Annotated in this window: 48 protein-coding genes, 1 tRNA gene, 1 rRNA gene and 1 other RNA gene; 35 read left to right on the forward strand and 16 right to left on the reverse strand. The window is 70.8% G+C overall.

What is annotated here, in order from left to right; translation table 11 throughout:
- Nucleotides 1-105 (forward strand): 5S ribosomal RNA (rrf, locus tag MKK52_RS19870); the annotation flags it as partial.
- A 64-nt stretch (nt 106-169) separates the two neighbouring features.
- Nucleotides 170-245 (forward strand) — tRNA-Ala (locus MKK52_RS19875).
- Between the two features lie 50 nt (nt 246-295).
- Here MKK52_RS19875 and MKK52_RS19880 read toward each other — a convergent pair.
- A complete protein-coding gene (locus tag MKK52_RS19880; protein ID WP_243957058.1) occupies nt 296-526 on the reverse strand; it encodes a hypothetical protein in 231 nt (76 codons plus the stop codon).
- Between the two features lie 721 nt (nt 527-1,247).
- Nucleotides 1,248-1,967, reverse strand: a complete 720-nt coding sequence (locus MKK52_RS19885; RefSeq protein WP_243956736.1) for a sugar transferase — start codon at nt 1,965-1,967, stop codon at nt 1,248-1,250.
- A gap of 762 nt (nt 1,968-2,729) precedes the next feature.
- Between MKK52_RS19885 and MKK52_RS19890 the strand changes: the two genes are divergently transcribed.
- The 9 genes from MKK52_RS19890 (at nt 2,730) to murD (ending at nt 12,892) form a co-directional block, all read left to right on the forward strand.
- A complete protein-coding gene (locus tag MKK52_RS19890; RefSeq protein ID WP_243956738.1) occupies nt 2,730-3,170 on the forward strand; it encodes a VOC family protein in 441 nt (146 codons plus the stop codon).
- 52 nt (nt 3,171-3,222) lie between these two features.
- Nucleotides 3,223-3,615: RNase P RNA component class A (rnpB, locus tag MKK52_RS19895), an RNA gene on the forward strand.
- 376 nt (nt 3,616-3,991) lie between these two features.
- Complete coding sequence (rsmH, locus tag MKK52_RS19900) at nt 3,992-5,047, forward strand: 16S rRNA (cytosine(1402)-N(4))-methyltransferase RsmH (RefSeq protein WP_243956740.1); 1,056 nt, start codon at nt 3,992-3,994, stop codon at nt 5,045-5,047.
- A complete protein-coding gene (locus tag MKK52_RS19905; RefSeq protein WP_243956742.1) occupies nt 5,044-5,454 on the forward strand; it encodes a hypothetical protein in 411 nt (136 codons plus the stop codon). The genes rsmH and MKK52_RS19905 overlap by 4 nt, the downstream gene beginning before the upstream one ends.
- A gap of 157 nt (nt 5,455-5,611) precedes the next feature.
- Complete coding sequence (locus MKK52_RS19910; RefSeq protein ID WP_409564704.1) at nt 5,612-7,375, forward strand: peptidoglycan D,D-transpeptidase FtsI family protein; 1,764 nt, start codon at nt 5,612-5,614, stop codon at nt 7,373-7,375.
- Nucleotides 7,372-8,832 (forward strand): UDP-N-acetylmuramoyl-L-alanyl-D-glutamate--2,6-diaminopimelate ligase, encoded by a 1,461-nt coding sequence (locus tag MKK52_RS19915; RefSeq protein WP_243956744.1) that lies wholly within the window; start codon nt 7,372-7,374, stop codon nt 8,830-8,832. Before MKK52_RS19910 ends, MKK52_RS19915 begins: the two co-directional genes overlap by 4 nt.
- Before the next feature lie 2 nt (nt 8,833-8,834).
- Nucleotides 8,835-10,283 carry a UDP-N-acetylmuramoylalanyl-D-glutamyl-2,6-diaminopimelate--D-alanyl-D-alanine ligase gene (locus tag MKK52_RS19920; RefSeq protein WP_409564703.1) on the forward strand — a complete coding sequence of 483 codons (1,449 nt, stop codon included), beginning with the start codon at nt 8,835-8,837 and terminating at the stop codon, nt 10,281-10,283.
- 46 nt (nt 10,284-10,329) lie between these two features.
- Nucleotides 10,330-11,415 carry a phospho-N-acetylmuramoyl-pentapeptide-transferase gene (gene mraY, locus MKK52_RS19925; protein ID WP_243956746.1) on the forward strand — a complete coding sequence of 362 codons (1,086 nt, stop codon included), beginning with the start codon at nt 10,330-10,332 and terminating at the stop codon, nt 11,413-11,415.
- Between the two features lie 115 nt (nt 11,416-11,530).
- Nucleotides 11,531-12,892, forward strand: a complete 1,362-nt coding sequence (murD, locus tag MKK52_RS19930) for a UDP-N-acetylmuramoyl-L-alanine--D-glutamate ligase (RefSeq protein ID WP_243956748.1) — start codon at nt 11,531-11,533, stop codon at nt 12,890-12,892.
- Here the strand turns inward: murD and MKK52_RS19935 are convergent.
- Nucleotides 12,889-14,364 carry a PAS domain S-box protein gene (locus tag MKK52_RS19935; RefSeq protein ID WP_243956750.1) on the reverse strand — a complete coding sequence of 492 codons (1,476 nt, stop codon included), beginning with the start codon at nt 14,362-14,364 and terminating at the stop codon, nt 12,889-12,891. The two genes, murD and MKK52_RS19935, sit on opposite strands and share 4 nt — an antisense overlap.
- Nucleotides 14,365-14,627: 263 nt before the next feature.
- On the opposite strand from MKK52_RS19935, the gene MKK52_RS19940 reads away from it, so the two are divergent.
- The 15 genes from MKK52_RS19940 to MKK52_RS20010 all read left to right on the forward strand — a co-directional run bounded on the left by MKK52_RS19940 (nt 14,628) and on the right by MKK52_RS20010 (nt 30,567).
- Nucleotides 14,628-15,803 (forward strand): FtsW/RodA/SpoVE family cell cycle protein, encoded by a 1,176-nt coding sequence (locus tag MKK52_RS19940; RefSeq protein ID WP_243956751.1) that lies wholly within the window; start codon nt 14,628-14,630, stop codon nt 15,801-15,803.
- A complete protein-coding gene (gene murG, locus MKK52_RS19945; RefSeq protein ID WP_243956753.1) occupies nt 15,800-16,909 on the forward strand; it encodes an undecaprenyldiphospho-muramoylpentapeptide beta-N-acetylglucosaminyltransferase in 1,110 nt (369 codons plus the stop codon). Before MKK52_RS19940 ends, murG begins: the two co-directional genes overlap by 4 nt.
- A 42-nt stretch (nt 16,910-16,951) precedes the next feature.
- Nucleotides 16,952-18,355, forward strand: a complete 1,404-nt coding sequence (murC, locus tag MKK52_RS19950) for a UDP-N-acetylmuramate--L-alanine ligase (protein ID WP_243956755.1) — start codon at nt 16,952-16,954, stop codon at nt 18,353-18,355.
- On the forward strand, nt 18,352-18,891 hold the full coding sequence (locus MKK52_RS19955) for an endonuclease domain-containing protein (RefSeq protein WP_243956757.1): 540 nt from the start codon (nt 18,352-18,354) through the stop codon (nt 18,889-18,891). Before murC ends, MKK52_RS19955 begins: the two co-directional genes overlap by 4 nt.
- Complete coding sequence (murB, locus tag MKK52_RS19960; RefSeq protein WP_243956759.1) at nt 18,888-19,817, forward strand: UDP-N-acetylmuramate dehydrogenase; 930 nt, start codon at nt 18,888-18,890, stop codon at nt 19,815-19,817. The genes MKK52_RS19955 and murB overlap by 4 nt, the downstream gene beginning before the upstream one ends.
- A 24-nt stretch (nt 19,818-19,841) precedes the next feature.
- Nucleotides 19,842-20,075 (forward strand): AbrB family transcriptional regulator, encoded by a 234-nt coding sequence (locus MKK52_RS19965; protein ID WP_243956761.1) that lies wholly within the window; start codon nt 19,842-19,844, stop codon nt 20,073-20,075.
- Nucleotides 20,062-20,460, forward strand: a complete 399-nt coding sequence (locus tag MKK52_RS19970) for a type II toxin-antitoxin system PemK/MazF family toxin (RefSeq protein ID WP_243956763.1) — start codon at nt 20,062-20,064, stop codon at nt 20,458-20,460. The genes MKK52_RS19965 and MKK52_RS19970 overlap by 14 nt, the downstream gene beginning before the upstream one ends.
- On the forward strand, nt 20,457-21,377 hold the full coding sequence (locus MKK52_RS19975; RefSeq protein ID WP_243956765.1) for a D-alanine--D-alanine ligase: 921 nt from the start codon (nt 20,457-20,459) through the stop codon (nt 21,375-21,377). Before MKK52_RS19970 ends, MKK52_RS19975 begins: the two co-directional genes overlap by 4 nt.
- Entirely contained in the window at nt 21,344-22,306 is a 963-nt protein-coding gene (locus MKK52_RS19980; RefSeq protein WP_243956767.1) for a cell division protein FtsQ/DivIB, read from the forward strand. The genes MKK52_RS19975 and MKK52_RS19980 overlap by 34 nt, the downstream gene beginning before the upstream one ends.
- Nucleotides 22,307-22,365: 59 nt before the next feature.
- Nucleotides 22,366-23,691, forward strand: coding sequence for a cell division protein FtsA (gene ftsA / locus MKK52_RS19985; protein ID WP_243956769.1), 1,326 nt, complete (start codon nt 22,366-22,368; stop codon nt 23,689-23,691).
- A gap of 94 nt (nt 23,692-23,785) precedes the next feature.
- Nucleotides 23,786-25,552, forward strand: coding sequence for a cell division protein FtsZ (gene ftsZ, locus MKK52_RS19990; RefSeq protein WP_243956771.1), 1,767 nt, complete (start codon nt 23,786-23,788; stop codon nt 25,550-25,552).
- A 391-nt stretch (nt 25,553-25,943) separates the two neighbouring features.
- Nucleotides 25,944-26,888: a UDP-3-O-acyl-N-acetylglucosamine deacetylase gene (gene lpxC / locus MKK52_RS19995; RefSeq protein WP_243956773.1), complete on the forward strand. Its 945-nt coding sequence runs from the start codon at nt 25,944-25,946 to the stop codon at nt 26,886-26,888.
- A 215-nt stretch (nt 26,889-27,103) separates the two neighbouring features.
- A complete protein-coding gene (locus MKK52_RS20000; protein ID WP_243956775.1) occupies nt 27,104-27,985 on the forward strand; it encodes an outer membrane protein assembly factor BamD in 882 nt (293 codons plus the stop codon).
- A gap of 126 nt (nt 27,986-28,111) precedes the next feature.
- Complete coding sequence (gene cobF / locus MKK52_RS20005; protein WP_243956777.1) at nt 28,112-28,924, forward strand: precorrin-6A synthase (deacetylating); 813 nt, start codon at nt 28,112-28,114, stop codon at nt 28,922-28,924.
- The gene (locus MKK52_RS20010; protein WP_243956778.1) at nt 28,924-30,567 is read left to right on the forward strand and encodes a DEAD/DEAH box helicase; all 1,644 of its coding nucleotides are present in this window, start codon (nt 28,924-28,926) and stop codon (nt 30,565-30,567) included. Before cobF ends, MKK52_RS20010 begins: the two co-directional genes overlap by 1 nt.
- Nucleotides 30,568-30,713: 146 nt before the next feature.
- On the opposite strand, the gene MKK52_RS20015 is transcribed toward MKK52_RS20010, so the two are convergent.
- The 3 genes from MKK52_RS20015 to MKK52_RS20025 form a co-directional block, all read right to left on the reverse strand.
- On the reverse strand, nt 30,714-31,874 hold the full coding sequence (locus tag MKK52_RS20015) for a hypothetical protein (protein ID WP_243956779.1): 1,161 nt from the start codon (nt 31,872-31,874) through the stop codon (nt 30,714-30,716).
- Nucleotides 31,875-31,906: 32 nt separating this feature from the next.
- Nucleotides 31,907-32,329 carry a hypothetical protein gene (locus MKK52_RS20020; protein WP_243956780.1) on the reverse strand — a complete coding sequence of 141 codons (423 nt, stop codon included), beginning with the start codon at nt 32,327-32,329 and terminating at the stop codon, nt 31,907-31,909.
- Between the two features lie 200 nt (nt 32,330-32,529).
- Nucleotides 32,530-33,783 (reverse strand): sensor histidine kinase, encoded by a 1,254-nt coding sequence (locus tag MKK52_RS20025; RefSeq protein WP_243956781.1) that lies wholly within the window; start codon nt 33,781-33,783, stop codon nt 32,530-32,532.
- Between the two features lie 171 nt (nt 33,784-33,954).
- On the opposite strand from MKK52_RS20025, the gene MKK52_RS20030 reads away from it, so the two are divergent.
- Nucleotides 33,955-34,197, forward strand: coding sequence for a hypothetical protein (locus MKK52_RS20030; RefSeq protein ID WP_243956782.1), 243 nt, complete (start codon nt 33,955-33,957; stop codon nt 34,195-34,197).
- Between the two features lie 5 nt (nt 34,198-34,202).
- On the opposite strand, the gene MKK52_RS20035 is transcribed toward MKK52_RS20030, so the two are convergent.
- Entirely contained in the window at nt 34,203-34,517 is a 315-nt protein-coding gene (locus MKK52_RS20035) for a type II toxin-antitoxin system RelE/ParE family toxin (RefSeq protein WP_243956783.1), read from the reverse strand.
- Nucleotides 34,514-34,765 (reverse strand): type II toxin-antitoxin system ParD family antitoxin, encoded by a 252-nt coding sequence (locus tag MKK52_RS20040; RefSeq protein ID WP_243956784.1) that lies wholly within the window; start codon nt 34,763-34,765, stop codon nt 34,514-34,516. The genes MKK52_RS20035 and MKK52_RS20040 overlap by 4 nt, the downstream gene beginning before the upstream one ends.
- A 144-nt stretch (nt 34,766-34,909) precedes the next feature.
- Here MKK52_RS20040 and MKK52_RS20045 point away from each other — a divergent pair, with 144 nt between their 5' ends.
- Genes MKK52_RS20045 through MKK52_RS20060 form a run of 4 tightly spaced genes read left to right on the forward strand, consistent with a single transcriptional unit; the run spans nt 34,910 to nt 39,668 of the window.
- Entirely contained in the window at nt 34,910-35,401 is a 492-nt protein-coding gene (locus tag MKK52_RS20045) for a (2Fe-2S)-binding protein (RefSeq protein WP_243956785.1), read from the forward strand.
- Nucleotides 35,398-36,438 carry an FAD binding domain-containing protein gene (locus tag MKK52_RS20050; protein ID WP_243956786.1) on the forward strand — a complete coding sequence of 347 codons (1,041 nt, stop codon included), beginning with the start codon at nt 35,398-35,400 and terminating at the stop codon, nt 36,436-36,438. Before MKK52_RS20045 ends, MKK52_RS20050 begins: the two co-directional genes overlap by 4 nt.
- Before the next feature lie 10 nt (nt 36,439-36,448).
- Entirely contained in the window at nt 36,449-38,689 is a 2,241-nt protein-coding gene (locus MKK52_RS20055; protein WP_243956787.1) for a xanthine dehydrogenase family protein molybdopterin-binding subunit, read from the forward strand.
- A 43-nt stretch (nt 38,690-38,732) separates the two neighbouring features.
- Nucleotides 38,733-39,668, forward strand: a complete 936-nt coding sequence (locus MKK52_RS20060; RefSeq protein WP_243956789.1) for a dihydrodipicolinate synthase family protein — start codon at nt 38,733-38,735, stop codon at nt 39,666-39,668.
- 6 nt (nt 39,669-39,674) lie between these two features.
- Here MKK52_RS20060 and MKK52_RS20065 read toward each other — a convergent pair whose 3' ends face one another.
- On the reverse strand, nt 39,675-40,931 hold the full coding sequence (locus MKK52_RS20065; protein WP_243956791.1) for an efflux RND transporter periplasmic adaptor subunit: 1,257 nt from the start codon (nt 40,929-40,931) through the stop codon (nt 39,675-39,677).
- Between the two features lie 143 nt (nt 40,932-41,074).
- Here MKK52_RS20065 and MKK52_RS20070 point away from each other — a divergent pair, with 143 nt between their 5' ends.
- The 4 genes from MKK52_RS20070 (at nt 41,075) to MKK52_RS20085 (ending at nt 45,533) form a co-directional block, all read left to right on the forward strand.
- Nucleotides 41,075-42,301, forward strand: coding sequence for an oxalate decarboxylase family bicupin (locus tag MKK52_RS20070; RefSeq protein WP_243956793.1), 1,227 nt, complete (start codon nt 41,075-41,077; stop codon nt 42,299-42,301).
- Between the two features lie 72 nt (nt 42,302-42,373).
- On the forward strand, nt 42,374-42,673 hold the full coding sequence (locus MKK52_RS20075) for a hypothetical protein (RefSeq protein WP_243956795.1): 300 nt from the start codon (nt 42,374-42,376) through the stop codon (nt 42,671-42,673).
- Nucleotides 42,674-42,769: 96 nt separating this feature from the next.
- A complete protein-coding gene (gene purD, locus MKK52_RS20080) occupies nt 42,770-44,038 on the forward strand; it encodes a phosphoribosylamine--glycine ligase (protein ID WP_243956797.1) in 1,269 nt (422 codons plus the stop codon).
- 7 nt (nt 44,039-44,045) lie between these two features.
- Nucleotides 44,046-45,533, forward strand: a complete 1,488-nt coding sequence (locus MKK52_RS20085) for an MDR family MFS transporter (protein WP_243956798.1) — start codon at nt 44,046-44,048, stop codon at nt 45,531-45,533.
- A 4-nt stretch (nt 45,534-45,537) separates the two neighbouring features.
- On the opposite strand, the gene cysG is transcribed toward MKK52_RS20085, so the two are convergent.
- The 7 genes from cysG to MKK52_RS20120 form a co-directional block, all read right to left on the reverse strand.
- Nucleotides 45,538-47,007 carry a siroheme synthase CysG gene (cysG, locus tag MKK52_RS20090; RefSeq protein WP_243956800.1) on the reverse strand — a complete coding sequence of 490 codons (1,470 nt, stop codon included), beginning with the start codon at nt 47,005-47,007 and terminating at the stop codon, nt 45,538-45,540.
- A gap of 222 nt (nt 47,008-47,229) precedes the next feature.
- Nucleotides 47,230-49,890, reverse strand: coding sequence for a molybdopterin-dependent oxidoreductase (locus MKK52_RS20095; protein ID WP_243956802.1), 2,661 nt, complete (start codon nt 49,888-49,890; stop codon nt 47,230-47,232).
- Nucleotides 49,891-49,907: 17 nt separating this feature from the next.
- Complete coding sequence (locus MKK52_RS20100; protein WP_243956804.1) at nt 49,908-51,509, reverse strand: sulfite reductase subunit alpha; 1,602 nt, start codon at nt 51,507-51,509, stop codon at nt 49,908-49,910.
- Nucleotides 51,506-53,296, reverse strand: a complete 1,791-nt coding sequence (locus tag MKK52_RS20105; RefSeq protein ID WP_243956805.1) for a NirA family protein — start codon at nt 53,294-53,296, stop codon at nt 51,506-51,508. Before MKK52_RS20105 ends, MKK52_RS20100 begins: the two co-directional genes overlap by 4 nt.
- A 10-nt stretch (nt 53,297-53,306) precedes the next feature.
- Nucleotides 53,307-54,575 carry an NAD(P)/FAD-dependent oxidoreductase gene (locus MKK52_RS20110; RefSeq protein ID WP_243956806.1) on the reverse strand — a complete coding sequence of 423 codons (1,269 nt, stop codon included), beginning with the start codon at nt 54,573-54,575 and terminating at the stop codon, nt 53,307-53,309.
- Nucleotides 54,576-54,912: 337 nt separating this feature from the next.
- Nucleotides 54,913-55,062, reverse strand: a complete 150-nt coding sequence (locus MKK52_RS20115) for a hypothetical protein (RefSeq protein ID WP_243956807.1) — start codon at nt 55,060-55,062, stop codon at nt 54,913-54,915.
- 160 nt (nt 55,063-55,222) lie between these two features.
- Nucleotides 55,223-56,212 carry a CmpA/NrtA family ABC transporter substrate-binding protein gene (locus MKK52_RS20120; RefSeq protein ID WP_243956809.1) on the reverse strand — a complete coding sequence of 330 codons (990 nt, stop codon included), beginning with the start codon at nt 56,210-56,212 and terminating at the stop codon, nt 55,223-55,225.
- Between the last annotated feature and the right edge of the window lie 35 nt (nt 56,213-56,247).

Consider the following 56,247-nt stretch of genomic DNA (forward strand, 5'->3'; position numbering starts at 1 on the left):
GAGCGGCGTGCCCAGAACCCGATCCCATCTCGAACTCGGCCGTTAAACACGCCAGCGCCCATGGTACTGTGCCTCAAGGCACGGGAGAGTCGGTCGCCGCCAGACCCGCACAACGCAAAGACAACACACCATTCCCTCTCAAACGACTTCGCCCTCTGGCGAATGGGTTGGGGCCTTAGCTCAGCTGGGAGAGCGCTTCCATGGCATGGAAGAGGTCATCGGTTCGATCCCGTTAGGCTCCACCAATCCCGTACGTTTCTAATCGTCTTCCGCCTCGATCGGCTTCGAGCCGATGTCAGGTTTCTCCTGGCATCGGCCGCATCAGCATGCCGAGAAGGAAGGCCAGTTCGCCGCAGACAAGCAGGGCCGCACCGCGCCGGAGGCCCGCGCCGAAGCCGAGCTGATAGACGTAGTAGCCGTAGAGCAATTCCACCGCGACGACCGGCACGAGGGCACAGAGCATCCAGACGCCACCGAACCGGCCGAGTGCCAGTCCGAGGAGCGTGTTGAGCATCAGCCCCTTCATAGTGTCCACGATCCTCGCATCATCTCAACGGCGCGCCAAAGCCGCCGAAGACTAGATCGCTTCCGCGGGATGGCGAGAGATATCCGTTAGATGATGGCCCGAAGAAGGGAAAGCGGACTTACGGGACTCTTTGGTCCGTCACGGGCTTGTTACGCCACTTGAGCAGCTTCCCGACGGCGACGCCGAGCGGCACGGAGAGCACGAGCCAGTTTCGGAGGAAGCGCAGAACTTTCAGCATGGTCGTCTCTCGGGTACACTCGTTGTTGTGCCACCCTGACGGGTCGCGGCATGTCCGAAGGGCGAACAATCGGGTATCGGCGGTGTTCCTCGATCACGAACAAAGAGCCGTTCCGCCGCGGTGGGAGCCCCCCTCCCGCAAGGAGGAGGCGAAGCGGAAGGAGAACGCGGCCATCGCGCTCATCCTGCTCATTTCGGTCTTTGGGCTACTTTCTCCCGTCGCTGGCGGGACTTTGATCGGAATGGTCCTTGCCCTTCTGAAACAGTAAGGGCAGCATCACCTGCGAGGAAACGTCAAGCTTTCGGCCCTAGGGTAACGAGAGCGATATCGCAGGGGCTACAACCATGCATTGGACCGCCGTTCTCTTAGCGGCTTACGCAGCGTGCTTTCTGGAAATCTGGCGGCTGTGCGACGAGGCCCCCATCGCGCCGGAGGATCACCCCGGCGGTCTGTGAGTCTGTATCAGCGCGCCTCGGCCGCCGGTCAGCGGCTGCCGCGCTGGGCGAAGACGGCGGGAACCGTCCGAACCAGGATGATCAGGTCGCGCTTGAGGCTCCAATGCGCGGCGTAGTCGAGATCGAGGGCGACACGCTCCTCGTAGGTCGTGTCTGAACGACCGGAGACCTGCCACAGGCCCGTCACGCCGGGCGGCACCGAGAAGCAGGGGGTGAAGGCGGCGCCGTAATGCGCGACCTCAGCCTGCACGATCGGCCGGGGGCCGACGAGGCTCATGTCCCCGCGCAGGACGTTCACAAGCTGCGGCAACTCATCGAGCGAGGTCTTGCGCAGTACCCGACCCAGGGCGGTCACGCGCGGATCGTCGGTCAGCTTGTGCGTGGCGGCCCATTCGACCCGCGCCGCGGGATTGGTCGCCAGATGGGCGGCGAGCGCCGCCTCGGCATCCACCACCATGGTCCGGAACTTCAGGCAGCCGAACGGGCGCCCGTTGCGGCCCAGGCGCGTGTGCCGGAAGATCGGCGACTTGCCATCCCCCATCCAGACCGTCGCAGCGACCAGCGCCAGGAGCGGCAGAAGGAGGAGGAGGGCGCTTCCCGCAACCGCCACGTCGATGCTGCGCTTGACGGCCATGCCGAGCCGACGTTCGAGCCCCCGTAAGGTCAGCGCGTTCAGGATGGGCTCGAAGCCGGGCTGCGATGTCAGCGCAGGCCTGAAGACTGTCGTCTGTCCCTTCGGACGCGGCATCGGTGCAGATCCTCTCGCGGGGGGAAGGTGGTTAAACCTTTCTTAATGGGGGCTGCATAACAAATGGGCGCGGCATTCACAAGCTTACGGAATGCCGCCCGACAAGTTACGGCGAGTCCATACTTGCGGCTTGAAAACATACGTTCCGGCCATGACCAAGCTATCGCGTATCAAGACGAGAACTATAAGAGAAGATCGCCACGCCGCTCGGAAGGTGTTTCGACCCTGCAGTCCTCAGTGAAAGCGCCGTCATGCTCATCCTATTCGTGATCGGAACCCTCGTAGGTGGCGTGATCGGCTTTCAAATTGGAGTTGTATATAACTGGACAGCGGCGGCCGTCGGCGCGCAACTCGGCGCATCCGCCGGAGTCGCCCTTGTCGCGGCCGTCTTGGCGGGTCGGTAGCGAATACGCATCCACGTTTCAGATCGAGTTTGGTTAACGCAAACGGACATCCCAACTCAGTGTCTGTGGCGGCTTCGTGTCATCGAAATTGGCATCGATCCCGAAAAAGACTTGATATCTCCAACATTGGAGTCGATCCGGGCGGTCGGGATCTCGTGCCGACTCGATCCGGATCAAATCTAGCCTTGTCCAACGAGCGCAATGATCCAGCGAGCCCGAGCCCGGCCGCCGGATGCGGTTCCGGCCCGGCGCGGCCCGAAGGCGCCCCCCCCTCATAGACCTGCCCGCGTGACCGCCTAAGTAGGGGCTCGACCGACCCGTGCCGTGATGCCGGGTCTTGCGGACAGAGGATCGTCTCATGGAATACCTGCACACGATGGTGCGCGTCGCCGATCTCGACCGGGCGCTGGCCTTCTATGTCGGCACGTTCGGCCTTCAGGAGGTCCGCCGGATCGACAACGAGAAGGGCCGGTTCACCCTCGTGTTCCTGGCTGCCCCCGGAGACGTCGAGAAGGCGCGGGAGAGCAAGTCCCCCCTCGTGGAGCTGACCTACAACTGGGACCCCGAGACCTATTCCGGCGGGCGCAACTTCGGGCACCTCGCCTATCAGGTCGATGACATCTACGCCTTCTGCACGAAGCTGAAGGAGGCCGGCGTCACCATCAACCGGCCGCCGCGCGACGGGCGCATGGCCTTCGTGAAGTCGCCGGACGGCATCTCCATCGAGATCCTGCAGAAGGGCGACGCCAAGGAGCCGCAGGAGCCGTGGACCTCCTTGGAGAACACCGGCACCTGGTGAGCCCCGCGAGCCCTTGACCGCAGGGGCGGCGAAGGCCCATGTCGCCCCCGGATCAGCCGGCCGGGCAGCCGCTCCGGGTTCGCCCGGGGAGGAAAGTCCGGGCTCCATGGAGAGACGGTGCCGGATAACGTCCGGCGGGGGCGACCCCAGGGACAGTGCCACAGAGAGCAGACCGCCCCGGATCCGTCCGGGGTCAGGGTGAAAGGGTGCGGTAAGAGCGCACCGCGGACGCGGCAACGCGGACGGCACGGCAAACCCCACCGGGAGCAAAACCGAATAGGGGCGGCGCGTCCCCCGCGAGGGGGGCAGGCCCGCTCTCCAGGCCAGTCGCCCGGGTTGGTTGCTCGAGGCGGTCGGCAACGACCGTCCCAGAGGAATGGCTGCCACGTCGGTAGGCGCGAGCCTCCCGGCCCTACAGAACCCGGCTTACAGGCCGGCTGATCCGCTCGATTCCGAAAAGCCGAACATCGTCAGCGCGTTGGCCGAATCCCGGCCCGCGCGGCGACGCGGGAAACTGCCGAAAAACACACCATCGGTTAACCTTGCCCGGTTCTAGATCGGGGGAGTGGCGCACGCGCCCGGCGCGCGTTGACGACCTTCCGAGGCCCATGATACCCGGCACCCTCCCGTCAGCGGCGATTATCGGCTCGCCGGGCGTTACCTGCGGACCCGCAGGGCTCGTCCGTTCGCGGGTGCTCGCGCCCAGTGCCTCCGTCGCCGCTCCCGTCACGCGAGCCGCCTCCGCGCGGTCCGGACCAGGGCGAGATAAGAGTGCACGCACGTCTTCCTGCTTCCCCGCCCGCCGGCCCGTCGATCCCGGGATGGCGCGCATGAGGGCCCAGCCGATTCGCACCGCCGCCCCGGCGTCCGGTGCCCCCCACGTCCCCGTGCTCCTCGATGAGGTGATCGCGGCCCTGAACCCGGCGGGCGAGGGGGTGATCATCGATGGCACCTTCGGCGCGGGGGGCTACACGCGAGCCTTGCTCGCCGCCGACCCGACGCTGCGTGTCCTCGCCATCGACCGCGACCCGCGTGCCATCGCGGGCGGTCAGGCCCTCGTGGCGGAGGCCAAGGGCCGGCTCGCCCTGGTGCCGGGCCGCTTCGGCGACCTCGACAGCCTCGCCGCCACGGCGGGGGAGGGAACGGTGCAGGGCGTGGTGCTCGATATCGGTGTCTCGTCGATGCAGCTCGACACGCCGGAGCGCGGCTTCTCCTTCCGCCACGACGGTCCCCTCGACATGCGCATGGGCGCCGAAGGGCCGAGCGCGGCGGACATCGTCAACGAGGCCGACGAGACCGAACTCGCCGACATCATCTACCATTACGGCGAGGAGCGCCGGTCGCGGGCGGTGGCGCGGGCGATCCACGAGGCGCGGCGGCGCGGGCGGATCGAGACCACGGCGCAACTCGCGGAGATCGTGGCGGGCGTGGTGCGGGTCGAGCCCGGCAGCCACATCCACCCGGCGACGCGGACCTTCCAGGGCCTGCGCATCGCGGTGAACGACGAACTCGGCGAACTCGTCCGGGCGCTGCACGCGGCCGAGCGGGTGCTGGCGCCGGGCGGGCGGCTCGCGGTGGTCACGTTCCATTCGCTGGAAGACCGGATCGTCAAGCAGTTCTTCGCCGCGCGGAGCGGCCGGGCGGCCCAGGGCTCCCGGCACCTGCCGAGCCAGGGCGCCCCGGAGCCGCGCAGCCTGAGCCTCGTCACCAAGGGCCCCGTCCTGCCGGGCGATGCGGAACTGGCGCGCAACCCGCGCGCCCGCTCGGCGAAGCTACGCGCCGTCGCGCGCACCGACGCCCCCGTGCCGCCGCCGCTCAGCGCCATCGAGACCCTGGCGAGCCTGCCCGAACACCGCCGCGGAGGCGCGCGCCGATGATCCGCCTTCTCAACCTGCTGGCGATTGCCGGGCTCGTCGCCTCGGCGGTCTATGCCTACTCGATCAAGTACGACACGCTCTATCAGGCGGGTCAGGTCTCCAAGGTCCAGACCGCCCTGCACAAGGAGCGGCAGGCCATCGCCGTCCTGCGGGCGGAGTGGCAGTTGCTGACCCGGCCGGACCGCCTCCAGGCGGCGGTGGAGAAGCACCTCGCCCTGGAGCCGATCGGCATCAGCCATCTCGGCCGGATCGCGGACCTTCCCGCCCGGCCCGAGCGCGGCGACGAGATCGGCCGGCTTCTCGCGGCGACGGCGACCCCCAAGGAGAAGGGCACGCCGGAGCCGCGCACGACGGGTGCGATCAGCCGCACCGTGACGACGACCCGTACCCCGACCGCCGCGAGGTAGTTTCGTGTCCGACGCGCAGGATCATTCGGAGCGCCGGGAGCCGGTCTTCGGCACGCCGGAGGAGCAGGCGGCCGCGGCCGCCGCGGCGGCGGCCCAGCCGGCGCCGCAGGTGGCGGAGCAGGATGCCGCCCGCCTGATGCAGGCGGTGGAGGAGGTCATGGCCCCGCGCGACCCGCGCCGGGTGCGCATGCGCCGCCTCGTCCGCAGCATGTTCCGCCTCGCCATCGAGCGCTCGCATGTCCGCGTGGCGCTGGTCGGGCTCGTCTTCCTCGGCGTGTTCGGGGCGATCTCCGTGCGCCTCCTCACCATGGCGATCTTCGGCGAGCCGCCCAGCCAGGAGCACCGGGCCGCCGCCACCTCCTCGACCGCCTTCCGCCCCGACATCGTCGACCGCAACGGCGAGATCCTGGCCACCGACATCCGCACGGTGTCGGTCTTCGCCGAGCCCGGCAACATCTACGACAAGGACGAGGCGGTCGAACTGCTCACCGCCGTCCTGCCCTCGCTCAACGCCTCGGAGCTGCGCGCCAAGCTCGCCTCCCGCAAGGACCGCAAGGGCGCGGGCTTCGTGTGGGTGAAGCGCGAGCTCACGCCCAAGCAGCAGGCCGAGGTGCATCGCCTCGGCATCCCCGGCATCGGCTTCCTGCCGGACCACAAGCGCGTCTACCCGAACGGCACCGCCGCCGCCCACATCCTGGGCGCGACGAACCTCGACGGCGTCGGCATCGCCGGCATGGAGAAGTACATCGACTCCACCGGCCTCCAGGCGCTGAACAGCTTCGGCCTCGTCAGCAAGCAGGCGGACCTGAAGCCCATCCAGCTCTCCCTCGACCTGCGCGCCCAGTTCGCCGTGCGCGACGAGCTCGCCAAGGGCATCGAGCACTTCAAGGCCAAGGCCGGCGCGGCGATGATCCTCGACGTGAAGACCGGCGAGGTCATCGCGCTGGTCTCGATGCCCGACTTCGACCCGAACGACCCGAAGGACGCCCTGGCGCCCGACCGGATCAACCGCATGAATGTCGGCGTCTACGAGATGGGCTCGACCTTCAAGGCGATGACGCTGGCCATGGCGCTCGAATCCGGCAAGTACAACGTCAACTCGACGTTCGACACCCGGGGCGGCGTGCTGAACTGGGGCCGGCAGAAGATCCACGAGTACCACGGCACCAACCGCATCATCACGATGCCGGAGGTGTTCACGCACTCGTCGAACATCGGCTCGGCCAAGATGGCGCTCGGCGTCGGCGTGCCCGGCCACAAGGCCTTCCTCAAGAGGATGGGCCTCACCGACCGGCTGCGCACCGAACTTCCCGAGAGCGCGGCGCCGATCGTCCCCTCGCGGTGGAGCGAGATCAACACCATCACCATCGCCTTCGGCCACGGCATCGCGGTGGCGCCCCTCCAGGCGGCGATGGCGGTGGGCGCCATCGTCAACGGCGGCAAGCTCATCACCCCGACATTCCTGAAGTCCGACCCGGATTCGGTGAAGGCGCGCTCGACGCCCGTGCTCTCGGCCCAGACCTCCGAGGCGATGCGCTACATCATGCGCCTCAACGCCAACGAGGGTTCGGCCAAGAAGGCGTCGGTGCCGCTCTACTTCGTCGGCGGCAAGACCGGCACGGCCGAGAAGGTGATCGGCGGACGCTACAACAAGAACCGCCTGTTCACGACCTTCATGGCGGCCTCGCCGATGAACGATCCGAAGTACCTGTTCGTCACCATCATGGACGAGCCGCAGGGCCTGCCGGAATCCGGCGGCTACGCCACCGCCGCCTGGAACTCCGGCGTCGTCACCGGCAAAATCATCGAGCGCGTCGCGCCGATCCTCGGCCTGCCGCCGCAATTCGAGGCGCCGGTGCGGCCCTTCCCGCAGATGGTCAAGTTGAACGCCTACCACGTCAACCAGTTGGGCGGCCCGTGACCCGCCTCGGCGACCTCTTCCCGGACGCCACCGGGCCCGAAGCGGACCGGCCCGTCGCCGGGCTGACCGCCGACAGCCGGCGCGTCGTGCCGGGCGGTGTGTTCGTCGCGGTGCCGGGCACCAAGGCTGACGGGCGTCTCTTCGCGGCCAAGGCGGCGGAAGCCGGGGCGCTGGCCGTCGCGGGGGAGGGCGAGCGCCCCGCCGACCTGCCCGGGGCGACCGCCTGGATCGCCGTCCCCGAGGCCCGCCGGGCGTTGGCGCTCGCCGCCGCCCGCCTCGCCGGGCGCCAGCCGGAGACGGTGCTCGCCGTCACCGGCACCGCCGGCAAGAGTTCGGTGGCCGATTTCGTCCGCCAGATCTTTTCGCGCATGGGCCGCGAGTCGGCGAGCCTCGGCACGGTCGGTATCGTCACCAACCGGGGGGCGCAATACGGCTCCCTCACCACCCCCGATCCCGTCACCCTGCACGAGACCCTGGCCCGCCTCGCGGACGAGGGCATCACCGAACTCGCCATGGAGGCCTCGTCCCACGGGATCGAGCAGCGCCGCCTCGACGGCGTGCGCCTCACGGCGGCGGGCTTCACCAATCTCGGCCGCGACCATCTCGACTACCACGCGAGCATCGAAGACTATCTCGCGGCCAAGATGCGGCTTTTCACCGATCTGCTCCCCGCCGGGTGTCCGGCGGTCGTGAATGCGGACGGAGCCTTTTCCGATAGGGTGATCGCGACGGCAAACGCCGCCGGGCGGCCGGTCTTCACCACCGGACGGGCAGGGCGCGACATCCGCCTCGCCGCCGCGCGGACGGAGGGTTTCGCCCAGGCCCTCACGGTCGAGGCCGGGGGCCGCTCGCGCGAATTGCGGCTGCCCCTGGTGGGCGGCTTCCAGGTCGAGAACGCCCTGGTCGCGGCGGGGCTCGCCCTGGCGGCGCCGGCCGGCGCGGCCGACCCGGACGGGGTCTTCGCCGCCCTCGACCACCTGACCGGCGTGCCGGGCCGCATGGAGCGGATCGGCGAAGCGCGGGGCGGGCTCTGCCTCGTGGATTACGCCCACAAGCCGGAGGCGCTGGAACAGGTGCTCACCGCCCTACGCCCCTTCGCCTCGGGCCGGCTCGTGGTGGTGTTCGGCTGCGGCGGCGACCGCGACCGGGGCAAGCGCCCGCTCATGGGCGCCATCGCCGCCCGCCTCGCGGACCACGTGATCGTCACCGACGACAATCCCCGCACCGAGGAGCCGACGGCGATTCGCCGGGCGATCCTCGACGCGGCCCCCGGCGCGGAGGAGATCGGCGACCGCGAGGAGGCGATCCGCAGCGCGGTCGGCCGTCTCGGCAAGGGCGATGTGCTGGTCGTGGCCGGCAAGGGTCACGAAACCGGCCAGATCGTGGGAGATCGGGTGCTCCCGTTCTCGGACCACGAGGTCCTGCGCGCCGCGATCGCCACGCTTGTGGGGGGCTGACCTTGACCGCACTCTGGACCCCGGACGCCCTCGAAGCCGCCACGGGCGGCCGCTGGATCGGCGAGCGCCGGCCCGTGTCGGGCGCCTCCATCGACACCCGCACCCTGCAGCCCGGCGACCTGTTCTTCGCCATCCGGGGCGAGGCCCGGGACGGGCATGATTTCGTCGCCCAGGCGCTCGGCAAGGGTGCCGGCGCCGCCGTGGTCGCCGAGGGCCGCGCGGCCGAGTTCGAGGGCCCGGTCCTCGCCGTGGCGGGGGAGGGCGCCGACCCGGTTCTCACCGCCATGGAGCGGATCGGCCGCGCCGCCCGCGCCCGCAGCGAGGCGCAGGTCGTCGCCGTCACCGGCTCGGTGGGCAAGACCGGCACCAAGGAGGCCCTGCGCCACGTCCTCTCGGGGCAGGGGGCGACGCACGCCTCGGCGGCCTCCTACAACAACCATTGGGGCGTGCCCCTGACCCTGGCGCGGATGCCGGAGGAGGCGCAGTTCGGCGTCTTCGAGATCGGCATGAACCACGCCCACGAGATCCTGCCGCTGACCGGCATGGTCCGGCCGCAGGTGGCGCTCGTCGTCGCCGTCGAGCCGGTGCATGCCGAGCACTTCCCCTCGGTCTCGGCCATCGCCGACGCCAAGGGCGAGATCTTCGCCGGGCTGGAGCCCGGCGGCGTGGCGGTGATCAACCGCGACAACCCCCATTACGAGCGCCTCGCCGCCCATGCCATGGCCTCGCGGGCCGGGCGGATCGTCAGCTTCGGCGAGCATCCGCAGGCCGATGTCCGCGCCAACCGGATCGTGCTCCGCCCCGACCTGTCGGTGGTCGTTGCCAACGTGATGGGGCAGCCCGTCACCTACAAGCTCGGCACGGCGGGCCGCCATACGGCGCTCAATTCGCTCGGCGTGATGGCGGTGATCCATTCGCTCGGCGCCGACCTCGCCGCCGCCGCCCTGTCGCTCGCGGCCCTCGCACCGCCCACCGGCCGGGGCGAGCGCACGGCACTGGAAATGGCGAACGGCACCGCGTGGCTCATCGACGAGAGCTACAACGCCAACCCCGCCGCCGTCCGTGCGGCGCTGGCGACCCTCAGCGGCATCGAGACCGGCCCGCGCGGCCGGCGCATCGCCGTGCTCGGCGACATGCTGGAACTCGGGCCGACCAGCCCCGACCTGCATCGCGGCCTCGCCGCCTCCGTCGAGGCAGCGGGTGTCGACCTCGTCTTCGCGGCCGGGCCGCTCACCCGCAACCTCTACGAGGCCCTGCCGGTGAGCCGGCGCGGCGCGGTGGCCGAGACCGCCGCCGACCTGATCGAGCCCCTGACCCGGACCCTGCGCCCCGGCGACGCCGTGATGGTCAAGGGCTCCAACGGCAGCCGCATGGGCCGGATTGTCGAGGCGCTCAAAGGCCGTTACGCCGCGCCGCACACGCGCCGCGACTCGGTCGTCGCCCTTCCCTGAGCGGCCCCGCCGCCTCCCCGCCTGAACAGAGGGGCCCCGCGCCCGGATGCTTTACCTCCTCTCGGACCTGAGCAGCACCTTCACGCCGCTCAACGTCTTCCGCTACATCACCTTCCGCGCCGGCGGCGCGGTGTTCACCGCCGGCCTGTTCGTGTTCTGGTTCGGGCCGTGGATCATTTCCCTGCTGCGCCTGCGCCAGGGCAAGGGCCAGCCGATCCGCGAGGACGGGCCGCAGACCCACCTGCTCACCAAGCGCGGCACGCCGACCATGGGCGGGCTAATGATCCTCGCCGGGTTCATCGTGGCGGTGCTGCTCTGGACGAACCCGCGCAACCACTACGTCTGGATCACCCTCACCGTGACCCTCGGCTTCGGGGCGATCGGCTTCTACGACGACTACCTCAAGGTCACGAAGCAGTCGCACAAGGGCTTCTCCGGCAAGTTCCGGCTGGGGCTCGAAGGGCTGATCGCCGTGGCCGCCTGCGTGACGATCGCGGCCTATTCGCCGCTCACGCTGCAGAACCAGCTCGCCTTCCCCGTCCTGAAGGATGCGCTCCTCAACCTCGGCCTGCTCTATCCGATCTTCGGCGCCTTCGTGATCGTCGGCTCGGGCAACGCGGTGAACATGACCGACGGGCTCGACGGCCTCGCCATCGTGCCGGTGATGATCGCCTGCGCCACGTTCGGCGTGATCGCCTACCTCGTCGGCAACTCCTTCACCGCGAGCTACCTGCAGGTGAACTACGTCCGCGACACGGGCGAACTCGCCGTGGTCTGCGGCGCGGTGGTCGGGGCGGGCCTCGGCTTCCTATGGTTCAACGCGCCGCCCGCGCAGATCTTCATGGGCGACACCGGCTCGCTGGCGCTCGGCGGCCTGCTCGGCACCATCGCGGTCGCCACCAAGCACGAGATCGTGCTGGCGGTGGTCGGCGGCCTGTTCGTGCTGGAGATGATGTCGGTCATCATCCAGGTCGCCTCGTTCAAGCTCACGGGCAAGCGCGTCTTCCGCATGGCGCCGATCCACCACCATTTCGAGCAGAAGGGCTGGAAGGAGCCGCAGGTCGTGATCCGCTTCTGGATCATCGCCGTGATCCTGGCCATGGCGGGCCTCGCCACGCTCAAGCTGCGCTGAGGGCATTTCCGCCGCAGGCGTGGTACAAGTCCTTCGAGACACGGCCTTTCCCGGCCTGACACCGGGGAACGGGGAACGGCCGTGTCGTGCCGGTCTTCCTCGTTACGAGTCTCGCATGACCCCCGTCACCACTTTCGCGGGCCGAAGAGTCGCCCTGTTCGGCCTCGGCGGCTCGGGGCTCGCCACGGCCCGCGCGCTCATCGCGGGCGGAGCCGAGATCCTGGCCTGGGACGACGGCGCGGAGGGCGTCGCCAAGGCGCAAGGGGAGGGGATCCCCACCGCCGACCTGCGCGAGCAGGATTGGTCGGGCTTCGCCGCCCTGGTCCTCGCGCCGGGCGTGCCCCTCACCCATCCCGAGCCCCATTGGAGCGTGCGGCTCGCGCAGGGAGCCGGCGTCGAGATCGTCGGCGACATCGAATTGTTCTGCCGCGAGCGCCGGGCCCTCGCCCCGGGCGCGCCCTTCGTGGCGATCACCGGCACCAACGGCAAGTCGACCACCACGGCGCTCATCGCCCACGTCCTGCGCCACGCGGGCCGCGACGTGCAGATGGGCGGCAACATCGGCACGGCGATCCTCTCCCTCGCCCCGCCGGACGCCGCCCGCGTCCACGTGATCGAGATGTCCTCGTTCCAGATCGACCTGACGCCCTCCCTCGATCCGAGCGTCGGCGTGCTGATGAACATCACCCCCGATCATCTCGACCGCCACGGCACGATGGAGCAATACGCCGCCATCAAGGAGCGGCTGATCCGGGGCGCGGACCTCGCCGTCGTCGGCATCGACGACGCGCCGAGCCGGGCGATCGCCGACCGGCGGGGCGAGCGGCTGGTGCGGGTCCATGTCGGGGCCGGCGCGGCGCAGGGCGACGGGCTCTGCGTCGCCGAGGGCCATGTCCGCGACGCCTCGGGCGAGGATCTGGCCGACGTGAACGGCATCGGCTCCCTGCGCGGCGCCCATAACTGGCAGAACGCGGCGGTGGCCGTCGCCGTCGCCCAGGCGCTCGGCGTCGCGCCGGAACAGATCCGCGCCGGCCTCGCCTCCTTCCCCGGCTTGCCCCACCGGATGGAGGAAGTCGGCCGCCGGGGGCACGTCCTGTTCGTGAACGACTCGAAGGCGACCAACGCGGATTCGACCGAGAAGGCGCTCACCGCCTTCCGCGACATCCACTGGATCCTCGGCGGAAAGGCCAAGGACGGGGGCATCTTCCCCCTGGTCCCGTATTTCGAGCGGGTGGCCCATGCCTACCTGATCGGCGCCGCCTCCGACGCCTTCGCGGCGACGCTGGAAGGCGCCGTGCCCTACACCCGCTGCGGCACCCTCGACGTGGCCGTGGAGAAGGCGGCGGAGAACGCCGCCGCCTCCGGCGCGCCGGAGCCGGTGGTGCTGCTCTCCCCGGCCTGCGCCTCCTACGACCAGTTCCGCAACTTCGAGATCCGGGGCGACCGGTTCCGGGAGCTGGTCCGGGCGCTGCCCTAGCGGGCCAGCACCCGCGCCGCCTCGCGGGTGGTGCCGACCGCCTGCCGGACCTGGGCCACGGCGGCGCCGATGGCGCCGATATTGCCGGTGATGTCGGTGACGGCGCCGGCGGCGCTCTGCATGTTCTCGGCGAGGTCGCGGGTCACGGCGCTCTGCTCCTCGATGGCGGCGGCGGTCGCCACCACGGTCTCGCGCATGATCGAGACCGATGCGCCGATCGAGCCGAGGGCTCCGACCACCTCCTGCGAGACCCGCTGCACGCTGGCAATCTCGCTGTTGATCTGCCCCGTGGCGCGGGCCGCCTGATCGGCCAGGGCCTTCACCTCGGAGGCGACCACCGCGAAGCCGCGCCCGGCCTCGCCCGCGCGGGCGGCCTCGATGGTCGCGTTCAGCGCCAGGAGGTTGATCTGGCCCGCGATGTTCTGGATCAGGCCGACGATGCCGGACATCGCGGTCGCCGTGTCGGCGAGGCGCTTGGTGTGGGCGTCGGCATCCTGGACGCAGGCATAGGCGGTGTCGGTAGCCCCCTGCGAGCGCACGATGCTCTGGGACATCTCCGCCACGGAAGCCGCCAGCTCCTCGGCCGCCGCCGCCACGGTCTGGACGTTGCCGGAGGTCGAATCGGCTGCCGCCGAGGCGAGGGTGGCGGCCTTGGTCGAATGCGTGACCGCCTGCTCGATCTCGCCGAAATTCCGGTCGATCAGCGTGCGCAGGTCGGCCAGCAGGCGGACCTGATCCGTGATGTCGGTGGCGAACTTCACCACCTTGTAGGGCTTGCCGTTGGCATCGAGGATCGGGTTGTAGGACGCCTGGATCCAGACCTCCCGCCCGCCCTTGCCGATGCGGCGGAACTGCGCCGCCTGATAGGTCCCGTTGCGCAGGGCCGTCCAGAACGCCCGGTAGGTCTCGCTCTCCCGGTACCCCGGCTCGACGAACAGGCTGTGATGCCGCCCGACGACCTCGTCGCGCGTGTAGCCCATCGCCGTCAGGAAGTTGTCGTTCGCGTCGAGCACGGCCCCGTCGAGGTCGAAGGTGATGACGGCCTGGACCTTGTCGATCGCGGCGATCTGGCCGGCGCGGTCGGCCTCCTCGGTGCGCTGCTGGGTGATGTCGGTGGCGAACTTCACCACCTTGTAGGGCTTGCCGCCGGAATCGAGGATCGGGTTGTAGGACGCCTGGATCCAGATCGGGCGGCCGCCGCGCCCGACCCGCCGGAACTGCCCGGACTCGAACGTGCCCGCGCGCAGGCGCTCCCAGAACGCCCGGTAGGCGTCCGAGTCCCGCTCGGCCGGGTCCATGAACAGGCTGTGATGCTGGCCGACGATCTCCGGCAGCGTGTAGCCGACGGCATCGAGGAAGTTCGTGTTCGCCGTGAGGATCCGCCCCGTGAGATCGAACTCGATGATCCCTTGAACGCGGTCGAGCGCCGAGAGCTTGGCACGGGACTCTCGGGTGTTCAGGCTGGCGAACATGACGGATCGACTCACGCTCTACGGGTCGGACACCGGGCGTCCGAGGTCACTGGAAAGTATTACACCTTTAAGTTGCATTCCCCGGCTTAACATGGAGTATATCGGTCGCGTGCGTCCTTCGACGACGCGAAGCAAATGCCCGTGTCCGAAGAGCTCGGCGCGCTGAGCACGAAAGACCATAAGCCTCCGTTTACCATTCCTGCACAGGATCCGGCCCGACCCGCGCGGATCGGATTCCGCGCGGCCTGGAGTGGTTGTCCGGCATGATGTCGCGCGCGGAACGCACCCCCCTGACGGATTGGTGGTGGACGGTCGACCGCGGCCTCCTCGCGGCGCTCGTCGCCCTGATGGTGGCCGGGCTGGTCTTCCTGATGGGCGGTGGGCCGCCGGTCGCCGAGCGCATCGGGCTGCCGACCTTCTACTTCCTGAACCGTCAGGCGATGTATCTCGCGCCCACGGTGCTGATCATCTGCGCGGTGTCGTTCCTGAGCCTGCGCGGCATCCGGCGGCTCGCCCTGTTCACTTGGCTCTCGGGGGTCGCGCTCTGCCTGCTCGCCGTGAAGGTCGGGCCTGAGATCAAGGGCGCGCATCGCTGGATCCAGTTCGGCTCCCTCGGCCTCCAGCCCTCCGAGTTCGTGAAGCCCGCCTTCGTGGTCGTGGCCGCCTGGGCCTTCTCCGAGGGAGCCCAGCGGCGGGACATGCCCGGCGGCGTGCTCGGCCTGCTGATCCTGCCCGTCACCATCGTCCCGCTGCTGCTGCAGCCGGATTTCGGCCAGACCATGCTCATCACCATGACGTGGTCGGCGCTGCTCTTCGTGGCGGGCCTGCACCTGATTTGGGTCGCCGCGCTCGGCGTCTTCGGCCTCGCCGGCGTCTTCGCCGCCTACACGTTCTTCCACCACGTCCGCGAGCGCTTCAACAAGTTCCTCGACCGGGGCGACGACGGCGCGGGCGGTGGCTTCCAGGAATTCTGGTCGCGCGAATCCTTCCGCTCGGGAAGCTGGTTCGGCACCGGCCCGGGGGAGGGCGTCGCCAAGCGCCACCTGCCCGACGCCCATACCGACTTCCTGTTCTCGGTGATCGGCGAGGAATTCGGCGTCATCGTCTGCCTGTGCCTCGTGGCCCTGTTCGCCTACATCGTGCTGCGCGGCCTCAAGCTCGCCCGGCGCACGGACGACACGTTCTCGCGGCTGGCGATCACGGGGCTCGCGACCCTGTTCGGCTTGCAGGCGTGCATCAACATGGCGGTGAACACCCAACTCATGCCGGCCAAGGGCATGACGCTCCCCTTCGTCTCCTTCGGCGGCTCGTCGATGTTCTCGCTGGCGCTCGGCACCGGCTTCCTCGTGGCCCTCACCCGCAAGCGCCCGCGCACGGTGATGCTGAGCCAGAAGCCGCCGGGCACGGCCCCCTCGGCCGTCGCCGGGGTGAAGCAATGACCGTCTTGACCCCCACCATCCTGCTCTGCGCGGGCGGGACCGGCGGCCACCTCTTCCCGGCCGAAAGCCTCGCCCACGCCCTCCGGGCGCGGGGCGTGCGCGTCGTCCTGGCCACGGATGCGCGGGTGGATTCCATCGCCGCCGGCTTCCCGGCCTCGGAGATCGTCACCATCCGCTCCGCGACGCCGTCCGGCCGCAACATGCTCAAGCGCGCGGCGGCGGTCGTCACCCTGGGGCGGGGCTTCGGCGACGCCGCCAAGGCGATCCGCCGGATCAACCCGGCGGCGGTCGTCGGCTTCGGCGGCTATCCGACCGTGCCGCCCGTCCTGGCAGCTCAACTTCTACGTGTGCCCACCCTCCTGCACGAGCAGAACGCGGTGATGGGCCGGGCCAACGGCTTCCTGGCGCGGGGCGCGCGGACCATCGCCACCGGCTTCCGCGAGGTCCGGGGCATCCCGGACAAGGCGACCGCCCGGCGGGTCCATACCGGCAACCCCCTGCGGCCCGCCGTCATCGAAGCGGCGCGCATCCCCTACCCCGCCTTCGGGGAGGGGGATGTGCTCCGGCTCCTCGTGTTCGGCGGCAGCCAGGGCGCGCGGATCATGGGCGAGATCGTCCCGCCGGCCCTGGAGCGCCTGCCGGCCGACCTGCGGGCGCGCCTGCACGTCACGCAGCAGGTGCGGCCCGAGGACCTGACGGCGGTGCAGAACCGCACCCTCGCCATGGGCCTCGCCGGCCTGGACGCGGCCCCGTTCTTCAAGGACCTGCCGGCCCGGATGGCGGCGAGCCACCTCGTGATCTCGCGCTCCGGCGCCTCGACCGTCTCGGAACTCGCCGCCATCGGCCGCCCCTCGGTGCTCGTGCCGCTGCCGGGCGCCCTCGATCAGGATCAGGCGGCCAACGCCGCGACCCTGGAGGCGATCGGCGCCGCCCTCGTCCTGAAGCAGACCGCCTTCACCCCCGACCGGCTCGCCGCCGACCTCGTGGAGATGTGCGAGAACCCGGCGAAATTGACCCGGGCCGCCGATGCGGCGAGAAGCGCAGGCATTCACGACGCCGCCGAGCGGCTGGCCGAGGTCGTCGTCGAGACGGCGGCCCATCCCTGATCGCCGCGCCGTCGCGCCCGGTCCCGCACAGGTCTGACACCCATGAAGCTGCCCGAAAAACTCGGCCCCATCCACTTCATCGGCATCGGCGGCATCGGCATGTCCGGCATTGCCGAGGTGATGCACAACCTCGGCTACACGGTTCAGGGCTCGGACGCCTCGGACAACGCCAATGTCCGCCGCCTTGCGGCCAAGGGCATGCGCACCTTCGTCGGGCATGACGCGGCCAACGTGGCCGAGGCGGGGCTCGTCGTCGTCTCGACGGCGATCCGCCGCGACAATCCCGAACTCGAAGCCGCCCGGGAGGCCCGCCTGCCGGTGGTGCGCCGCGCCGAGATGCTGGCCGAGCTGATGCGGTTCAAGTCCTGCGTCGCGGTGGCCGGCACCCATGGCAAGACCACCACCACCTCCCTGGTGGCGACGCTGCTCGATGCCGGGAACCTCGACCCGACCGTCATCAACGGCGGCATCATCAACGCCTACGGCACCAACGCCCGCATGGGCGCGGGCGACTGGATGGTGGTGGAGGCCGACGAATCGGACGGCACCTTCCTCAAGCTGCCGGCGGACGTCGCCATCGTCACCAACATCGACCCCGAGCACCTCGACCATTTCGGCTCGTTCGACGCGATCAAGGACGCGTTCCGGCGCTTCATCGACAATATCCCGTTCTACGGCTTCGCGGTGATGTGCATCGACCATCCGGTGGTGCAGGACCTCGTCGGCCATATCGAGGACCGGCGGATCATCACCTACGGCGAGAACCCGCAGGCGGACGTGCGCCTGATCGACGTCGACCTGAAGGGCGGCCAGAGCAAGTTCCGGGTGATGATCCGCGACCGGCGCCCCGGCTACCGGATGGAGATGGAGGACCTCGTCCTCCCGATGCCGGGCAAGCACAACGCGCTGAACGCCACGGCGGCCCTCGCCGTAGCGCACGAGCTCGGCGTGAAGCCCGACGCGATCCGCAACGCGCTCGCCGGCTTCGGCGGCGTGAAGCGGCGCTTCACCCGCACGGGCGAGTGGAACGGCGCGGCGATCTTCGACGATTACGGGCACCATCCGGTGGAGATCAAGGCGGTGCTGAAGGCCGCCCGCGCCTCGACGGATCACGGGGTGATCGCGGTGGTGCAGCCGCACCGTTACACGCGGCTGCAATCGCTGTTCGACGATTTCTGCACCTGCTTCAACGACGCCGACACGGTGATCGTCGCCCCGGTCTACGCGGCGGGCGAGGCGCCCATCGAGGGCTTCGACCGCGACAGCCTCGTGGCGGGCCTGCGCTCGCGCGGCCACCGGGACGCCCGCGCCCTGGAGAAGCCGGAGGATCTGGCGGGGATCGTTGCGGACCTCGCCAAGTCCGGCGATTACGTCGTGTGCCTCGGCGCCGGTACGATCACCCAATGGGCCTACGCCTTGCCGGGCGAGCTGGCCGCGCGGGGGTGACGACCGATACGACCGAGCCGACGCGGTTCTGCCGGAGCCTGCGCGCATCGCTGACGGAAGCCGAGCGCCACCTCTGGTACCGCCTGCGCGACCGACGCCTCGCAGGGTTCAAGTTCGTGCGGCAGGAGAGCATCGGCCGGTACGTCGCCGCTTTCTGCTGCCGGGAGGCCCGGCTGATCGTCGAAGTCGATGGCGGGCAGCACGCCGAGAGCGAGCACGACCGCCTCCGCGATGCGTGGCTGAAGGACCAGGGTTATCGCGTGCTGCGTTTCTGGAACGCCGAAGTGATGAGCAACACCGCTGGGGTCCTCGACACGATCCTTGCCGCGCTTCCCCCCTCTCCCCGCAAGCGGGGAGAGGGCCGAGCCCCCTTTGTCGGGGGTGAGGCGAGCCCGAAGGGCGAGGGTGAGGGGGCCATGACGGACGAGACTCCTCCGGCCACGCCCCCTCACCCCCGGCTGCCGCCTCGTTTCGCCGACAACAAGGTCGGCAAAACCCTCTCCCCGCAGGCGGGGAGAGGGGGAGAACACACATGACAACGCTGCACGACACGATCCGCGCCGCCGCGCCCGGCCTTCGGGGCCGGCTGGTGGCGGGGGCGAGCCTCGCCGACCTGACGTGGTTCCGCGTCGGAGGGCCGGCGGAGGTGCTGTTCACCCCCGCCGACGAGGAAGACCTCGCCGCCCTGCTCGCCATCCTCGATCCCGCCGTGCCGGTGACGGTGATCGGCCTCGGCTCGAACCTGATCGTGCGCGACGGCGGCATCCCCGGCGTGACCGTGCGCCTCGGCGGCAAGGCCTTCGCCACCGTCACCATCGACGGCGAGACGATCAGCGCCGGCACCGCCGTGCCCGACATGCGCCTTGCCAAGGCCGCCGCCGAGGCATCCCTCGACGGGCTCGCCTTCTATCGCGGCATCCCCGGCTCGGTGGGCGGGGCGCTGCGCATGAATGCCGGCGCCCATGGCGGCGAGACCACCGACGTGTTCGTCGAGGCGAGGGGCGTCGACCGGCAGGGCAACTTGCGCCGGTTCGACCATGCCCGGATGGGCTTCTCCTATCGCCACTGCGCGGCACCGGAGGACGTCATCTTCACCCAGGCCCTGTTTCGGGGCCGCCCCGGCGAGCGCGAGGCCATCGAGGCTGAAATGGAGCGCGTCACCGCCGCCCGCGAGGCCGCGCAGCCGATCCGCGAGCGCACCGGCGGCTCGACCTTCGCCAACCCGGAGGGCGGCAAGGCCTGGCAACTCGTCGATGCCGCCGGCTGCCGGGGCCTGACGCGGGGCGGGGCGCAGGTCAGCGAGATGCACTGCAACTTCCTGATCAATCGCGGCGGCGCCACCGCCGCCGACATCGAAGGCCTCGGCGAGGAGGTCCGCCGCCGCGTCCGCGAGACCAGCGGGGTCGAGCTGCGCTGGGAGATCAAGCGGATCGGTGTTGAGGCACAATCCGTAAGTCGGTAAGATGTAAGTCGTTTGATGCCCGTCATGCCTGCTCAGATCATGCGAACGGCGTATTCCAAGGTCTCGGTGAAGAGCCAGACTGTGCTGCCGGCCGAGGTGCGCGAGTGGCTGTCGATCGGCCCCGGCGACCGGCTCCGTTACGTGATCACGCCGGAGGGGGTGACGATCGACAAGGCTCCGGCCGAGGGGGAGGACCCCTTCGTCGCCTTCACCGAATGGGGCAGCCCGATCGATGACGAAGATTATGCCGACCTCTGACCCCGGCGACCTTCCGGCCGGCACGGTGGTCGTCGTGCCGTTCCCGTATTCCGACCGGCTGGCCGAGAAGCGGCGGCCGGCCTTGATCGTCTCCGGCCCGGCGGTGGCGGCGTCGGGCTTCGTCTGGATCGCGATGATCACCAGCGCGCGGAACACGGCGCTCGCCACGGATATCCGCATCGACGATCTGCCGGCGGCCGGTCTCGCCGTCCCGTCGGTCGTCCGGCCCTTGAAGATCGCCTGCATCGAGCCCGCCCGCGTGCTGCGGTCCATCGGTGCCCTGCGGCGCGACACGGCGACAGAGGTCTATGCCCGCCTTCATGGAATGATCGGGACGGCAGCCGACGTCCCGAACCCGTCCCCCTCTCCGGAGTCTGCCCCATGACCCGTCACGTCGCCGTCCTGATGGGGGGCTCGTCCTCCGAGCGCGAGGTCTCGCTGAATTCCGGCAAGGCCTGCGCCGACGCCCTCGAAGGGGAGGGGTACCGGGTCACACGGATCGATGTCGGGCCCGACGTCGCGACCGTGCTCGCCGGGCTCCGGCCGGATGTCGCCTTCAATGCCCTGCACGGGCCGGACGGCGAGGACGGCACGATCCAGGGCCTCCTGGAAATCCTGAAGATTCCCTATTCCCATTCCGGCGTCCTCGCCTCGGCGCTCGCCATGGACAAGGAGCGCGCCAAGGTCGTCATGCGCGCGGCCGGCGTCGACGTGCCCGGCGGCCGAGTCGTTAACCGCATGGAGGCCGCCCACGAGCACGTCCTGCCTCCGCCTTATGTGATCAAGCCGGTGTCGGAAGGCTCGTCCATGGGGGTGATCATCGTGCGCGACGGGCGCTCGCACCCGCCCCAGATCCTCGCCTCCGACGAGTGGCGCTTCGGCGACCAAGTCCTTGCGGAACCTTACATTGCCGGCCGCGAGCTGACCTGCGGGGTGATGGGCGACAAGCCCCTCGGCGTCATCGAAGTGAAGGCCGCCACCGAGTGGTACGATTATGACGCCAAGTACGCGCCGGGGGGTTCGATCCATGTCCTCCCGGCAGAACTTAAACCAAATGTTTACCAGCGCGTCCAAGAGTTGGCGTTAACGGCGCATCAAGCGCTGGGCTGTCGGGGCGTCAGCCGTGCCGACCTTCGCTACGACGACACGCCGGGGGGAACCGGCGCGCTGGTCGTGTTGGAGGTCAACACGCAACCCGGCATGACCCAGACGAGCCTTGTGCCGGATATGGCGGCCCATGCGGGCCTGAGTTTCGGTGAGCTCGTCCGATGGATGGTGGAGGACGCTTCCCTGAATCGCTGACCCCGGGTCCTGCCCGGGCTGCGGGCACCCCTGCGCGGTTCGCGGGAAGCCCGCTCCTGCGATTCGCTTCGCGCTTTCCCTCCCGCGCCCTCTCGGTGCGGCGGGTGCGCGGTGGCCAGTCCATGGCCGACCGGCTGCCCCGGGGCGCGGGCGTCGTCGCCGTCTCCGTCTCCCTCGCCGCCGTGTCGCTGGCCGGCTTCGTCGCCAGCGGCCGCTACGATTCCTTCGTCATCGAGCAGGGGCGCCCCCTCGACGTGGCGGCCCGCATCCTCGGCTTCGGGGTGAAGCGGGTGACGATCACCGGCATCTCCCGGATGTACGAGCGCGAGGTCCTGGCCGCCGCCGGGATCGACTGGCGCTCCTCCGTGCCCTTCCTCGACGTGAACGAGGCGCGCGAGCGGCTCCTGCGGGTGCCGCTGATCGCCCAGGCCTCGGTGCGCAAGATCTACCCGAACGACATCGCCATCACCCAGGTCGAGCGGGAGCCCGCCGCCCTGTGGCAGAAGGACGGCGTCATCAACGTCATCGCGGCCGACGGCACGGTGATCGACGCCATGCGCGACGACCGCTACGCCAGCCTGCCGTTGGTGGTGGGCGAGAATGCCAACGCGAAGCTGCCGGAATACCTCGCGCTGGTGTCCGCCGCCGGCCCGCTGGCCGACCGGATCAAGGCCGGCACCTATGTCTCTGGCCGCCGCTGGACCCTGAAGCTCGACGGCGTCGACGTGCGCCTGCCCGAGGACGATCCGGCCGGGGCGCTGGCCCGCCTCGTGAAGCTCGAACGCAACGAGCGGCTTCTGGAGAAGGACATCATCGCCGTCGACCTGCGCATGGCCGACCGGGTGGTGGTGCGCCTCACCGAGGAAGCCGCCGCCGCCCGCGCCGAGACGCAGCAGCAGAACAAGAAGAAGCCGGGGGCGCCCACATGAGCCCCCGCCTCGCGCCCGCCTTCTCCCTCCGTCCCGCCTTTCGCGTCCGGTAGCGTTTCATGCACAGCCAACACGGCCTTACGCCGCGTCTGAAGCCGCTCTCGGCCCGCCGTTCGACGATCCTCTCGGTCCTCGACATCGGCACGAGCAAGGTGGTCTGCCTGATCGCGGAGCTTCAGCCCGCCGAGGCGCTCTCGACGCTGCGCGGACGGACCCACCTCGCGCGGATCATCGGCATCGGCCACCAGCGCTCCCTCGGCCTGAAGGGCGGCGCCATCGTCGATCTGGAGGCGGCCGAGGGCTCGATCCGTCAGGCGGTGCACGCCGCCGAGCGGATGGCCAAGGTCGAGGTCCAGTCGGTCATCGTGAACATGTCCGGCGGGCGCCTCGCCTCGCAGCATTTCCAGGCGCGGGTGAACGTGCGCTCCGGCAGCGTCACAGGCTCGGACGTGGAGCGCGTGCTGGAGACGGCGAGCGCCCACGGCGTCAGCCCCGGCCGCGCCGTGCTCCACGCCCTTCCCACCGGCTACGCCCTGGACGGGCAGGGCGCCGTGATCGACCCCTCGGGGATGATCGGCGAGGCCCTGGGCGTCGACCTGCACGTCGTCACCACCGAACTCGCCGCCGCGCGCAACGTGATGCTGGCCATCGAGCATTGCCATCTCGGCGTCGAGGCGGTGATCGCCACCCCCTACGCCGCCGGCCTCTCGGCCCTCGTGGACGACGAGGCGGAGATGGGCGTCTGCGTCGTCGACATGGGCGGCGGCACGACCAGCGTCGGCGTGTTCTCCGGCGGGCACCTGGTCCATTGCGACGCGGTGGCGGTGGGCGGCCACCACGTCACGATGGACATCGCCCGGGGCCTCTCGACCCGCGTCGCGGCGGCCGAGCGGCTGAAGACCCTCTACGGCTCGGCCATCTCCTCCCCCTCCGACGAGCGCGACATGATCGCGGTCCACGGGGTCGGCGAGGAGGAGGGCGATGCCCCGGCCCATATCCCGCGCTCGCAACTGGTGCGGATCATCAAGCCGCGCGTGGAGGAAGTGGTGGAGCTGGTCCGCGACCGGCTGCGCAACGCCGGCTTCGCCGCCCAGGCCGGGCGCCGGGTGGTGCTCACGGGCGGCGCGAGCCAGCTCGTCGGCCTGCCGGAGGTGGCCCGGCGGGTGATGCAGGGGCAGGTCCGCATCGGGCGGCCCCTCGGGATCCGTGGCCTGCCCGAGGCGGCCAAGGGTCCGGCCTTCTCGGCCGCGGTCGGCCTGCTCGTCTACCCGCAGGTCGCCCACGCCGAGTACTTCGAGCCACGCGGTCACGGCGCCTTCGCCGCGACCGGCACGGACCACCGATACCTTCCGCGGGTCGTCCGCTGGATCAGGGACAGCTTCTAACGGTCCGCGCCCCGCAAGGGGCGGGGAGCGACACCAAGAAAACCGGCGCCGCGAGGCGCCAAGCGACAGCGAAGTTCAGCAGAGGCTCGACACCATGGCCATCTCCCTCCAGGCGCCGGACATCCGGGAACTCAAGCCCCGCATCACCGTGTTCGGCGTCGGCGGCGCCGGCGGCAACGCGGTCAACAACATGATCGAGTCCGGCCTGCTGGGCTGCGAGTTCGTGGTGGCCAACACCGATGCCCAGGCGCTCACCTCCTCGAAGGCCGAGCGGGTCATCCAGATGGGCCTCAACGTCACGCAGGGTCTTGGCGCCGGCTCGCACCCGGAAGTCGGCTCGGCGGCCGCCGACGAGGTGATCGACGAGATCCGTGACCAGCTCTCGGGCGCCCACATGTGCTTCATCACCGCCGGCATGGGCGGCGGCACCGGCACCGGCGCGGCCCCGGTCATCGCCCGCGCCGCCCGCGACATGGGTATCCTCACCGTCGGCGTCGTGACGAAGCCGTTCCAGTTCGAGGGCGTCCGCCGGATGCGCACGGCCGAGGCCGGCATCCAGGAGCTGCAGGCGGCGGTCGACACCCTGATCGTCATCCCGAACCAGAACCTGTTCCGGGTCGCCAACGAGAAGACCACCTTCGCCGACGCCTTCGCGATGGCCGACCAGGTGCTCTACTCGGGCGTGGCCTGCATCACCGACCTGATGGTCAAGGAAGGCCTCATCAACCTCGACTTCGCCGACGTGCGCGCGATCATGCGCGGCATGGGCAAGGCGATGATGGGCACCGGCGAGGCCTCCGGCGAGAAGCGCGCCAACCGCGCCGCCGAAGCCGCCATCGCCAACCCGCTCCTCGACGACGTGTCGATGAAGGGCGCGCGCGGCCTGCTGATCTCGATCACCGGCGGCTCCGACCTCACCCTCTACGAGCTGGACGAGGCCGCCACCCGCATCCGCGAGGAGGTCGATCAGGACGCCAACATCATCCTGGGCGCCACCTTCGACGAGAGCCTCGACGGCATCATCCGCGTGTCCGTGGTCGCCACCGGCATCGAGCACGCCCTGATCTCCGCGAACTCGCCGAACAACCCGGCCGTCGCCGAGACCGAGCAGCGCATCGCCGAAGTGGCCGAGCGCCTGCGCGCCGAGGCCCGTGCCCGCGCCTCCTCGCCGGTGCCGAGCATCCGCACGGACAGCGTCGCCTCCGCCCTGAACCCGGCCCCCGTCCAGGCGCACGTCGCCCCCGCCGCCCCCGCCCCGGTCGCGCCCCCCCTCGAGCAGCGCCTCGACATCCGCCCGGAACCGGCCCCGGTGACGACCCGCGACGACGTGCTGCTCGCCCCCGTGCAGCCGCGCGCCGCCGCCCCGTTCGTGCCGGCGCCCGTCGCGCCCCAGCCCGAGCCGGCCCCGCAGCACCATGCCGGCCCGTTCGTGCCGCCGCGCCCCGCCGCGCCGGTCTCGAACCCGGCCCTCGCCCGCGCCCCGCGCATGCCGCAGATCCACGAGCTGCCCCCGATCGCCCAGAACCAGCTGATGGCGAGCCGGGCCGCCGAGGACTCGGCGCCGGAATCCAAGCGGACGTCGCTGCTGCGCCGCCTCGCCACCGTCGGCTTCGGCGGACGCCGTGAGGACGAGGTCGCCCCGGCCCAGCGCACCGCCGCGATACCGCCGGCTCCCCCGGCCCCGGCCGCCTACCAGCCGCCGATGCCCCCGGCCCCCCGCGCTCCGGTGCCCCCGGCCCCGCAGTACCGTCCGGCCCAGGGCAACCTGGACGGCCAGGGCCGCGCCATGCCGCAGCAGCCCCGGATGATGGACGACGACCAGCTCGAGATCCCGGCCTTCCTCCGCCGCCAGGCGAACTGATCGCCACTCGAACCGGCACCATTCAACCTCACGTTGTGTAGTCCTCCGGGATTGCACGACGTGGGGTCTCGTCGTATCTGTGTTCTGCCTGTGCATATGATGCATCGGCGCCACAGATCGGCCACGGATCCGCCGCGCGTTAACCAATTTTTAAGGCATTGAACGCGTTGCGCTTTCTTCGGATGGCGATCCGGTCCAGCTTGTAACAAGCGGTAAGAATCCGTGATTTGGCTGGCCTGCGGAGCGCGGCTATAGCTAATCCGGTAAGAACGAGTGTGCCGCGGGGATACAACCTGTCAGCGGTATAGGGGCATCAAGCAGCGGACGAATCGAGGCGCACGCCACACCCGAACGGGGATGGCGAAGCGGGATTGCGGCCGAGGGCTCAGGAATGCGAACGAATAATCAGACCACCCTCAAGGCGGCAGCCACGCTCTCCGGCGTCGGCGTCCACTCCGGGAACCCCGCCGCGATCACGATCCGGCCCGCCCCCGCCAACCATGGCATCGCTTTCCTCCGCACCGGCACTCCCCTCGGCAACGACCGCCTCATCAAGGCCCACCACGCCCTCGTTTCCGCCACCGAACTCTGCACCGTCATCGGTGACGTCGAGACCGGGGCCGTCGCCACCATCGAACACCTGATGTCCGCCCTCTTCGGATTGGGCGTCGACAACGCCCTGATCGAGATCGACGGGCCCGAGCTTCCCATCCTCGACGGTTCCGCCAAGCTCTTCGTGGAGGCCATCGACGCCGTCGGCCTCGCCTCCTGCGGCGCCCCCAAGCGCTGGCTGAAGGTCCTGCGCCCGGTACGCATCGAGGTGGACCGCGCCTTCGCCGAGCTGCGCCCGATCGACCGAGGCTTCCGCCTCGACGTCGAGATCGATTTCGACAACCCGGTGATCGGTCGCTCGCGCAAGGCCATGGACCTGTCGCCGGCGACCTATCGTCGTGAGGTCGCGGAGGCCCGCACCTTCGGCATGATGAAGGACGTGGAGCGCTACTGGAAGGCGGGCTTCGCGCTGGGCGCCTCCCTGGAGAACACCGTCGCGGTGGGCGAGAACGGCGTCGTGAACCCCGAGGGGCTTCGCTTCCCCGACGAGTTCGTCCGTCACAAGATCCTCGACGCGGTGGGCGACCTCGCCCTCGCCGGCCTGCCGATCCAGGGGGCCTACCGCTCCTATTGCGGCGGCCATCGCATGAATGTCGGCGTTTTGTCCGCCCTGTTCTCGGACCGCGCCAACTACGCCATCGTCGAGGCCGCCGGCACCCGCCAGGGCACCCTCGTCGATCTCGGCGCGAGCCTCGGGCTCGCCGCTTTCGCCGCCGACGTCTGAGGCGGGCGGGCCGGGCCGCCCTGGGGGGCTGTGTCCGGCGCACCACACTGCGCAACCGATGCGGGCCGCCTCACCATCGCCGCTTTCGCGCCCGAATCGAAGGTCACGGTTTAACCGCCCGTAAATGGCGGGGCCGGTTCCTCGGAGCCGGAGACCACCAGCGGGTTGGCATCCCGGCGGCGAGAACCGCTCCGGGTGGGGGAAAGAGCGCGAGAATGCCTGTCACCATTCGTCATCGCGGCCTCACGGCCCTGGCGGCTCCGCTCGTGGCCGTGCTGGGCCTGGGCCTCGGCGGCTGCGACTTCGATCCCACCGGGATCTTCGCCGAAAAGTACAAGCCCGAGGTCGTGGCGGATGTCCCCGCCGACAAGCTCTACAGCGAGGGCTTGGCGAAGATGGAGGACAGCGACTACGAGGGCGCCGTCAAGAAGTTCGACAGCCTCGACAAGACGTACCAGTATTCCGACTGGTCGCGGAAGGCGCTGTTGATGACGGCCTACGCGAATTACGAAGGCCAGAAGTACGACGACGCGATCAACGCCTCGAAGCTGTACCTGCAGCGTCACCCGTCCAGCAAGGATGCGGCCTACGCGCAGTACCTGATCGCGATGTCGAACTATAAGCAGATCCCGGACGTGACCCGCGACCAGGACCGCTCGGAGAAGGCGCTCGTCGCCCTTCAGGAACTCGTCCAGCGCTACCCGACTTCGGAATACGCCACGGACGCCAAGGCCAAGATCCAGATCACCCGCGACCAGCTCGCTGGCAAGGAGATGGATATCGGCCGCTACTACCTGGAGAAGCGCAACTTCCCGGCGGCGATCAACCGCTTCCGCGACGTGGTCTCCAAGTACCAGACCACCCGCCACGCCGAGGAGGCGCTGGAGCGCCTGACCGAGGCCTACTGGGCGCTGGGCATCCCGCAGGAGGCGCAGAACGCCGCCGCCGTGCTGGGCCACAACTTCCCCGATTCGCCCTGGTACAAGGACGCGCACGCCCTGCTGGCCAGCAACGGCCTGGAGCCGCGCGAGGAGAAGTCCTCCTTCCTCTCGAAGGCGTTCCGCTCGATCACCGGGCGCACCGCCTCGGCCGAGTAAGGCCCCGCACAGGATTGTTTGCGAAGGCCCGGAGTCTCGGCTCCGGGCCTTTTGCGTTCCGGGGGCCTCGCGGGACCAAAGCGCTCCTCGCCAAGGCCGACAAGGCGGGCTAATCACCGCGCCGGCATGAGCGAGACCCCCACGAGAACGATCCGCGTCGTCGGCATCGGCACCGGCGATCCCGAGCACCTGACTTTGCAGGCGGTGCGGGCGCTGTCCGACGTGGCGGCGGTGTTCGTCCTCGACAAGCGCGCCGAGACCGCCGACCTCGTGGAGGTCCGGCGGCGGGTCTGCGCGGCGCATATCGCCCGGCCCTATCGCCTCGTGAGCGTGGACGACCCGCCGCGCGAGCGGAACCCCGCCGACTATGCCGCCACCGTGGAGGCGTGGCACGCCGCCCGCGCCGAGCGGCTGGAAGACGCCTTCCTGGATCTCGGGGCAGGGGAGGTCGGTGCCCTCCTCGTCTGGGGCGACCCCGCCCTCTACGACAGCACCCTGCGCATCCTCGAACGGATCGTGGCGCGGGGCCGGATGAGCATTGCCTGCAAGGTGATCCCTGGGATTTCGAGCGTACAGGTGCTTTGCGCCCGGCACGCCGTGCCCCTGAACGCCATCGGCGGCATGATCGCCATTACCACCGGCCGGCGCCTTGCGGCCGGTTGGCCGGAGGGGGCGGAGAGCGTCGTCGTGATGCTCGACGGCGATCCGGCCTTCGGGCACCTCGACCAGGACCTGACGATCTATTGGGGGGCCTATCTTGGGGGTGGGGACGAGATCCTCGTCGCAGGCCGGCTCGGGGATGTCGGCGACGAGATCCGGCGGCGGCGGGCCGAAGCGCGGACGCGGCATGGGTGGATCATGGACATCTACCTGCTGGCGCGGCATCCGCAGGGCTCCGCCCTGCACCCGCCGAAGGGCTCGCCCTTCGGAAACCCGTGATGCTGCGATTGCGGGAATATCAGCGGGCGAGCCTCGATGCCCTGGACGCCGCTTGGGCGCGGGGAGGGGAGGCGGGCCAACTCGTCGTGCTGCCCACCGGGGCGGGGAAGTCCCTCGTCATCGCCGCCCTGGCGCGGGAGGCGCTGGACGAGAACCCCCTCACCCGCGTCGCCATCGTCACCCATAGCCGCGAACTCGTCGCGCAGAACCTCGCCGAATTGCAGCGCCACTGGCCGGAGGCGCCGGCCGGCGTGTTCTCCGCCGGGCTCGGGCGGCGGGAGGCCGGCGCGCAGGTGCTGGTCTGCTCGATCCAATCCGTCGCGGACAGGCTCGCCGCCATCGGCCCCCGCGACCTCGTCGTGGTGGACGAGGCGCACCTGATCCCGCGTTCGGCCGAGACCCGCTATGGCCGCTTCCTCGCGGGGCTGTCCGCCCTCACCCCGGCGATGCGCGTCGTCGGCTTCACCGCGACCCCGTACCGGCTGGATTCCGGGCGTCTTGACGAGGGGCCGGGCCGGCTCTTCTCCGGCATCGCCTACGAGGCCGACACGGGCGATCTCATCCGCCGGGGCTACCTCGCGCCCCTCGTCTCCAAGTCGACCCTAACGCAGCTCGACGTCACCGGCGTCGGCCGGCGCGGGGGTGATTACATCCCCAGTGAGCTGGAAGCCGCCGTCAACCGCGACTGGATCACCAGGGCCGCCGTGTCCGAACTGGTGGAGTACGGGAGCGGACGCCGCTCCTGGCTCGCCTTCTGCGCCGGGCTCGCCCACGCCGCCGCCGTGCGCGACGCCGTGCGGGAGGAGGGCTATTCCTGCGAGACGGTCGAGGGCGGCACGCCCAAGCGCGAGCGCGACCGGATCGTCGCGCGGTTCCGGGCCGGGAAGATCCGCTGCCTCGCCTCGGTGGGCGTGCTCGGCACCGGCTTCAACGCGCCGGAGGTCGACCTCGTGGCCCTGCTCCGGCCGACGCGCAGCACCGGCCTCTACGTGCAGCAGGTCGGGCGGGCCTTGCGCCGGGCGCCGGGCAAGGACGATGCGCTGATCCTCGACTATGCCGGCCTGGTGCGGATGCACGGTCCGGTGGACGCGGTCACGATCCGCACGGCCGAGGCGGTGCGCGGTGGGGCAGGGGGCCTGCGCGCCAAACCCTGCCCCGGCTGCGGCGCCCTGATCGCCCTCAACGCCTCCACCTGCGAGACCTGCTGGACCGAACCGGAGGCCGAGCGCGAGCCCGGCCACGAGGCCAGCGCCGAGGACGAGTTGGCCATCCTCACGGAGGCCGCCCTCGCCCCGGTGCCCGTCTCGGACGGCGCGTGGCATCCGGTGACCGAATGGAGCCTGGAGCCGGCGCCGGGCGGACTCGACGTGGTCCTGGCTTGGGCGGAGGGCGCCTGGCGGGTCCGCCTCCGGCCGGAGGGACGCGGCTACGAGCGCGAGAAGGCGGTGCTGTGGTGGCGCGGCCTCGGCGGTGGCCGCGACGCGCCCCTCGACGCGGCCGGCTTCCTCGACGGCGCCGACACCCTCGATGCCCCGGCCTCCGTGCGGGTGATAGACAAGGCGCTGTCGCGGGAATTGTCCTGCCGCGCCGCCGACGGGCGCATCCTCACCGACACCCACCGCCTCGCCGACCGCGCTGCCTGACGCCACAGGGCAGGGGGACCGGACCGCCCTCACCCGGTGAGAGGTTATGGTTAACGGTATTAACCATAGTCTTCCCCGGAAGCCGCCCCCAGGCCTTTAAGTTCCATAATATATCTTATGCGAAAACCGGATCCGGGTGTCCGGGCCTATGCCAGCCGGGCTTTGAGCCGCGCCCAGAGGTCCCCTCCGGTGAACGGTCTGGGCGGTGGCGGCAGGTGCGGTTCCGCCCCCTGCTCCGGGATCGGCCCCAGGACGAAGCGTCCGCCCGCCGACCAGAACGCGTCGCGGTCGCTGCCGATCATGGCGAGGCCCACCGGCTCGCGCTCCGCATGGGTGAGGCGGCCCGAAGCCCAGACGGGCTGCCAGCATTCGCGCCGGGCGAGGTCGGCGTCCCGGCCGGCGAGCCGCGCATAGCCGGCGGCGGCGAGGATGCGCTCGCCGCCGAAATCCGCCGGGATCCAGACCCAGCTCGAGAACACGTAGATGCCGTTCGGGTCGAAGGCGGCCGGGTCGATCATCCGGGTGAAGCCGTTGAAGCCCGCCTCCGGCCGGCGGCCGGCATGGCGCCGCAGGCCGCCGGGCAGGGGCATCGCCTCCGGGAAGGCGCCCGCCCCGAGATCCGTGGGGTCCCTGCCCCGCACCAGCGCCCAGGCCCCGTCCACGAGGTGCATCCAGGGCTCCAGGTCCACCTCCCAGGCCTGCTCCGTCGGGGCGAAGCGGCGCACCCTCCCCGCGATCAGGCGCTCCCCGATCCGCCGCACCGGCTCCGGCCGCCAGTCCGGCCCGGCCTGCGTGACCTTCAGGAGCGTCGAGGGTCCGTGCGCCCAGACGGCCTCCGCGAGGCGCGCGAAATCCATCTCCGGCTCGTCGTCGGCGACCTTGCGCACGAGGACGAGCGCGCCCTCGGCGAGCTCGTCGAGCATCTTGCGCTTGAGATGGGCGAGGCGGCCATACTCCCGGGCGAGCAGCGCCTCCGGCTCCGCGGAGCCCGGCGCCTGCCCGGTATTGGCCCAGATGTTGTAGGCCCGGCTGTGACAGTAATAGGCGCCGCCCTGGCTCACCGAGAGGTGCAGGTCGCCGGGCGCGCCGAGATCCGCGAAGCCGCAGCGCAGGCCCCGGATCAGGTCCTCCATCGGCGTGTAGGCGAAGCGCAGCAGGCCGGAGGGCTCGACGCCCCCGTAGCGCTGCACGAAGCCGAACTCGCAATTGTCACCCAGGCTGCGGAAGCCGTGGAGCCGCTCCGCGAGGGAGGCGGCCGCCGCATGGTCCATCCCGGTCACCCGTTCCGCGTGTGTCACGGCGTGCATCGGGTGTCCGGGTTAACTTGTCCAGTGCAGCGCTACCGCACCGAGAGTTTCACATCCGATTCGTAGCCGGTGCCGTCGGCGTTGATGACGAGGATGCGGAAGGCGTCCGTGCCCTCGTAGCCCTCCTCCCCTTCGTAGATCATCCGCTTGCCCGGCACCTTGCGGGTGTTGCACTCGGCGAGCGGCGAGGTGGCGACGAATTGCGGGAAGGATTGCACCGTTTCGATGGTCACGCGCCCGTGGCGCGGCGGCGTCAGCAGGCGGATCACCACCGGCCCCTGCGCGGTGCAATCGGGGAAGAGCGAGGTGTAGAAGGCGATGGTCCGCGCCTCCCCCCGGGGGACGATCCGTTCGAGGTTGTAGGTGCTCGGCGCGGGGGCGGGGGGCGGCGGGGCGACAGCCGGGTCTGCGCCGAGGGACGTGGCGAGGGCGGCGGCGGCGAGCCGGATCATCATGCGGGGAGCCTCTTCGGTCGGGAAGGGCTTCCCGATACCGTCCGCATCCCGGCGCCGCCAGATTATCCGCCACCGAGCCCCCCTCCCCGGCCCGAAAAATTCGCCGGGATCGACATTTCGGCGGGAAACGTGAAGAGCAATGCAATCAGAGGTTTAGAGACCGATCCTCGCGCGGCCTGCGAGCGGTGGCCTCGCGCGAATCAGCCGAGGCCCCGCTCCAGCGGCACGACGAGGCGGAAGGTCGTGCCCTGTCCGGTCGGGGGGAGGGTCAGCGTGCCGCCGAGCTGCCGGGCGAGGCTGCCGACGACGCGCATCCCGAGGCTCTTCGAGGCCCGACCGATCTCGAACCCGGCCGGCAGGCCGACGCCGTCGTCGGCCACTTCGACGGTGAGCGTCCCGGCCTCGTGCTCGGCGCGCACGCGGATCTCGCCGCCCGTGGGGAAGCGGTCGATGGGGTAGGCGTATTTCAGGGCATTGGTAACGAGCTCGTTCACCCAGAGGCCGATGGGGATGGCGAGGTCGGCCGAGAGCTTCTGGGGGGCGGTCGTGCAGGTCAGGCGGTGCGCCGGGGCGCCGCTCGCGAGGTTCAGGATCAGCTTGTCGAGGAAGGTGGCGAGGTCGATCTCGCCCGGCACCGCCTCCCCTGCCCCGTCCCTGTCCTCGACATCGCCCTGGCGCCACAACTGGTCGTGGACGGTGGCGATGGCCTCCACGCGGCTGCGGGCGTCCTGCAGGGCGGCGGACACGGCGGGCTCGCCCTCGGCGGAGCGCGCCTGAAGGGTCAGGAGGCTCGCGACGATGGCGAGGCTGTTCTTCACCCGGTGGCTCATCTCGCGGGCGAGAAGGTCCTGCCGGGCGAGGGAGGCGCGCAGCAGCTCCTCCGTGCGGTGGCGCTCGATGGCGCTACCCAGGAGGTTGGCGAAGCCCTGCATGAAGGCGATGTCCGCCTCCTCGAACATGCCTTCGCGGCTGTCGTCCACTTCGAGCACGCCGAAGGCCCCGTCGCGGTTCTCGATCAGCACGTTGATCGCCCGGCGGATGCCGTGGTCGGCCATCAGCTGGGGCGTGCGGAAGCGCGTCTCGTCGGCGAGGTGGTTCGAGATGACCGGCCGCCCGGTCTTCAGGGCGAAGCCGGCGGGCGAGGCAAGGTCGGCGCCGATCGTGGCGTGGCCGATCACGTCGGGCTTCCAGCCGACGCCCGCCCGGACGAGGAGCGTGTCCTCCCGCCGGAGGTATTCCAGCGCCTTGCAATACTCGGCGCCCATGCCCTGCGCGCACAATTCGGTGGCCCGCTGCAGCAGGAGGTCGAAATCCTTGCCGCGCAGGGCCTCCACGCCGAACTCGGACAGGATCACCTGCTGGCGAAGGCGGGCCTCGACCTCGGCCGGAGTCGCGGGCGCGGGGGCGGCCTCCGGCGTCGTTTCGATGCGCGGCTCGTGGGGGCGGGCGGACATGGCGGCGTGAGGGTACCAGCAGGGTGGGGCGGGAGCGATATCGCGGAATGGTGGCGAACTCACGCTCCGCGCGGCGTTTCGTCCTGCCCGGGACCCCTGGCGCAGGAGCGGCGTTCAGCCGGTTCGATCACTCGACCCAGGATCCAGACGACGATGGCCGATGTAAAGGGCTTGTCCGATAACGCACTCTCGATCCTGGCCTTCGCGGCCTATCACCGGCTGGTGAGCGGCGAGCGCGTGACCTCCGTCATCCGCAAGGACGGCGCCGGCCACGAGGCCGACCCGAAGGGCGTCGAGGAACTGACCGAGCGCGGCCTCGCCACGGCGGGCGAGACTGAGATCGAACTCGGCTCCGAGGCGCAGGAGGCCGTCGAGACGCTGGTCACGGCACTGCGCGGGACGGTCGGGCGCTGAGCGCGTCAGCCTCCTTCGCGCGACCGGAACACCGAGGTGACGTCGCGCCGGGCGTGCAGGATGCTGACCAACTCGAACGTCTCGCCGACATAGCGGAAATAGATCACGTAGGACCGATGGGCCGCGCTGCGGATGTCGGGGCGCAGCTCCGGCCTCGGCCGGCCGATGAGGCCCGGCAGGGCGGCGAGCTTGCGGCATTGCGCCCTGATCCCGTCGACGTAGCGCCGGCCCGTGGCGACGCTTCCGCTGATCTCCGTGACCGAGACGAGGATGTCGAGGAGGTCGCCGCGTGCGGCCGCCAGATAGACGAGCCGTCTCATCCCCGGTGGCCGCGGGCCTCCAGCTCCTCGGCTTTGGCCGCGAGTGCCGCGTCGATCTCCGAATCGTCGAAGGCGCCGCCGGCCGCGATGGCGTCGTCGAGGGTCGTCCGCAGCGCCTGGAGCTTGGCCTCCTGCTCTTCCACAAGGCGCAACCCCTCGCGGACGACGTCGCTGGCGGAACCGTAGCGGCCGTCCCGGACGACGCGGGCGATGAACCCTTCCCAGCGTTCCCCGATCAGGACATCCATGGATCGATCTCCCCTGCCCTCCGGGATCGTATCAGATCTCCCCTCCGGTGATCTAACGCACATTTCAAGGACAACCGGGCTCGCCGGTGCGGCTGGCTTTTCTACCTGTAACAGTTCCAGCCTGCAGGCCAGCGGATCCGCACCATGACGATACCCATCAGGCTTACCCTGAACGGGAAGCCGCATGCCATCGACCTCGACGATCCCCGCATCACCCTCCTCGACCTCCTGCGCGAACGCCTTGGCCTGACCGGCGCCAAGAAGGGCTGCGATCGGGGCCAGTGCGGCGCCTGCACCGTCCTCGTGGACGGCAAGCGGATCAACTCCTGCCTGCAGCTCGCCGTGAGCCTCGACGGCGCCGAGGTGCTGACCATCGAGGGCTTGTCCGAGGGCGACGCCCTCCATCCGGTCCAGGCCGCCTTCATCGCCCATGATGGGTTCCAGTGCGGCTTCTGCACGCCGGGCCAGATCATGAGTGCCGTCGGCCTCATCCGCGAGGGCAAGGCCGGGACCGACCCCGAGCGCATCCGCGAGGGGATGAGCGGCAACCTCTGCCGCTGCGGCGCCTATGCCGGCATCCTCGAAGCCGTGAAGGACGCCAGCGGCCGCATGGAGCAACGGGAGGACGCCGCGTGATTCTGTTCGATTACACCCGCGCCGCGACCGTCGCCGACGCCCTCGCCACCGGCCGCCAACCCGGCGCCGCCTTCCTCGCCGCCGGCACCAACCTCGTCGACCTGATGAAGGGCGGCGTCACCAACCCCGAGCGGATCATCGACATCACCCGCCTCCCCGGCCTGTCGGGGATCGAGGCCAAGCCGGACGGCTCCCTGCGCATCGGTGCGCTGGCCCGCAACAGCGACGTCGCCGACGACCCGCATGTGGCCAAGACCTACCCGATGGTGGCCGAAGCCCTGCTGGCCGGCGCCTCGGCGCAGTTGCGCAACGCCGCCACCGTGGGCGGCAACCTGATGCAGCGGACCCGCTGCCAGTACTTCACCGACGCGGTTTCCCCCTGCAACAAGCGCCAGCCGGGGTCGGGCTGCGCGGCGCTCGGCCATGCGACCCGCATCCACGCCGTCCAGGGGTGGAGCGAGCAGTGCATCGCAACCCACCCGTCCGACTTCTGCGTGCCGCTGGCGGCGCTGGACGCCTCCGTCGAGATCGAGGGGCAGGGGGGCACGCGCAGCGTCAAGCTCACCGAGTTCCACCTGCTTCCGGGCGACCACCCGGAGCGGGAGACGGTGCTGGAGCCGGGCGAGCTGATCACCGCCCTCACCCTCCCCGCCGAGGCGGCGCGGTTCGCCGGCAACGCCCGCTACCTGAAGGTCCGCGACCGCACCTCCTACGCCTTCGCGGTCGTGTCGGCCGCCGCCGCCATGATCCTCGACGGCGGCAAGATCGGGCAGGCCCGCCTCGCCTTCGGCGGTCTCGCCCTGAAACCCTGGCGGGTCACGGAGGCGGAAGCCTCGCTCGCCGGCAAGGCGCCCTCCCCCGAGGCTTACGCCGAGGCCGCGCGGATCGCGCTCGACGGCGCCAAGCCGACCGGCGAGGCGAACGCCTTCAAGATCGAACTCGCCCGCCGGGTGGCGGTGCGGGCCCTCACCCTGGCGGCCGCCGGAACGCCCGCGCGTCTCCCGGCTCTCCCCGCCTCCCCCTTCGGCATCGTCTGAGGATCGACCCATGACCTCGACCATCGAACCGGTCCGCCACGGATCGAGCATCGGCCAGCCCCTCACCCGCCGGGACGGCCCCCTGAAGGTGAAGGGCCAAGCGCGCTTCGCCGCCGACAACCTGCCGCCGGGGACCCTGCACGCGGCGCTCTGCGTGTCGAAGATCGCCCGCGGCCGGGTGAAGAGCCTCGACGTCGCGGCGGCCGAGGCCCATCCCGGCGTCGTCAAGGTGATGACGCCGGAGAATGCGCCGAAGCTCTCCAAGGACCCGGACCTGAAGGACGTGCCCTTCACCTTCCGGATCGACGTGCTGCAGAACGACAAGGTCCGCTACGCCAACCAGCCCATCGCCGTGGTGATCGCGGAGAGCCTGGAGGCGGCGACCGAGGGCGCGCGGCTGCTCGCCCCGACCTACGAGGAGGAGACCCCGCGCATCGGGCTCGATGCCGGCGAGGTCTTCACCCCGGATGCGGTCGGCGTCGGCGCCCCGCCGGAGCAGGTCGATGGCGACGTGGAGGCGGGTCTCGCCTCGGCGGCCAAGACCTTCACCGGCACCTACGAGACGCCGGCCCAGTACCACAACGCCATGGAGCCGCACGCGGCGGTGGCGAGCTGGGACGGCGACAAGCTCCACCTGTTCATGCCGACGCAGGGGCTGGCCATCGCGCAGGGGCGGCTCGCGGGGCTCTTCGGCATCAAGCCCACCGACATCCACATCGACAGCCCCTATCTCGGCGGCGGTTTCGGCTCGAAGGGCGTGCCGGCCGGGCCGCAGGTGCTCGCCTGCATGGCGGCGCGGCTCACCGGCAAGCCGGTCAAGCTCGTGCCGACCCGCTCGCAGATGTACGGGCCGATGGGCCATCGCGGCCCGACCCGGCAGACCCTGCGCCTCGGCGCGGACGAGGCCGGCAAGCTCATGGCGCTGGACCACCACATCCTCACCGCTTCTTCGAGCTTCGACGACTTCTTCGAGCCGGCGGGCCGGGTGACGACCACCCTCTACGCCAGCAAGTCCACCGCCATCCGCCACGAGGCGGTGCGGCTCGACACCGGCACGCCGCTGTTCATGCGCGGCCCCGGCGAGGCGTCCGGCAGCGTCGCCATCGAGAGCGCGCTCGATGAGCTGGCCTTCGACCTCAACATGGACCCGCTGGAGTTCCGGCTGGCCAACTATGCCGAAGTCGAGCCGTTCTCCGGCAAGCCCTTCTCCTCGAAGGCCCTCCGGGAATGCTACGCCCAGGGCGCGAAGGCCTTCGGCTGGGCCGGGCGCCCGCTGAAGCCCCGCCAGACCCGTGACAAGGACGGGTTCCTCGTCGGCACGGGTGTCGGCACCGCGACCTTCCCCGCGCTGATCTTCGAAGGCATGGCGCGGGCCGAGATCCGGGCCGACGGCTCCGGCACGGTGGAGATCGGCGCCCTCGACATGGGCCAGGGCGCCTGGACGGCGCTGGCGCAGATCGCTGCCGACGGTCTGGGCCTCGGCATGGAGGAACTGACCTTCAACATGGGCTCCTCCGACCTGCCGAATGCCGGCATCGCGGGCGGCTCGGGCCACACCGCCACCGCCGGCAACGCGATCCACGCGGCGGCGCAGGACGTGATCGGCCAGCTCACCGAGCTGGCGGTGAACGACCAGGCCTCGCCGCTGTTCGGCGCGGGCAATGCGGGCGTGACCGCCGCGGGCGGGCGCCTCACCCGCCGGGACGACCCGAGCCGGAGCGAAACCTTCTCCGCGATCCTCAACCGGGCCGGCCGGGCGAAGATCGAGGGCAAGGGCAAGGCCGGTGCGGATGCCGCCGCGCAGAAATCCTACGCGATGCACGCCCACGGGGCGGTCTTCGCGGAGGTGAAGGTCGATCCCGATCTCGGGCAGGTGCGGGTGAGCCGCCTCGTCGGCGCCTTCGCGGCGGGCCGGATCATCAACCCGCACCTCGTGCGCAGCCAGTATTACGGCGGCATGATCTGGGGCCTGTCCTTCGCCCTGCACGAGAAGGCGGAAATGGACCCGCGCACCGGCCGGTTCCTCAACGACAACCTCGCCGAGTACCATGTGCCGGTGAACGCCGACATTCCGGCGATGGAGGCGATCCTCATCCCCGAGGAGGATTCGGTGGTGAACACGCTCGGCGTGAAGGGTGTCGGCGAGATCGGCATCACCGGCACGGCGGGCGCCATCGCCAACGCGGTGTGGCACGCCACCGGCATCCGGGTGCGGGACATCCCGATCACCCTCGACAAGCTGTTGGGGTGAGCATTACTCCTCGGCCCGCCCCCACGGCGAGCCGAGGACCCCCATGCCCCTCACGAGCGACATCAGCGGCGTCGTGCCGATCGCGCCGACGCCGTTCCACCCGGACGGGCGGATCGACGAGACGTCCCTCGACCGGATGGTCGATTACTTCGAGGGCGTGGGCGTCGATGGGCTGACGATCCTCGGCCAGCTCGGCGAGGCTGGAAAGCTCGACCATGCCGAGGGCATCGCCGTCGCCCGGCGGGTGATCGGCCGGACCAAGCGGCCGGTGATCGTCGGCGTGACGGCGCCGGGCTTCGCGGCCATGCGCTCGCTTGCCCACGAGGTGATGGAGATCGGCGCCGCCGGGGTGATGGTCGCACCGCCCAACACGCTCCGCACGGACGATCAGGTCGCCGGCTATTTCCGCAATGCGGCCGAGGCTTTGGGGCCGGATGTTCCGTTCGTGCTTCAGGATTACCCGCTGACCTTCTCGGTGGTGATGACCCCGGCCGTGATCCGCCGGATCGTCACCGAGAACCCGACCTGCGTGATGCTCAAGCACGAGGATTGGCCGGGGCTCGAAAAGATCACCACCCTGCGCGGCTACGAGGCCGAGGGGTCGATGCGGCGCATCGCGATCCTCGTCGGCAATGGCGGCCTGTTCCTCGATTTCGAGGCGGAGCGCGGGGTCGACGGCGCCAACACCGGCTATGCCTTCCCGGAGATGCTGGTCGACGTGGTGCGCCTCACGAAGGCGGGCCGCCGCGACGAGGCGCACGACCTGTTCGACGCCCACCTGCCCTACCTGCGCTACGAGCAGCAGCAGGGTCCGCTGGGGCTGGCCGTGCGCAAATACGTGTTCATGCGCCGGGGCATCTTCGCCTCGGACGCGCAGCGCAAGCCGTCGCAGGCCCTGAGCGCGGTGGCGAAGGAGGAGGTCGAGTACCTCCTCGCGCGGCTCGCCCGCACCGATGAGCGGGCGCGGCTGCCGCGCTAGGCGGGCTCAGGTCCCGGCCTTGCGCTCCTGGCGGGGCTTGGCCGGGTCGCCGTCGCGGAGCGACGCGGGCGGGGAGACGACCACCTGCTCGCCGCCCTCCAACCCGGCATTCAGTTCAAGGCCGCTGTCGCCCTGGCGGACGATCGTCACCGGGCGCATCCGCACCACGAAGGCCTCGTGGCCCGTGGGCTCCAGCACCGCCACCCGCGTGCCGTGCTGGTCGAAGATCAGGCAATCGTTCGGCACGCTCACCACGGGGGCGGGCCTTGGGATCGAGAGCGTCACCGTGATGTAGAGGCCGGGCTGCAGAGCGTGGTCCGGGTTCGGGATGTCCACCTGCGTCACGAGGATCCGCGAGGCGTAGAGCAGCGCCGAGGACGAGCGCGAGACCGTGCCGGGAAAGACCTTGCCGGGGATCTGCGCCACCTCGATCCGGGCCGGGAGGCCGTCGCGCACGCCGTCGGCGGCGTAGAGGGGCACGTTGACCGCCATGCGCAGCACGTCGTCCCGCGCCAGGGTGGCCAGCGGCGTGCCGGTGTTAGTGTCGGCCGTCACGGCGTCGCCGATATCGACGTTGCGGGCGGTGACGACCCCGTCGAAGGGCGCGCGGATCTCTTCGAAGCTGGTGAGCACCTTCAGCCGGGCGACCTGCGCCTCCTGCGCGGCGATGTTCGCCTCCGCGACCTTCACGTTGGCCTGCGCGGCGGCGAGGTTGGCGCCCTGCGTTAGCACCCCTGCCCGCGCCGTGTCGGCGGTCTGCGCCGTGGCGATGCCCGTGCCGGCCAGCGTCGTGGTGCGCTTGTTGTTGACGTCGGCGAGGTGCCGGTTCGCCTCGGCCTGATCGACCATCGCCTTGGTCTGGACGAGGGCGGCCTGCAATTGCACCACCTGCGATTGCGCCTGCGCCAATTGCTGGTCGAGGTCCGGGGCGCTGATGCGGAACAGGAGGTCGCCCTTGCGCACCCGCGAGCCGATATCGATCCGCCGCTCGGCGATGTAACCGGTGGCGCGGGGATAGAGGCTCGCCGTGTCGAAGGCCTGCGTCGTGCCGGTCTGGGTAAGGTCGAGGCTGTCGCCGGCCCGCTTGGCGGCGGCGACGCGCAGGGTCACGGGGCCGCGCTGCGCGGTCTCCGGCGGCACGTCCGCCCGGGAGGGCTCGGACCATGTGCGGTAGCCGACGAAGCCCGCCCCGGCGAGGGCGGCGAGGACGAGCCACGATGTGCCGCGCCATCTCCTCCCGCCGGGTGACCCGTGGTCCGTCATCGTTCCCGCCGCTGTGAATCCAAGAGTGAAAGATAGGGCAGGCGTGTTTCCACGCGGTGTCCGCGACGAATTTGCCCCGCGTCGAACCGGGACGGGGGCTCGGCCGTTTCCGGGCCTCTCGCAGAGAAGCCACGGATTCCCCCATGACCAACCTGTCCCGACGCGGCCTGATCGCCGCCGCGGCCGGAACCGCCCTGGCCGCAGGCCCGGCCGGTGCGCAGGCCCCCTCCCCCGCAACACCCGTGCCGGAGCGCGGCGGCAAGGGCGCCGACATCCTCGGGCCGAAGAACGGGCCGCGCGAGGCGGAGGCCCCCTACACCGTCGCGCCGCCCGCCACGGACCACGGCACGATGCCGAACCTGAAATGGTCCTTCGCGGACAGCCACATGCGGCTGGAGAAGGGCGGCTGGGCCCGCCAGACCACCACCCGCGAATTGCCGATCTCGAAGGCGATGGCCGGCGTGAACATGCGCCTGAAGGCCAATGCGGTGCGCGAGATGCATTGGCACAAGGAGGCCGAGTGGGCCTACATGATCAAGGGCCGGGCCCGGATCACCGCCGTCGACCAGGATGGGCGCACCTTCGCCGACGACGTGGGCGAGGGCGACCTCTGGTACTTCCCCTCCGGCATTCCCCACTCGATCCAGGGTCTCGAAGGGCCGGAGGACGGCTGCGAGTTCCTGCTCGTCTTCGACGACGGCGGCTTCTCGGAGGATTCGACCTTCCTCATCACCGACTGGCTGGCGCACACCCCGCGCGACGTCCTCGCCAAGAATTTCGGCCTGCCGGAGAACGCCTTCGACGGGATTCCCGAGAAGGAGCTCTACATCTTCCCCGGCCCGAAGCCGGGTCCGCTGGCGGACGACAAGCTCGGCGGCGCCGGCCCGGTGCCGAAGTCATTCAGCCATAAGATGCTCGCGCAGGAGCCGATCCGCACCAAGGGCGGCACGGTGCGTATCACCGACTCGTCCAACTTCCCGGCCTCCATCACCATCGCGGCGGCCCTGGTCGAGATCGAGCCGGGCGGGATGCGCGAGTTGCACTGGCACCCGAACGGTGACGAATGGCAGTACTACCTGTCGGGCAAGGGCCGCATGACGGTGTTCGGCTCCGAGTCGAAGGCGCGCACCTTCGATTATCAGGCGGGCGACGTCGGCTACGTGCCTTTCGCCATGGGCCATTACATCGAGAACACCGGCACCGAGACGCTGACCTTCCTGGAAATGTTCAAGAGCCCGCGTTACGCTGACGTCTCGCTGACCCAGTGGATGGCGCTCACCCCGCACGCCCTGGTCCAGGCGCACACGAAGATGGACATGGCGCAGATCGATGGCCTGCCGACCCAGAAGCACCCCGTCGTGCCCGGTTGACGCGGCGCGGAACCTGGGGCGGCGCGCTGGCGTCGTCCCGGTATGAACGTCCTCTCGTCGCGGGAGACTCCCATGCGCATCCCCCTCGCCCTCGGCGCCGCCCTGCTCGGTCTCACCGCCGGGCCGGCGCTCGCCCAGGTCCAGCAGTCGAACCCCAACGCCGCCAACCAATCCTTCGCCCTGCAGAGCCAGTTCCGCAGCCTGAACCAGACACAGACATCGCAGTTCAACGTCCTCAACATGCAGGCGCAGCGCAACGTACAGTTCAGCCCGCCGGCCCCTTACGAAGGCGGCTACCCGCTGGTGCGGCGCGGCCACGGGTCGTTCAAGGCCCGGCGCGGCCTCAACACCAGCATCTGCACCGGCTGCTGAGCCGGAGCCGGTTCGGCGCAGGGCGGGACAAGTCGCGATTTTCCCTTCCCTCGCCGGCTCGATCGGTTCAGAACCGGGTGCGATGATGGCTCGCACATGAAAATCCTCCTGATCGGTTCCGGCGGCCGCGAGCATGCCCTCGCTTGGCGCCTCTCGCAGAGCCCCCTCTGCGCCCAGCTCTTCACCGCCCCCGGCAATCCCGGCACGGCCCGCCACGGCACCAACCGGCCCGACCTCAAGGTCGCCGACCATGCGGCGGTGGCGGCGTTCTGCCGTGCCGAGCGGATCGGCCTCGTGGTGATTGGGCCGGAGGCGCCCCTCGTGGCGGGCCTCGTGGACGACCTGAAGGAGGCCGGCATCCGCGCCTTCGGCCCCACCCGCGATGCCGCCCGCCTCGAAGGCTCGAAGGGCTTCACCAAGGACCTCTGCGCCGAATACGGCATCCCCACCGCCGCTTTCGCGCGCTTCACCGCCCTCGATCCGGCCCTCGCCTATGTCCGTGAGCGCGGCGCACCCATCGTGGTGAAGGCGGACGGCCTCGCCGCCGGCAAGGGCGTGACGGTGGCCGAGAGCCTGGAGCAGGCCGAGGACGCGCTGAACGCCCTCTTCGCCGAGCCCGGCGCCGAGGTGGTGGTGGAGGAATGCCTGTTCGGCGAGGAGGCTAGCTTCTTCGCCCTGTGTGACGGCACCCGCGCCATCGCCATCGGCACCGCCCAGGACCACAAGCGCGTCTTCGACGGCGACCGCGGCCCGAACACCGGCGGCATGGGCGCCTACGCCCCGGCCACGGTGGTGACGCCCGCGATCGAGGCGCGGGTGATGGCCGAGATCATCGCGCCGACGCTCGCCGGGATGCGCGCCAAGGGCTGCCCCTTCACGGGCATCCTCTATGCCGGGCTGATGCTCACCGAGGACGGCCCGAAGCTCATCGAGTACAACACCCGCTTCGGCGATCCCGAGGCGCAGGTGCTGATGCCCCGCCTCGCCTCCGACCTCGTCCCCGCCCTGCTCTCGGCCTGCGACGGCGACCTGACCGGCGTGACGCTGGAATCCGACCCCAGCCACACCGCCCTCACCGTGGTGATGGCGGCGGCCGGCTATCCCGGCGCGGTGCTGCGCGGCTCGGTCATCCGGGGCATCGAGGCCGCCGAGGGCGAGGGCGTCCACGTCTTCCAGGCGGGCACCCGCGCCGAGGGCGACCGGATCCTCGCCGACGGCGGGCGCGTTCTGGCCGTGACGGCGTTGGGCGACAGCGTGACGGAGGCCCAGGCGCGGGCCTATGCCGCCGTCGCGCGGATCGACTGGCCGGAGGGCTTCTGCCGCCGGGACATCGGCTATCGCGCCGTCGCCAGGGAAGCCTCGTAAGGATCAGATGGCGGACCAGACGACGGGGACTAACGCGGCCGGCCGGTTGGCCCGCCACGAGATCCGGGCGATCGTCGCCGGCCTGATGGCCGCGATGCTGCTCGCCGCCCTCGACCAGACCATCGTCGCGACCGCGATGCCGACCATCGGCCTCGACCTCGGCGATGCCGTCAACCTGCCCTGGATCGTCACCGCCTATCTCCTCGCCTCGACGGCGGTGACACCCCTCTACGGCAAGCTCAGCGACATCCACGGGCGGCGGGTGATGCTCCTCATCGCCATCGTGGTGTTCAGCCTCGGCTCGCTGGCCTGCGCCCTCGCCCCGACGATGATCGCCCTGGCGCTGGCCCGCGCCCTCCAGGGGATCGGCGGGGGCGGGCTGATCGCCCTGTCGCAGACGATCCTCGCCGATATCATGACCCCGCGCGAGCGGGCCGGGTATCAGGTCTATATCGCGGGCGTCTTCGCCGCCGCCTCGGTGGCCGGGCCGCTCCTCGGCGGCGTGCTGGCCCAGCATTTCCACTGGTCGCTGATCTTCTGGATCAACCTGCCCATCGGCTTCCTGGCGTTCTGGCTCACCAACGACAAGCTGAAGTTGCTGCCGCGCAACGAGCGCAGCCACCGGCTCGATTATCCTGGCGCGGTGCTCCTCGTGCTGGGCTCCACCGCCCTCCTCCTCGCTCTCAGCCGGGGCGGCGTCCACGAGCCGTGGACCTCGCCCCTCGTGCTCGGCCTGCTCGCGGCCTCCTTCGTCTTCAGCGGGGGGTTCGTCTACCGCCTCGCGACGGCGGCCGAGCCGCTGATCCCGGCGGCGGTGCTGGCTGATCGGGTCGTCGCCTGCGCGACGCTGGCCGCCTGCTTCGCCATGGGCACCTTCATCGGCTTGACGATCTACGTGCCGATCTTCCTCGAAGGCGTGGTCGGCCTCAGCGCCAGCCAGTCGGGCTTGGCCCTGGTACCGCTCATGGTCGGCACGGTGACGGGCGCGACCCTGTCGGGCCGGTCCATGCTGTATTTCCGGCACTACAAGCGTGTGCCCCTGGTGATGATGGGCGTGAGCTTCGCCGCCTGCCTGACCCTGGCGCTCTACGGCGCCGGCTTGCCGTTCTGGCTGATGGAGGTGGCGCTGGCCTTCCTCTCGATCGGCCTCGGGACGATCCTGCCGCTCTCGACCATCACGATCCAGAACGCGGTGGCGCCGCACCAACTCGGCATCGCGACGGCGGCCATGAACTTCTTCCGCTCGCTCGGCGGCGCGCTGATCGTGGCGGTGTTCGGCACCATCGTGCTCGGCGCGGCGGCGGGCGGCGCGACCACCGACGTGGAAAGCCTGCTGCGCGGCGCCGACCCGGCGCTGCTGGCGGCCACGTTCCACCACGTCTTCCTGGCGGCCTGCCTGTGCCTGATCCTCGCCTTCGTCTTTCTCGCTCTGCTGGAGGAACGCCCCCTCGGGGAGCGGCCCACGCGGGCGGCGCGGGAGGCGGCGGCCGAGTAGGCGGCTAGCTCGCGACGCGCTCCGCCTCAGCCACGCGGCCCTCCTCCGCCTCGGCGAGCGCCCGCCCGACCATGAGCAGGGCGGGGCCTTCGAGACCGGCCGCCTCCACCTTGTCCGCGAGGTCGGCGGCGGTGCCGCGCACCACCGCTTGGTTCGGCCGCGTGGCGTTGAAGACGAGGAGCGCGGGCGTCCCGGGGGCCAGCCCCTCCTCCACCGCGCGGGCGAGCAGGGCGCCGAGGGTGCGCTTGGGCATGTAGACCACGGTGGTGACGCTGGAATCGCCGAGCGCGCTCCAGTTCAGATCCTCCGGCAGGCCGCCCTTGCGGTCGTGGCCGGTGACGTATTGCAGCCGCCGCGCCGCGTCGCGATGGGTGAGCGACAGGCCCAGCGAGGCGGCAGCCCCCTGCGCCGCCGAGACGCCGGGCACCACCGTGACGGGGATGCCGGCCTGCCGGCAGGCCTCGATCTCCTCGCCCGCCCGGCCGAAGACCAAGGGATCGCCCGACTTCAGCCGCACCACCTGCTTGCCCGATTTCGCGAGCTGGACCATCAGCGCGTTGATGTCGTCCTGGCGGCAGGAGGGGCCGTGCCCGGTCTTGCCGACGAGCATGGTCCGCGCCTCGCGCCGGGCGTAGTCGAGGATCGCCGGGGCGACGAGGTCGTCGTAGAGGATCACGTCGGCGTTGCGCAGAGCCCGCAGCGCCTTCAGCGTCAGGAGTTCGGCATCGCCCGGCCCGGCGCCGACGAGAGTCACGGCCCCGCCCTTCGGCGCGGCCTCGGTCTCCCCGAGAAGTTCGGCGAGGTCGCCGGCCTCCGGCGTGCGGTCGGGTTCGGCGAAGGCGCGCTCGGTGAAGCGCTCCCAAAAGAAGCGCCGGTCGGCGAAGCCGGGGAAGCGGCCCGTGACCTGCTCCCGCCAATCCCGCGCTGCCGCCATCCAGCGACTGAACCCGCGCGGCAGCATCGCCTCGATCCGGGCGCGGACGGTCTGGCCGAAGACCGGCGCGGCGCCCTCCGTCGAGATGCCCACCACCAGCGGCGAGCGGTTGACGATGGCGCCGAACTTCACGTCGCAGAGATGCGGGCGGTCCACCGCGTTGACGATGGCGCCCGTGGCGCGGGCGGCGGCGACGAAGGCCACCGCGTCCACCTCGTCCTCCATGGCGCCGACGCAGAAGGCCGCGCCCCAGAGGTCGTCGGCGGTCCAATGGCGCTCGTGCAGGGTGACGGTGCCGTCGACGATCTCGCCGGGCACGCCGCGTAACTCGTCCGAGGGCTCGGCGGCGTAGACGTCGACATGGGCGCCGGCGGCGGCCAGCACCTTCACCTTCCACGGCGCCCCGCCGGAGGAGCCCGCCAGCACCACGCGCTTGCCGCGCAGCGGCACGAAAACCGGCAGCACCGCCAGCGGTTCGAGCCCGGCGGAGCGGGTCTCGCGGGGGGCACGGGTAGGGCGGGGGGTGGTCGGGTCGGCCATGGTCGCTTCAACTCGGATCGTACAGGCACCGACCCTCCCTCTCCCCTCTGCGGGAGAGGGTGGCCCCCGGAGGGGGTCGGGAGAGGGGCAGCGCGACGGTTCAGGGTGAAACGAGCGCGTCACCCCTTCCGGCGACGGCGCTCCCCTCTCCCGACCCTCGCTGACGCGAGGGCCACCCTCCCCCGCAGAGGGGGGAGGGATCATTCGGCAGTCTATCACCAATCACGCCGCTTTTGGGGTCTCGACGGTCAGCAGCTTGCGGATCTCTGGGATGCACGAGCCGCAATTCGTCCCGGCCTTGCAGGCGGCGCCCACCGCCTCCACGCTGCCCGCCCCGGCGCGGATCGTGGCGGCGATGACGTCGAGGCCGACGCCGTGGCAGGCGCAGACCACCGGCCCCGCGCCTTCCGTCGCTGCCCGGCCCGAGAGCAGCGCCCGGCGCTCGGCCACCTCCGGCTCCGTCCCGGCGAAGAGGGCCTTGGCCGCCTCCCAATCGGGCCGCGTCTCATAGGGTCCCACCGCGATGCTCGCGACGAGCCGCGCCCCGTCATAGACGGCGCAGCGGTAGCGCCCGCGCGCGTGGTCGGCATATTCCGCCACCTGATAGCCGGCCCCCTGGACCAGCCCGCGCAGGGCGAGCGCCACCTCGCGGGAACCGTCCTGGGTCGCGAATTGCACGCCCCAGCCGCCGGGGATCGCAGCCTTCGCCCACCACCAGCCCTCGGGCATCGGTACCGCCTCGCGCGAGAGCACGAAGCCCCGCGCCCGGTAGGACACGGCCGCGATGGCGGCGGGCGTCGCCTTCAGTTCCGGCTGGCCCGAGACGGGGTCCGGCACGCCACGCACCAGCGCCCCGACCCGCGCCGCCGAGGCGTAGGCGGCGTTCCAGTGCATCGGCATGAACAACTGGCCCGGTGACACCGCGTCCGTGACCGTCACCTCCAGCTCGGCATGGCCGTGCGCGGTGGCGACGCGGGCGATCCCGCCCTCGGTCAGCCCGAACCGCTGCGCGTCGTCCGGGTGAATCTCCACGAAGGGCACCGCCCGGTGGGCCGAGAGGCGCTGGCTCTTCCCCGTCCGGGTCATGGTGTGCCAGTGGTCGCGCACCCGGCCGGTGTTGAGCACGAAGGGGTGCTCGCCGCCCGCCGCCTCGGCGAGGCCCGGGGGCTGCACCGCGACGAAGCGGGCGCGGCGGTCGAAGGTGTAGAACCGCCCGTCCGCGAAGAAGCGCGGCTTGCCCTGCCGCCCGCCCTTCCGGGGCAGGGGCCATTGCACCGGCTGGGCCGCGGCGTAGGCCGGATCCGCGATGTCGGTGAGCGCGCCGATGTCGAAATCGCGGGTGCCGTTGTTCTCGAAGGCCGAGAGGCCGGCATGCTCGCGGAACACGGCGGCGGCGCTCTCGAAGGCGAAGGCCTTGCCGTGCCCGAGCCGCCGGCCGACCTCCGCCAGCACCGCCCAATCCGGCCGCGCCTTGCCGGGGCTCGGCAGGAAGCGGCGCTGGCGCGAGATCCGCCGCTCGGAATTCGTGACCGTGCCGTCCTTCTCGCCCCAGCCCTGCGCCGGCAGCAGCACCGTGGTGCGGGCTCTGGCCCTGGCCGTGTCCGCGTCGGCCATGATGTCGGAGACGATCAGAAGGTCGAGGCCTTCCATCGCCGCACGGACATGGTTCGCCCGGGGCATCGACACGAACGGGTTCGTGCCCATCACCCAGAGGGCCTTGATCTTGCCGCTGCGCACCGCCTCGAACAGGGCCACCGCCTTCATGCCCTCGCCGGTGACGATGCGCGGCGCGGCCCAGTAGCGGCGCACCCGGTCGACCTCCTCGGGCGCGAAATGCATGTGCGCGGCGAGCATGTTCGACAGGCCGCCGACCTCGCGCCCGCCCATGGCGTTGGGCTGGCCGGTGAGGGAGAACGGCCCCTGCCCCACCCCGCCGATCCGGCCGGTGACGAGGTGGCAATTGATGATCGCATTGCCCTTGTCGGTGCCCTGCACCGACTGGTTCACGCCCATGGAGAAGGCGGTGACGACCCGCCGCGTCCGGGCGAAGAGATCGTAGAAGGCAGTGATATCGGTGGGGGCGAGGCCCGTCGCGGCGGCGACCGCATTGAGATCGGGGGCGATCTGGCGGGCGCGGTCGAGGGCGCCGTCGAGGCCCGCCGTGTGCTCGTCCACGAAGGCGCGGTCGCTGAAGCCGTTGTCGGCGAGGTGGACGAGGAGGCCGGAGAACAGGGCCACGTCGCTGCCCGGCTTCAGGCCGAGGAACAGGTCGGATTCCTGCGCTGTCTGGGTGCGGCGGGGGTCGATCACCACGAACTTCGTGCCCCGCCGCGCCTTGGCCTCGGCCATCCGGCGGAACAGGACGGGATGGCACCACGCGGTGTTCGAGCCGACCAGTACGATCAGGTCGGCCTCGTCGAGGTCTTCGTAGCAGCCGGGCACCGTGTCCGAGCCGAAGGCCCGGCGGTGGGCCGCCACCGCGCTCGACATGCACAGGCGGGAGTTGGTCTCGACATGCGGTGTGCCGACGAAGCCTTTCGCGAGCTTGTTGGCGACGTAGTAATCCTCGGTGAGCAACTGGCCGGAGAGGTAGAAGGCGATGGCCTCCTGCCCGTGGGCCTCGGCGATCCGCGCCATCTCCGAGGCTACGGTGCCGAGCGCGGCGTCCCAGGAGACCCGCGCCCCGTTGAGGTGCGGGTAGAGCAGCCGGTTCTCCAGCGACAGCGTCTCGCCGAGCGCCGAACCCTTGGAGCAGAGCCGGCCGAGATTGGCCGGATGCTCCGGGTCGCCCGCGATGGCCGCGCCCCCCTGCCCGTCCGGCGTCGCCAGGACGCCGCAGCCGACGCCGCAATACGGGCAGGTGGTGCGGACCTCAGCGGTCATGGCGGGTTCCTCGCGCGTCAGTACACGTCGGCTTGGTAGCGTCCGGCCTTCTTGAGGGCGCCGAGGTAGGCAACCGCGTCCTCGGGGCTCTTCTGGCCGTGGGTGGCGGCGACGTCGATGATCGCCCGCTCGACGTCCTTGGCCATGCGCTTGGCATCGCCGCAGACGTAGAAATGCGCCCCGCCTTCGAGCCACTTCCACAGGTCGGCGCCGTTCTCGCGCATCCGGTCCTGGACGTAGGTCTTCTCCGACCCGTCGCGGGACCACGCGAGCGACAGGCGGGTCAGCACCTTGTCGTCCTTCAGCTTGGTCAATTCGTCCTTGTAGAAGAAGTCCGACGCCTGCCGCTGGTGGCCGTAGAACAGCCAGTTCCGGCCGGGGGCCTGCGTCGCCGCGCGCTCGCGCAGGAAGGCCCGGAACGGCGCGATCCCGGTGCCGGGGCCGCACATGATCACGTCCTTCGACAGGTCCGCGGGCAGGCCGAAGCCGTGGGCCTTCTGAAGGTAGATCTTGACCTTGGTCTGCTCGGGCAGGCGCTCGCCCAGATGGGTCGAGGCCACGCCGAGCCGCAGCCGGGAGCGGTGGTTGTAGCGCACGGCATCGACGGTGAGCGACACCCGGCCGACATCCATCTTCGGCGAGGACGAGATCGAGTAGAGCCGGGGCTGCAATTCGTCCAGCGCCTCGAGAAAGACTTCCGCGTCGGGCCGCGCGCCCCGGAACTTGTGCAGGGCGCCGAGCACGTCGAGATAGGCGGCATCCCCGTCCGGGTCCTCGCCGGAGGCCAAAGCCTGCGCCTTCTTGCGCGCCTCGCCGGAGGTGAGGAGCGAGAGCAACTGGTAGAGGTTGTCCGGCGCGGCGCCGAGCGCGTAGTTGATGAGCAGATGGTCACGCAGGGTCCGCTCGCCGATCATCCGCTCCGGCCGGGCGCCGAGTTCGGCGATCACCGCATCGACCAGCGCCGGGGCGTTGGCCGGGAACAGCCCGAGGGAATCGCCGACCTCGTACTGGATCGGCGTGCCGTCGAGGCCGATCTCGATGTGCCACGTCTCCTTCTCGCCCCCCGGATCGTTGAGGCGGCGGCGGGAGAGGAACAGGGCCTCGACCGGGTTCTCGCGGCAGAGCCCGAGGGGGCCGATCTCGGGCGCCTTCGCCTCGGCACTGGGCGCGTCGGACGCCGGAGCGGAGCCGCCGGCCGCGCCGAACTCCTCATCCAGCTTCTTGAGCATCCGCAACGTCTCCTTGCCGCCGGGCTGGCAGAGGTTCAGTCGCGCCTCGTTCTTCAGGAAGATCGCGTTGGCATAGTCCGCGCAGTTGTAGCCGCACTGGCCGCAATCCTGCTGTGCCATCGCGGCCATCAGCTTCTGGGGCTCGGGCCGCTCCTTGGCGAGGTTCATGCGGTCGGGCAGCGGCATCGACGGGTCGTGCCAGGGCGCGTCGTCGTTGTCGGCGAGCTTGGGGCCGGAGGCCGGCGCCTCGCCGGGGGCGAGCGCCGTAGCGCCCTCGACGGCCGGGCCGAGCAGGGCGGCGAAATAGCCGGACAGCCACGCCCGCTGGTCGGGGTCGAACGGGGCGGTCTCGGGGATCAGGACGAGCGGGGGCGAGACATGCTGGGTCATGCGGCTTCCCTCAGGGCGGGAACGGATTCGGCGGCGTCGCGCAGGGCCTCCGGTCCGGTGCGGGCGGTGAATTGCTGGAAGGTCTCGTCCGGGCCCTGGCGGCCGTCGAGGTAGGTGCGCAGCAGCGCCTCGACGCGCAGCGGCGCCTCCTCGGCCTTCACGGCCTTCCAGATCTCGGTGCCGATCTTCGGGGTCTCGGCGAAGCCGCCGCCGACCACGATGTCGTAGCCCTCGACGGTGTCGCCCTCCTCCGAGACGACGACCTTGGCGCCGATCAGGCCGATATCGCCGATGTAGTGCTGGGCGCAGCTATGGTGGCAGCCGGTGAGGTGGACGTTCACCGGCACGTCCAATTCCTTCACCGTGCGCTCGACATGCTCGGCGATGAGCATGGCGTGGCCCTTGGTGTCCGAGGCGGCGAACTTGCAGCCCCGCGCCCCGGTACAAGCGACGAGGCCCGCCCGGATGCCCTCGGCCTTGATCGACAGGCCGAGCGCCGCGACGCGCTCCTCGACCTCCGCGAGCTTGGAATCCGGCACGCCGGAAAAGACGAAGTTCTGCCAGACGGTGAGGCGGATCTGTCCGTCACCGCACTCCTGGGCGATCTTGGCGAGCGCCCGCACCTCGTCGCTCAGCATCTTCCCGACCGGGAGCACGACGCCGACCCAGTTCAGACCCTCCTGCCGCTGCTTGTGTACGCCGACATGCGCGTAGCGGTTCGTGGGCTTGCGGGGGGCGATGTGGGCGGGATCGACCCGCTCCAGCTTGCGGCCGAGCTTCTCCTCGACGGCGGCGAGGTACTTGTCGAAGCCCCAGGCGTCGAGGACGTACTTCATCCGCGCCTTGTTGCGGTTCGTCCGGTCGCCGTTCTCGATGAAGACGCGGATGATCGCGTCGGCGACCTGGTTGCACTCCTCGGGCTTGAGCACCACGCCGGTATCGCGGGCGAGGTCCTTGTGGCCGGAGATGCCGCCCAGCACGAGGCGCATCCAGATGCCCGGCGCGACCGAGGCGCCCTCCAGCACCTCGACGGCCTGGAAGCCGACATCGTTCGTCTCCTCCAGCACCGCCATGACGCCGCCGCCGTCGAAGGCGACGTTGAACTTGCGCGGCAGGCCGTAGAGCGAGCGGTCGTTGATGATCCAGTTGTTCCAGGACTTGGCGAGCGGCCTTGTGTCCAGGATCTCCTGCGCGTCGATGCCGGCGGTGGGGGAGCCGGTGACGTTGCGGATGTTGTCCGCCCCCGCCCCCTGCGCGCCGAGGCCGATATCGGCGAGCCCGTCGAGGAAGGGCTGGGCGTGCTCCGGCGTGATCTCGCGGACCTGCAGGTTCGCGCGGGTGGTGACGTGGACGTAGCCGCCGCCATGGGCGTCGGCGAGGTCGGCGACGCCCGCGAATTGCCAATGGTGCAGCACCCCGTTGGGGATGCGCAGGCGGCACATGTAGCTCACCTGATTGGGGGCGACCCAGAACATCCCGTGGTAGCGCCAGCGGAAATTGTCCTCCGGCTTAGGGGCCTTGCCGGTGGCGGCCTCGGCCTTCAGCCGGTTGTGCCCGTCGAAGGGGCTTTCGGCCCGCTTCCACTTCTCCTGCTCGCAGAGCTTGCCGCCGGCCTTCACCGTGGCGTCCTGCGCCTTCAGGTGGATCGCGTCCGGGCCGATGGGCTCGGCCGCCGGGGCGGCGGCCCCCTGCCCCGTCGCGAGGCCGCCGGTCATCCGCGCCGCGCCGATGCCGGCCGCGAACCCTTCGAGGTAGCGCCGCTGCTCGGCGTTGAATTCGTCCGCCATGCCGGTCTCCTTACGCCGCGAGGGATTGGGGCGCCGGGCGCCCGAACATGAGATCGTCCACGTCGCCGACCGGCTCGCCGGAGCGGATCAGCGCCTTGCAGGAGGCCTGCTCGGCGATGTCGCCGACGAAGACCGCGCCGACGAGCCGACCCTCCCGCAGCAGCAGCTTGCGGTAGAGGCCGGCGCCGGGATCGAAGAGGGTCACGGCCTCGGCGTCGGCCGGGGTGTCCACGAGCCCGGCCGAGAAGACCGGGAGCCCCGAGATCTTGAGGCTGGTGGCGAGGTGCGTGCCCTCGTAGGCGACAGATTGCCCGGAGAGGTGCCGGGCCAGCGTGTCGGCCTGCTCGTAGGAGGGCTCCACGAGGCCGTAGACGAGGCCCCGGTGCTCGGCGCACTCGCCCAGCGCGAAGATGCGCGGGTCGGAGGTCGCCATGCGGTCATCGACGAGGATGCCCCGGTTCGTCGCGAGCCCCGCGCCCTGTGCCAGCGCCAGGGACGGGCGCACGCCGACCGACATCACCACGAGGTCGGCGGGCAGCACGGTGCCGTCCGCGAGCCGCAGACGCTCGACCCTGCCGTCGCCCTCGACGGCGGCGGTGTCGGCGCCGAGGATCACGCGGACGCCGCGCTCCTCCATGGCCCGGCGGACGAGGCCGGCGGCCTCGTGATCGAGTTGGCGCTCCATCAGCCGGTCCATGACGTGGAGGAGCGTCGTGTCGATGCCGCGCTTGGCGAGGCCGGCGGCGGCCTCCAGGCCGAGCAGCCCACCGCCGATTACGATGGCCTTGGCATGTTCCACGGCGGCCTTGCGGATCGCCGCCACGTCGGACAGGTCGCGGAAAGTGATGACGCCGGGCAGGTCCATGCCGGGCTTCGGCAGGCGGATCGGCAGGGAGCCGACCGCGAGCACCAGCGTGTCGAAGGGCAGGACATGCGCGTCGCCGACGATCGCCTGGCCGTTCTCCCGGTCGATGGCGGTGACGGGGGCGCCGGTGATGAGGCGGATGCCGTGGCTCTCGTACCAGTCGAGGCCGCGGAAGGCGGTGGCGGCCTCGTCGATCTCGCCGCCGAGCAGCGAGGAGAGGAGCACGCGGTTGTAGGCAGCCTGGGGCTCGGCGCCCACGCAGGCCACGTCGTAGAGACCGGGGCAGCCCTCGGTCAGGCGCTCCAGGAAGCGGAGCGAAGCCATGCCGTTGCCGACGACGAGGAGGCGCTTGCGCCCCTGTCCGTCCGTCGCCCGCGAAACCGGCAGTGCGGAATCCCTATGGTTAGTCGGCATCGTTCGGTCGCGTCTCGAACCTCGTATCCAGGGATCGTCGGCGGACCGCCCACGAAAAAGCCGCTGCCGGGTCATGGTCCGGGGCAGCCGGTCGGGAGCCCCAGGAGAACCGGATCAGCGGCCTCGCTGACGGCGCTGCCCGTCGCCGTTGACGGACGCGAGGTGAGTTGCAGGACCCGTGCCAAATGCCGGGACCGTCGCGCGAAGGTCGCCGTCCGCTCTTGGCGGGTCCGGTCAAGCTTCCAGCGAGACGGGAAAGGCGAGCCGCTTCGCGCTGCACAAAAAGCAGGCGGCTGACTGCCGAACGGTCAGCGGGACGCTGAGCGTTGAAAAAGTGTCAGAGGAGGGTCGAGAGGGCGACGAGCAGGCCGACAGTCGGCATGGCGCCGACGACGATGGCCCAGTACCAGCCACTCGGCGCGCTGAGGCGGCGGTTGTCGTTGGCGGCGCGGGGAGCGCGGCGTCCGGTGCGGACGTAACGCTGCAACTCGACCCTTTCGGGAAGAGCGGGAGGGAGCGACGCTGCGTCGAATTTGCGGCAACCGGGCATGGTAGCTGCTCAACGGCGCAAACCGCTGGCTGTTCCGTGCGCGTCACGCATAACCGAGACTCCAGCCCGCCGCCCGGCGCGGGGCGGGCGGCGCCCCTCACGCGAAGGGTCGATAGAGCGCCCGCGCGGCCGCCTCCTGAGCCGGATCTGCGTCGATCTGACCGGCGGCGCGCATTTCCCGTAGCAGCCAGTCGAGCCGTTCCGGCGCTCGGGCCTGGGCCGCCTCGCCGAGGTGCAGGTGGCCGAGGGCGCGGCCGGTCCCGTCCACGCCCTTGCCCTCGAAGGCGCGGGCGACGAGGCCCAGTTCCCGGTCGCGATGGGCGCGGCGCCCGAGCCGGTGGACGAGTTCGTCGCGGTGATCGGGATCGGCACACCACAGGCCCGCCCGCGCGACGGCCCGCACCAGAGGCACCCCAGCCTCGCCGATGCGGCCGGAGACGGCGAAGACCTTCTCCGGGGCGTCCGGGGCGATCTCGGCGCCCAGCGCGACGACCCGCCCGACGCCCGCCGCCATCGCGACCTCGTTCCAGGGCGCCCCCGCGCAGAACCCGTCCACGAGGCCCCGCGACAGCGCCTCGACCCCGTGCTGCGGCGGCACGACGACGGTGCGCAGCGCCGCCGGATCGAGCCCGCCCGCCTGGGCGAAGAGCCGCACCTGATAGGTGTGGCAGGAGAAGGGATGGACGATGCCGAGCGTCACCGGCTTGCCGGCCTGCCGCCGCGCCGTCGCGACGCGGGCGAAAGCGCGGGCGACGCCGCGCCAGTCGGCGCCGAACCCGTCCTCCCCGGCGACGGCCGCGCTCAGGGCGTTCGACAGGGTGATGGCGTTGCCGTTGAGGCTGAGCGGCAGCCCGATGGCGAGGTCCGAGGGCGGACCCGACAGGCCGAGGGCGCTGGCGAGCGCCAGGGGCGCGAGCATGTGGGCGCCGTCGAGATGGCCGAGCGCCAGCCGGTCGCGCAGGGTCGCCCAGGAGGGCTCGGCCGAGAGGTCGAGGTCCAGCCCCTCCTCCCGCGCGTAGCCGAGTTCCTGCGCCAGGATCACCGGCGCCGCGTCGCAGAGCGGGACGTAGCCGATCTGGAGCCTCATCACAGCGCTCCCCGGCGGCCTGCCCCGGCCGCGCC

Source organism: Methylobacterium sp. J-067, from assembly GCF_022829465.1.
Taxonomy (GTDB): Bacteria; Pseudomonadota; Alphaproteobacteria; order Rhizobiales; family Beijerinckiaceae; genus Methylobacterium; species Methylobacterium litchii.

What these genes read in the sequence shown, in the direction of transcription:
- MKK52_RS20010 (WP_243956778.1), top strand. Translation starts at nt 28,924, where the DNA reads ATGCTGCGATTGCGGGAATATCAGCGGGCGAGCCTCGATGCCCTGGAC.
- MKK52_RS20040 (WP_243956784.1), bottom strand. Translation starts at nt 34,765, where the DNA reads ATGGATGTCCTGATCGGGGAACGCTGGGAAGGGTTCATCGCCCGCGTC.
- MKK52_RS20045 (WP_243956785.1), top strand. Translation starts at nt 34,910, where the DNA reads ATGACGATACCCATCAGGCTTACCCTGAACGGGAAGCCGCATGCCATC.
- MKK52_RS20055 (WP_243956787.1), top strand. Translation starts at nt 36,449, where the DNA reads ATGACCTCGACCATCGAACCGGTCCGCCACGGATCGAGCATCGGCCAG.
- ftsA (WP_243956769.1), top strand. Translation starts at nt 22,366, where the DNA reads ATGCACAGCCAACACGGCCTTACGCCGCGTCTGAAGCCGCTCTCGGCC.
- MKK52_RS20085 (WP_243956798.1), top strand. Translation starts at nt 44,046, where the DNA reads ATGGCGGACCAGACGACGGGGACTAACGCGGCCGGCCGGTTGGCCCGC.
- MKK52_RS19965 (WP_243956761.1), top strand. Translation starts at nt 19,842, where the DNA reads ATGCCTGCTCAGATCATGCGAACGGCGTATTCCAAGGTCTCGGTGAAG.
- MKK52_RS19940 (WP_243956751.1), top strand. Translation starts at nt 14,628, where the DNA reads ATGATGTCGCGCGCGGAACGCACCCCCCTGACGGATTGGTGGTGGACG.
- murB (WP_243956759.1), top strand. Translation starts at nt 18,888, where the DNA reads ATGACAACGCTGCACGACACGATCCGCGCCGCCGCGCCCGGCCTTCGG.
- MKK52_RS20100 (WP_243956804.1), bottom strand. Translation starts at nt 51,509, where the DNA reads ATGACCCAGCATGTCTCGCCCCCGCTCGTCCTGATCCCCGAGACCGCC.
- MKK52_RS20065 (WP_243956791.1), bottom strand. Translation starts at nt 40,931, where the DNA reads ATGACGGACCACGGGTCACCCGGCGGGAGGAGATGGCGCGGCACATCG.
- murD (WP_243956748.1), top strand. Translation starts at nt 11,531, where the DNA reads ATGACCCCCGTCACCACTTTCGCGGGCCGAAGAGTCGCCCTGTTCGGC.
- MKK52_RS20095 (WP_243956802.1), bottom strand. Translation starts at nt 49,890, where the DNA reads ATGACCGCTGAGGTCCGCACCACCTGCCCGTATTGCGGCGTCGGCTGC.
- MKK52_RS20075 (WP_243956795.1), top strand. Translation starts at nt 42,374, where the DNA reads ATGCGCATCCCCCTCGCCCTCGGCGCCGCCCTGCTCGGTCTCACCGCC.
- MKK52_RS20000 (WP_243956775.1), top strand. Translation starts at nt 27,104, where the DNA reads ATGCCTGTCACCATTCGTCATCGCGGCCTCACGGCCCTGGCGGCTCCG.
- MKK52_RS20015 (WP_243956779.1), bottom strand. Translation starts at nt 31,874, where the DNA reads ATGCACGCCGTGACACACGCGGAACGGGTGACCGGGATGGACCATGCG.
- lpxC (WP_243956773.1), top strand. Translation starts at nt 25,944, where the DNA reads ATGCGAACGAATAATCAGACCACCCTCAAGGCGGCAGCCACGCTCTCC.
- mraY (WP_243956746.1), top strand. Translation starts at nt 10,330, where the DNA reads ATGCTTTACCTCCTCTCGGACCTGAGCAGCACCTTCACGCCGCTCAAC.
- ftsZ (WP_243956771.1), top strand. Translation starts at nt 23,786, where the DNA reads ATGGCCATCTCCCTCCAGGCGCCGGACATCCGGGAACTCAAGCCCCGC.
- purD (WP_243956797.1), top strand. Translation starts at nt 42,770, where the DNA reads ATGAAAATCCTCCTGATCGGTTCCGGCGGCCGCGAGCATGCCCTCGCT.
- MKK52_RS19975 (WP_243956765.1), top strand. Translation starts at nt 20,457, where the DNA reads ATGACCCGTCACGTCGCCGTCCTGATGGGGGGCTCGTCCTCCGAGCGC.
- murC (WP_243956755.1), top strand. Translation starts at nt 16,952, where the DNA reads ATGAAGCTGCCCGAAAAACTCGGCCCCATCCACTTCATCGGCATCGGC.
- MKK52_RS19910 (WP_409564704.1), top strand. Translation starts at nt 5,612, where the DNA reads ATGGCCCCGCGCGACCCGCGCCGGGTGCGCATGCGCCGCCTCGTCCGC.
- MKK52_RS20110 (WP_243956806.1), bottom strand. Translation starts at nt 54,575, where the DNA reads ATGCCGACTAACCATAGGGATTCCGCACTGCCGGTTTCGCGGGCGACG.
- MKK52_RS19980 (WP_243956767.1), top strand. Translation starts at nt 21,344, where the DNA reads ATGGATGGTGGAGGACGCTTCCCTGAATCGCTGACCCCGGGTCCTGCC.
- MKK52_RS19890 (WP_243956738.1), top strand. Translation starts at nt 2,730, where the DNA reads ATGGAATACCTGCACACGATGGTGCGCGTCGCCGATCTCGACCGGGCG.
- MKK52_RS19880 (WP_243957058.1), bottom strand. Translation starts at nt 526, where the DNA reads ATGAAGGGGCTGATGCTCAACACGCTCCTCGGACTGGCACTCGGCCGG.
- MKK52_RS19935 (WP_243956750.1), bottom strand. Translation starts at nt 14,364, where the DNA reads ATGTTCGCCAGCCTGAACACCCGAGAGTCCCGTGCCAAGCTCTCGGCG.
- MKK52_RS20060 (WP_243956789.1), top strand. Translation starts at nt 38,733, where the DNA reads ATGCCCCTCACGAGCGACATCAGCGGCGTCGTGCCGATCGCGCCGACG.
- MKK52_RS20025 (WP_243956781.1), bottom strand. Translation starts at nt 33,783, where the DNA reads ATGTCCGCCCGCCCCCACGAGCCGCGCATCGAAACGACGCCGGAGGCC.
- MKK52_RS20070 (WP_243956793.1), top strand. Translation starts at nt 41,075, where the DNA reads ATGACCAACCTGTCCCGACGCGGCCTGATCGCCGCCGCGGCCGGAACC.
- MKK52_RS19970 (WP_243956763.1), top strand. Translation starts at nt 20,062, where the DNA reads ATGCCGACCTCTGACCCCGGCGACCTTCCGGCCGGCACGGTGGTCGTC.
- cobF (WP_243956777.1), top strand. Translation starts at nt 28,112, where the DNA reads ATGAGCGAGACCCCCACGAGAACGATCCGCGTCGTCGGCATCGGCACC.
- MKK52_RS20035 (WP_243956783.1), bottom strand. Translation starts at nt 34,517, where the DNA reads ATGAGACGGCTCGTCTATCTGGCGGCCGCACGCGGCGACCTCCTCGAC.
- cysG (WP_243956800.1), bottom strand. Translation starts at nt 47,007, where the DNA reads ATGGCCGACCCGACCACCCCCCGCCCTACCCGTGCCCCCCGCGAGACC.
- MKK52_RS20020 (WP_243956780.1), bottom strand. Translation starts at nt 32,329, where the DNA reads ATGATGATCCGGCTCGCCGCCGCCGCCCTCGCCACGTCCCTCGGCGCA.
- MKK52_RS20120 (WP_243956809.1), bottom strand. Translation starts at nt 56,212, where the DNA reads ATGAGGCTCCAGATCGGCTACGTCCCGCTCTGCGACGCGGCGCCGGTG.
- MKK52_RS20105 (WP_243956805.1), bottom strand. Translation starts at nt 53,296, where the DNA reads ATGGCGGACGAATTCAACGCCGAGCAGCGGCGCTACCTCGAAGGGTTC.
- rsmH (WP_243956740.1), top strand. Translation starts at nt 3,992, where the DNA reads ATGGCGCGCATGAGGGCCCAGCCGATTCGCACCGCCGCCCCGGCGTCC.
- MKK52_RS19885 (WP_243956736.1), bottom strand. Translation starts at nt 1,967, where the DNA reads ATGCCGCGTCCGAAGGGACAGACGACAGTCTTCAGGCCTGCGCTGACA.
- murG (WP_243956753.1), top strand. Translation starts at nt 15,800, where the DNA reads ATGACCGTCTTGACCCCCACCATCCTGCTCTGCGCGGGCGGGACCGGC.
- MKK52_RS19905 (WP_243956742.1), top strand. Translation starts at nt 5,044, where the DNA reads ATGATCCGCCTTCTCAACCTGCTGGCGATTGCCGGGCTCGTCGCCTCG.